The organism is Brasilonema sp. UFV-L1 (assembly GCF_012912105.1).
Lineage (GTDB): Bacteria > Cyanobacteriota > Cyanobacteriia > Cyanobacteriales > Nostocaceae > Brasilonema.
Window position 1 is genome coordinate 1 of record NZ_QMEA01000039.1, and the last position, 45514, is coordinate 45514.

33 protein-coding genes and 2 pseudogenes are annotated in these 45514 nt (G+C 42.8%); 20 read left to right on the forward strand and 15 right to left on the reverse strand.

The genetic code is table 11. From position 1 onward, the window contains the following. Positions 1-114: 114 nt before the first annotated feature. Positions 115-1683, forward strand: coding sequence for an IS66 family transposase (locus DP117_RS13305; protein WP_169218785.1), 1569 nt, complete (start codon positions 115-117; stop codon positions 1681-1683). Positions 1684-3079: 1396 nt separating this feature from the next. Here DP117_RS13305 and apcB read toward each other — a convergent pair. Continuing rightward, entirely contained in the window at positions 3080-3589 is a 510-nt protein-coding gene (gene apcB, locus DP117_RS13310) for an allophycocyanin subunit beta (protein ID WP_169218786.1), read from the reverse strand. 363 nt (positions 3590-3952) lie between these two features. Here apcB and glnA point away from each other — a divergent pair, with 363 nt between their 5' ends. Next, complete coding sequence (gene glnA, locus DP117_RS13315) at positions 3953-5368, forward strand: type I glutamate--ammonia ligase (protein WP_169218787.1); 1416 nt, start codon at positions 3953-3955, stop codon at positions 5366-5368. Positions 5369-5703: 335 nt separating this feature from the next. Here the strand turns inward: glnA and DP117_RS13320 are convergent, their stop codons facing one another. Further along, positions 5704-5904, reverse strand: a complete 201-nt coding sequence (locus DP117_RS13320; RefSeq protein WP_169218788.1) for a hypothetical protein — start codon at positions 5902-5904, stop codon at positions 5704-5706. Positions 5905-6543: 639 nt separating this feature from the next. Between DP117_RS13320 and DP117_RS13325 the strand changes: the two genes are divergently transcribed. Further along, positions 6544-7443, forward strand: a complete 900-nt coding sequence (locus DP117_RS13325) for a ferritin-like domain-containing protein (RefSeq protein WP_169218789.1) — start codon at positions 6544-6546, stop codon at positions 7441-7443. 432 nt (positions 7444-7875) lie between these two features. On the opposite strand, the gene DP117_RS13330 is transcribed toward DP117_RS13325, so the two are convergent. The 3 genes from DP117_RS13330 to DP117_RS13340 all read right to left on the reverse strand — a co-directional run bounded on the left by DP117_RS13330 (position 7876) and on the right by DP117_RS13340 (position 11222). Continuing rightward, on the reverse strand, positions 7876-8088 hold the full coding sequence (locus DP117_RS13330; protein WP_169218790.1) for a hypothetical protein: 213 nt from the start codon (positions 8086-8088) through the stop codon (positions 7876-7878). A gap of 93 nt (positions 8089-8181) precedes the next feature. After that, on the reverse strand, positions 8182-9957 hold the full coding sequence (locus DP117_RS13335) for an FAD-dependent oxidoreductase (protein ID WP_169218791.1): 1776 nt from the start codon (positions 9955-9957) through the stop codon (positions 8182-8184). Positions 9958-10232: 275 nt separating this feature from the next. Further along, positions 10233-11222 (reverse strand): Rieske 2Fe-2S domain-containing protein, encoded by a 990-nt coding sequence (locus tag DP117_RS13340; protein ID WP_169218792.1) that lies wholly within the window; start codon positions 11220-11222, stop codon positions 10233-10235. A 143-nt stretch (positions 11223-11365) separates the two neighbouring features. On the opposite strand from DP117_RS13340, the gene DP117_RS13345 reads away from it, so the two are divergent. From DP117_RS13345 to DP117_RS13355, 3 genes are all read left to right on the forward strand, one after another. Beyond that, complete coding sequence (locus DP117_RS13345) at positions 11366-12004, forward strand: TetR/AcrR family transcriptional regulator (protein ID WP_169218793.1); 639 nt, start codon at positions 11366-11368, stop codon at positions 12002-12004. Between the two features lie 148 nt (positions 12005-12152). Next, positions 12153-13823 (forward strand): AAA-like domain-containing protein, encoded by a 1671-nt coding sequence (locus DP117_RS13350; RefSeq protein ID WP_169218794.1) that lies wholly within the window; start codon positions 12153-12155, stop codon positions 13821-13823. Further along, the gene (locus DP117_RS13355) at positions 13823-17653 is read left to right on the forward strand and encodes an AAA-like domain-containing protein (RefSeq protein ID WP_169218795.1); all 3831 of its coding nucleotides are present in this window, start codon (positions 13823-13825) and stop codon (positions 17651-17653) included. Before DP117_RS13350 ends, DP117_RS13355 begins: the two co-directional genes overlap by 1 nt. Positions 17654-17820: 167 nt before the next feature. On the opposite strand, the gene DP117_RS13360 is transcribed toward DP117_RS13355, so the two are convergent. Then, positions 17821-18033, reverse strand: a complete 213-nt coding sequence (locus DP117_RS13360; RefSeq protein WP_169218796.1) for a hypothetical protein — start codon at positions 18031-18033, stop codon at positions 17821-17823. Between the two features lie 274 nt (positions 18034-18307). Continuing rightward, on the reverse strand, positions 18308-19015 hold the full coding sequence (locus DP117_RS13365; protein ID WP_169218797.1) for a Uma2 family endonuclease: 708 nt from the start codon (positions 19013-19015) through the stop codon (positions 18308-18310). Between the two features lie 152 nt (positions 19016-19167). Between DP117_RS13365 and DP117_RS13370 the strand changes: the two genes are divergently transcribed. From DP117_RS13370 to DP117_RS13405, 8 genes and pseudogenes are all read left to right on the forward strand, one after another. Beyond that, a complete protein-coding gene (locus tag DP117_RS13370) occupies positions 19168-19401 on the forward strand; it encodes a DNA-binding protein (RefSeq protein ID WP_169218798.1) in 234 nt (77 codons plus the stop codon). Next, complete coding sequence (locus tag DP117_RS13375; RefSeq protein WP_169218799.1) at positions 19398-19817, forward strand: type II toxin-antitoxin system VapC family toxin; 420 nt, start codon at positions 19398-19400, stop codon at positions 19815-19817. The genes DP117_RS13370 and DP117_RS13375 overlap by 4 nt, the downstream gene beginning before the upstream one ends. Before the next feature lie 63 nt (positions 19818-19880). Continuing rightward, positions 19881-20129: an Arc family DNA-binding protein gene (locus tag DP117_RS13380; RefSeq protein ID WP_169218800.1), complete on the forward strand. Its 249-nt coding sequence runs from the start codon at positions 19881-19883 to the stop codon at positions 20127-20129. Continuing rightward, on the forward strand, positions 20126-20536 hold the full coding sequence (locus DP117_RS13385; RefSeq protein WP_169218801.1) for a type II toxin-antitoxin system VapC family toxin: 411 nt from the start codon (positions 20126-20128) through the stop codon (positions 20534-20536). Before DP117_RS13380 ends, DP117_RS13385 begins: the two co-directional genes overlap by 4 nt. Before the next feature lie 197 nt (positions 20537-20733). Continuing rightward, the gene (locus DP117_RS13390) at positions 20734-22293 is read left to right on the forward strand and encodes a GMC family oxidoreductase N-terminal domain-containing protein (protein WP_169218802.1); all 1560 of its coding nucleotides are present in this window, start codon (positions 20734-20736) and stop codon (positions 22291-22293) included. A 133-nt stretch (positions 22294-22426) separates the two neighbouring features. After that, a complete protein-coding gene (gene uvrA / locus DP117_RS13395; RefSeq protein ID WP_169218803.1) occupies positions 22427-25303 on the forward strand; it encodes an excinuclease ABC subunit UvrA in 2877 nt (958 codons plus the stop codon). A 96-nt stretch (positions 25304-25399) separates the two neighbouring features. Continuing rightward, positions 25400-26245, forward strand: a pseudogene (locus DP117_RS13400) (DUF4351 domain-containing protein). Positions 26246-26380: 135 nt separating this feature from the next. Then, a complete protein-coding gene (locus DP117_RS13405; RefSeq protein ID WP_248277651.1) occupies positions 26381-26626 on the forward strand; it encodes a DUF4351 domain-containing protein in 246 nt (81 codons plus the stop codon). Positions 26627-26744: 118 nt separating this feature from the next. Here DP117_RS13405 and DP117_RS13410 read toward each other — a convergent pair whose 3' ends face one another. Then, positions 26745-27713: an alpha/beta fold hydrolase gene (locus DP117_RS13410; RefSeq protein WP_169218804.1), complete on the reverse strand. Its 969-nt coding sequence runs from the start codon at positions 27711-27713 to the stop codon at positions 26745-26747. Between the two features lie 481 nt (positions 27714-28194). On the opposite strand from DP117_RS13410, the gene DP117_RS13415 reads away from it, so the two are divergent. Continuing rightward, positions 28195-29019, forward strand: a complete 825-nt coding sequence (locus DP117_RS13415; protein ID WP_169218805.1) for a SirB1 family protein — start codon at positions 28195-28197, stop codon at positions 29017-29019. A 9-nt stretch (positions 29020-29028) separates the two neighbouring features. Here the strand turns inward: DP117_RS13415 and DP117_RS13420 are convergent, their stop codons facing one another. Further along, a complete protein-coding gene (locus tag DP117_RS13420) occupies positions 29029-29481 on the reverse strand; it encodes an SRPBCC family protein (RefSeq protein ID WP_169218806.1) in 453 nt (150 codons plus the stop codon). Positions 29482-29829: 348 nt separating this feature from the next. Between DP117_RS13420 and DP117_RS13425 the strand changes: the two genes are divergently transcribed. Further along, complete coding sequence (locus DP117_RS13425) at positions 29830-31470, forward strand: mechanosensitive ion channel (RefSeq protein WP_169218807.1); 1641 nt, start codon at positions 29830-29832, stop codon at positions 31468-31470. 220 nt (positions 31471-31690) lie between these two features. On the opposite strand, the gene DP117_RS13430 is transcribed toward DP117_RS13425, so the two are convergent. Next, positions 31691-33124, reverse strand: a complete 1434-nt coding sequence (locus tag DP117_RS13430; RefSeq protein WP_169218808.1) for a zinc ribbon domain-containing protein — start codon at positions 33122-33124, stop codon at positions 31691-31693. Between the two features lie 53 nt (positions 33125-33177). Continuing rightward, on the reverse strand, positions 33178-33813 hold the full coding sequence (locus DP117_RS13435) for an IS607 family transposase (RefSeq protein WP_169218809.1): 636 nt from the start codon (positions 33811-33813) through the stop codon (positions 33178-33180). A 703-nt stretch (positions 33814-34516) separates the two neighbouring features. Here DP117_RS13435 and DP117_RS13440 point away from each other — a divergent pair. Further along, positions 34517-35113, forward strand: a complete 597-nt coding sequence (locus tag DP117_RS13440) for a fasciclin domain-containing protein (RefSeq protein ID WP_169218810.1) — start codon at positions 34517-34519, stop codon at positions 35111-35113. 153 nt (positions 35114-35266) lie between these two features. Here DP117_RS13440 and murD read toward each other — a convergent pair whose 3' ends face one another. Together murD and glyS are read right to left on the reverse strand one after the other, a co-directional pair. Further along, positions 35267-36847, reverse strand: coding sequence for a UDP-N-acetylmuramoyl-L-alanine--D-glutamate ligase (gene murD / locus DP117_RS13445; RefSeq protein ID WP_211176090.1), 1581 nt, complete (start codon positions 36845-36847; stop codon positions 35267-35269). 90 nt (positions 36848-36937) lie between these two features. Further along, entirely contained in the window at positions 36938-39088 is a 2151-nt protein-coding gene (gene glyS, locus DP117_RS13450; protein ID WP_169218812.1) for a glycine--tRNA ligase subunit beta, read from the reverse strand. 123 nt (positions 39089-39211) lie between these two features. Between glyS and DP117_RS13455 the strand changes: the two genes are divergently transcribed. Continuing rightward, positions 39212-39826, forward strand: a complete 615-nt coding sequence (locus DP117_RS13455; protein WP_169218813.1) for a hypothetical protein — start codon at positions 39212-39214, stop codon at positions 39824-39826. A 94-nt stretch (positions 39827-39920) separates the two neighbouring features. On the opposite strand, the gene DP117_RS13460 is transcribed toward DP117_RS13455, so the two are convergent. Both DP117_RS13460 and DP117_RS13465 read right to left on the reverse strand, forming a co-directional pair. Next, positions 39921-40559 (reverse strand): hypothetical protein, encoded by a 639-nt coding sequence (locus tag DP117_RS13460; RefSeq protein WP_248277652.1) that lies wholly within the window; start codon positions 40557-40559, stop codon positions 39921-39923. 116 nt (positions 40560-40675) lie between these two features. Continuing rightward, the gene (locus DP117_RS13465) at positions 40676-40867 is read right to left on the reverse strand and encodes a hypothetical protein (protein ID WP_169218814.1); all 192 of its coding nucleotides are present in this window, start codon (positions 40865-40867) and stop codon (positions 40676-40678) included. Between the two features lie 234 nt (positions 40868-41101). Between DP117_RS13465 and DP117_RS13470 the strand changes: the two genes are divergently transcribed. Beyond that, the gene (locus DP117_RS13470) at positions 41102-44374 is read left to right on the forward strand and encodes a HEAT repeat domain-containing protein (RefSeq protein WP_169218815.1); all 3273 of its coding nucleotides are present in this window, start codon (positions 41102-41104) and stop codon (positions 44372-44374) included. Between the two features lie 780 nt (positions 44375-45154). Then, positions 45155-45514: pseudogene (locus tag DP117_RS13475) on the forward strand (PBS lyase); the annotation flags it as partial.

The window sequence follows — 45514 nt, forward strand, 5'->3', positions numbered from 1 at the left end:
GTAACCTTTCACACCCCCGCATTTAGTGCATGAAAATTAGCCAGTTAGCACGTAAGTAAAGAATTTCCGGCTCTAAAGATGGTAATGTAAGGCTTGACAGGCACTTGAGACTTCATGAATCGACTGAGTAAAGATGACCGATCACAAATGAGCCGGGACTACTTCCAATCTCTGGACAAGGAGAAGTTGGTGGAAGTAGCAGGTAATCTCCACGCCTTTGCAGTCGAACAATTAGAGCGATTAGAGCAGAATTCAAACAATAGTTCCAGACCGCCATCATCAGACAGCCCCTTCCTTAAGGAAGCAGCAGAGTTTGACTGTGGAAAGACACAGACAGCCAATCAGCATAAACATCTAACTGATACTGAAGACCTTGAGAGTGAGAAAGTTGAGGAAAAGCAAAAACAGAAGTCTATAGCTCAAGGGTTTGGGAAGCGATTGCCTTCGGCAGAGCTTCGCTTAACGCCGGGAAAGCAACCAGGAGCTAGGGGGATGTGGCGGACAACGCCCTTAGTTCCAAAGATCACGATTCCTCATTATCCAGAAAATTGTGCTGCCTGCAATGCCGAACTGACAATAACATCAGACAACAAACCCTATATGGGGTATTACGTCCTGGAACTAGAAAAACAGGAATCTGGTGTTGAGGTGATTTGCCAACTTCATCATTACTACTCAGCCACCTGTGAGTGTGGACACCATACCAAAGCTCTTCCTGGGTTTGGGTATGTGTCTGTAGTTTCGGGAAGGAGCAAAGATTTGCAATTACAGGAGTACGGACTAGTCGGACCGATGCTAGTCTCCTTCATCGCCAGCCTTGCGGTGCGCTACCGGATGTCCCGACCCAAGATTCAAGAATTCTTACTTGAGTGGGTAAGTGTGGAACTAAGTATTGGCACTCTAGACCGCTGCATTCGAGAAGCAGGGATTGCTTGCGCCCCAGTAGTTAAGCAGTTGCTTTGTGAATTGCAAGCAGCAGAAGTGATCCATATCGATGAAACACCCTGGTACGAAAAGGGGAAATTGTGTTGGTTATGGGTGGCAATTACCAACACAATTGCGGTGTACCATATCGGTAGTCGCAGAAAAGAAGAATTGCTGCACCTGATAAGTAGCGCTTTTATCGGTTGGTTAGTCACCGATGGTTATGGAGCCTATAGCAGTTATGAAAAACGCCAGCACTGTCTGGCACACTTGATTCGCAAAGCGATCGCCCTGACCCAGGTTGTAAATAAAGAAGCTTCAGATTTAGGACAGTGGCTTCTAGAAGAGTTGAGGGAATTAATACAAACCCTCTCCTCTGGCGACGGGGATAACAGCGATGACCCAGTCCCCGGTCGCCTCTACCGGGTCTGCCTCCTGGGTCGCGCCGCAGAACATCCCAAATTAAAAGCTCTAGCACAAGAGATTTTAAGGGATTGGGATGCTGTAGTTGCGTTTGTCTATCATCCAGGATTGCCACCTACCAATAATGAAGCTGAACGTGCTCTAAGACATGCAGTCATTGCACGACGGATTAGCTATGGTACACGTACCTCCGAAGGCAGTCTGGCTTATTGTTCTCTATTAAGCGTGATTGAAACCTGTCGGTTGAGAAAAGTCGATCCTTGGTATTACATTGCCCAAGTAATTGCTTTAGGCCGCAAAGGAATATTACCTCCTCTGATTTCCGTTGCTCTTTAAGTTGCTGCGCTATGGGGGGGGGAGAGTGAAAAGTTACGTGAGCCTCTGCAAACCTCATTGCATTTGAAGTTCACGCCCCAAATCGGCTTGCTCCACTGTCTGTTTATGCAAATACCCCGCCACGCAGGTTTTTAGAGTAGGACTTACGCACGCTCTCAAAAGGGACATCATATGTAGAACGTAATTTGGTCGTTCCAGACTTTTGAGAATTACCACCAGATGAGTGGCGATAAGCCGGAGGCTTGACGCAAAGCGTATCGCGCTCAAGATTATCCAAAAATCAGGTTTGAATGCCCCAAACCCATACCCCATATTTGGTATTTCGTGCTCAAAAGTAAGTCCTATAGAGTAGATACGGTTTGTCAGTTGCGTGGCTACGATATCCGCTAGGGTGTAATAGATGAAAACTATTGATAAAAGTCTATGTTAATCACAAATAATTAGGTTTAAACTTATATATTAAATTATCATGAAATTTAGTCCAGCTCAAAGATTTGCAGATTTTGAATTGCCGATGATTGATATCGAACAGAATCTATGCCAAGATACACATCGTTCGACTTGAATATGAACTACCTACGGACTTTGCTTCGGCACCGCTTCATTAGACCTCTTGCAAAAGTCAGAGATCATAAAATGGGAGAGCTTTAAATATTGAAAACTATGCGCGGATGGCGTTCGCCGTGCCTAGACACCGACGGATAACCGCTCCCATGCTCCGGTTGAAGTGTCAATTAAAACCTACGTCATAAGTTGTCTAGGTTTTGAATAGCAGTTTTACTCATAAAGCTCAAAAAAGAGAGTTTAGGCATCCTCCACGGGGGATTATTCGGAGAAACTGAGAGTTAGCGATCTGCAAAACGCTCATGCGCTCGCGCTTTGCGCTCGTAAGGCAAGCGTTAGCGCAGGCCCCCTAAGGGGCTAGCGATCGCCGATTACCCTATTTCTGACCGGAATGCATCATTCTCAACAAGACCTAAAAAACCGGGTTTCTAAACGGAAAATTAAGGTTTTAAAACAGTCAACAGTGAACAGTGAACAGTGAACAGTAAACAATAAACAATAAACAATAAACAAAAAATCTGCTTGACAACTGACAACTGGTAACTGATACTGCGCTTCCTTGATAACTGATAACTGATAACTGGTAACTGTTAAAGTGTTGTCGTTCTCAACAAACCCGCGCTTTTTGACCTTGGTGCAAGATATAAGATTTGATCAAGGAAGTTGAGTGACAGCCGGACGACACGCCGCTTAAACTCGGATACATGCAAAAGCAGCTTTGCGCTTCAGAAAAAAGCGAGTTTCCTTGAGGAGACTCGCTTTTTTAAACCAACAGAGCAACTCAAACCAGTTATCAGTTATCTGTTATCAGTTATTGAGCAACTGATAACTGTTAAACATCTTTTTCGCTGAACTCTGCACTCATGTGGTCAAATGGCTCATCGATAAAAGAAGTATCTGTCAAACCTGCAGCAGCTGCTTGCCCTTTTGCAATATCCTTCATAATCTGGATACCACGAACCGTTGGACCAATGGGTACTCCTAAAGAATTGTAAGTTTCCCGTAGCCCTTGCAGCACCCGTTCATCTAACACATCCATACTCCCAGCAACGAGAGCATAGGTAGCATAACGTAGGTAGTAGTCCATATCGCGCAGACAAGCTGCATAACGACGAGTTGTGTAAGCATTTCCACCTGGGCGAATCAACTCTGGTAGTTCTTCAAACAGTTGAGAACCAGCCTGCTTGACAATTGCTGCCGCATTTGAATTGATAGCTGCTGCTGCTTGCACACGTGCCGTACCGCTTTCAAAGTAAGACTTGAGGCTGTCAATGGCATTCCGGTCGAAATACCGGCCTGCAACGTCATAATTCTTAATTAAGCTGGTTACTGCATCCCGCATTTCTTTTTCTCCTAATCAATCCTTTCTATGGTTTGATATTAATTTGACTACTTTTAGCAAGCTGCAACCTTAAAGTGCCTCTTGTAAAAAAAGCCCCAGCACAAAAACAATCTATAGCGCTAATTATGGATTCTATGCCAAAGTTGACCCCTACGAGATAACTGTCTACTTTTGTGAAACTAGTTAAGGAAAGGTTAAATATAACCTTTTGACCTAATCTTTTGTTACAAAAGATACAAAATAATCCAATTTTAAATATTTACGATATTTCAGGTGTCTCATAGATTTGGATTTACAAGCAGGTCATCATGCATTGAGCGCTCAGGTCTTACTATTAAAAAATCGGCAGATTAAGGAGTAACCATGACAACCCCACAAGAAGTTCTGAAGTTGATTCAGGACAACAACATTCAGATGATTGATCTGAAATTCATCGATATGCCAGGAATCTGGCAGCACCTCACGGTTTTCCACAACCAAATCGATGAGAGTTCCTTTACAGACGGCGTACCTTTCGACGGTTCTAGTATCCGGGGTTGGAAAGCCATCAATGAATCAGACATGGCGATGGTACTCGATCCAAACACTGCCTGGATCGACCCTTTCATGCAAGAACCAACTCTCTCGATCATTTGTAGCATCAAGGAACCACGGACAGACGAGTGGTACAGCCGTTGTCCCCGTGTTATTGCCCAAAAAGCAATAGATTACTTAGTCTCCACTGGTCTTGGTGATACAGCGTTCTTTGGTCCGGAAGCTGAATTCTTCATTTTTGATGATGTCCGCTTTGACCAAACAGCGCAGCAGGGCTACTACTACGTAGACTCAGTTGAGGGTCGTTGGAATTCTGGCAGACAAGAAGGTCCGAACCTGGGTTACAAACCTCCTTACAAACAAGGCTACTTCCCAGTTCCCCCTACGGATACTTTCCAAGATATTCGTACAGAAATGTTGCTGACAATGGCAAAGTGCGGAGTACCAATTGAAAAGCAGCACCACGAAGTCGCCACAGGTGGACAGTGTGAATTGGGCTTCCGCTTTGGTAAGTTAATTGAAGCCGCCGACTGGCTGTTGACTTACAAATATGTCATCAAGAACGTAGCCAAGAAGTATGGCAAGACTGTCACCTTCATGCCTAAGCCAATTTTTGGCGATAACGGTTCTGGAATGCATACCCACCAGTCCATTTGGAAAGATGGTCAACCCCTGTTTGCTGGAGATAAATACGCTGGCTTGAGTGAAATGGCGTTGCACTACATTGGCGGTATCCTCAAGCATGCACCAGCACTGCTGGCAATTACTAACCCTACCACCAACTCTTACAAGCGCTTGGTACCTGGGTATGAAGCACCTGTAAACTTGGCTTACTCCCAAGGTAACCGTTCTGCTTCTATCCGCATTCCTTTGTCTGGTACTAACCCCAAAGCTAAGCGTTTAGAGTTCCGCTGTCCTGATGCGACTTCTAACCCCTACCTGGCATTTGCTGCTATGCTGTGTGCTGGAATAGATGGGATTAAGAACAAGATCGACCCAGGTGAACCTCTGGATAAGAATATTTACGAACTCTCTCCAGAAGAACTCGCGAAAGTTCCTTCAACTCCAGGTTCTCTGGAACTGGCATTAGAAGCGCTGGAGAAAGACCACGCTTTCTTAACAGAATCAGGTGTGTTCACTGAGGATTTGATTGAAACTTGGATTTCCTACAAGCTGGATAATGAAGTCAACCCCATGCGGTTACGTCCTCATCCCTACGAATTTGCTCTTTATTACGATGTTTAATTGAGGACAGTCGTAAGGCAGGTTTCCTGACCAAGATTCACAGGAGTGAACCAATACGGTTCAGTTAAGGGTAGGTCGTGTGCTTAGAAACCCGGTTTCTTTGAAAGTTACCGCGTTTCTGTTCGAGTGCTTATCCGAACCGTATTGAGGAGTGAATCGTCTGTTAGTGCCGTTTGAACAGGTAAAAACATAAGTTAAGCCACCCTCACAGAACGGGTGGCTTTTTTACAACTATTAAGCAAGAAAGCCTATGTCTATGGCTTGCACCACGATTTTTGGCCGTGGAATGAATTGTTAGCACATTCAGGATGACGTGGGATGACTGTACCGATGCTCTAGCTCATAGTCGCACTGCTGCGATCATAAGTTATGCGAGTGGTCGGATCAATTTTTCCTTGTATCGGGTTCCAGTAGTGAGAGACTTCTCCAGGAAGACCTAATTCCTCACCAGCACGCCCCAGCATTGATTGTTGACGATTCTTAATGAGCTGATAGTGACGCATCATCAAAGCACGAGCTTTTTCTTGAGTAGACATACCAAAGTCCTCCCTAGTAGTTTCAGCAATGTTATGATTGGCTAACTTTGCTTTCTTATAGTCTAGCAAAAATCTGTATCCAAATTTACAGAAAAATAGATTTTGAGAAAAATTAATATGTAGCAACCAGAAGCAAGAAGGATCGATTCACCAGTCGGGAACCCGAAGACCGGACTGGTGAACCACAGCACTATCCTCCCCAAGTTGAGCAATACCGCTCCTCGCGTCACCGAGTCTAACACGGAAAAAATGGGGACAAATTGGTCACTCGCTAGCCCCTAAGAGGGGCGCTACGCAAACGCTCAAATTCGCTCATTCGCTCATTCAAAATTAAGAACCACCAAAATAAATTTAGGGGCTTGAAACAAGGACGCCGTTTTCCGCACTTCGTGCCGCTCCGCTAACGCGCTATGCGTCTTTTGAAAACATTTTTTACATTCTCCATACCATAAGTTGGGGGCTTGTATCCTTTTCTTTTTCGGTCAATTGAGAAGTGCTTATCCGAACCGCATTGATGCCTGAATCAAACTGATTTATCAGACTTTTCTGCAAAGCTTGCTTGATGTGAAGAAAAGTTACTCCGGTTACAGATAACTTATGTAAGATTAATATTAGTTTACATAACTCTCACAAAAAGTTATGGCTGTTGCTTACCCACGGAAATTTCAAAACGCAATCGGTGCAAGGGAAATCTTGACACGAATTGTTGGCGATCAAGAAGCACATCTGGTCACTCTCAACCGCTATCGCTACAGCGAACAACGCAGTTGCAAAGACTTGACTGAAATTATTGAACGACTCAATGGACAGCCACCTCAACTGGTACGGGATTTATCTCACCATATTTCAGATGAAGCCCGTCATGCCATGTGGCTAACTGATTTGTTAGTGGAACTAGGAGCAAATGTAGGAACCCCTCCAGGTTCTTCCTACATTGATGAGTTTGAAAGGCTAATAGACCGTGAACAAAAAGATCCAAGCAAAGACCTTGAGGATTTTTTGATTTCAACCCTTGCTGCAATTAACGTAACTGAAAAACGCGGTTGTGAGTACTTCTCGGCACATATTTACACTCTCAAGCAAGCGCCACAAACCGAAGAAAACATCAAAATCCGCGAAACGATTGAGAAAATTCTTCCAGAGGAAGCAGGACACGTTCGCTGGGGTAACCGTTGGTTAGCACAATTAGCAGATAAAAGCCCAGAACATCGTCAAAAGGTTGAGCAAGCTAAGCTCAAATATGCTGCTATTGAACAAGCAGCCTTTGAAGCTGGGATGGATATTACTTTGGGTGCAGAACTGCGTAGAGTCGCCAACCTATTGGAAGTCGCAAACACACTGCCTGTATGGCAACGTCCTCAATACCTGATGGAACGCTTACCGCAGACTCTGTTGGCACCAGATTTGCAAATGACTCGCATTAATGTTGTTCAACGAATTTGGAAGCGAGATCCACAGGCATTGATGGAAAAGTTTGTGCCGATGTTTCTCAATGGTTTACAAGGGACGCGAGATCAGCGTCAGAAAAGAATATCATAGAACATTTGTTCTATATATGATGTATGTAGAGTGGGCAATGTCCACTCTATTTTTTTAGTAAAACCAACCCGAAGAGTTGTTTCATAATCAAGCCCAATTCAGGAGTGATGACAAAGGAGCATCTGTGCAAAAACCTTAAAGTCCACATCTGGTGCTCCCAGCCCCTGGAGCGAGCCCACCTGTAGTCTTAATGAAATGAAAAAGCATAATCTGTATGGCATTTTTATGCCAAACTAAGTACGGTGACTAGGTATACAGATACTTACGGACAGCAATTAAGAATAATTGCTTAGATTGACTGTATTTTTTCCCCAATATCTACACTAGAAGGGTGTGTAACATTTTTTTTGGAAAACACCCTGGTTGAGAGTACTTTGATTTCCTTTCTACAAAACAATTGTCACCCCAACAAATAGCATTGACTGACTGTCATTAAACAAGAGGATGTGTGCTCTTGATTTGTTGCACCAATTGTTTGCGACCACTACCCCTCCAGTCTTTGCGAGGTCTTTTGGTATTGCCAATTGCCGCCATCAACTCTTGTGACTCAGAGTTAGATACCTGTATGTCAGGTGCTTGGTTGTTAATCACTGCTAAGGAGCTAAACAACAATCCTGTGATGAAAAGTGAAATGGCAGCACGCATAATAAATGTCTATTTTGGAACTCTTCATTTCACTACTACTGAGTTTTATTTACTGCATCCGGAAAATTCCTTAAATAGTATTTTTTTTTACTGTTATTTTTTTTTGGATCTGCTGATGTTTTCAACTATCAACCAATTAAGCGCACGATTTATTCGACCCCAAATCGTAAGCAGTTGCTGATCACAAAAAGTTTGCAACGCCTCATTGATGTGGGATCGCAAAGTTACTATCTGCCAAGTATGCCCCCTATGTATACTTGGCGCAGTGATAGTAAATTTGTAATCTTGCTCAGATATATGGTGAAAGATGCCCTGGAAACAACAAGTGTCCTGTATGGTTACAGTGTTATCGCGATCAACGTCATAATATTGACGAGGCGATAAAAAAGGGCAGTTTCCATTAACTGGATAGAATTCTGGATCTTCTAAATAGTGCAGTTGCCAATGTAACCAATCCGGATCTTTTGGTAGCAAATTCAATAATGGAATCATTGCTGCAGGTGCATATTGATCCTGCAACAAAGCTTTTTGTAGAACTTTAACTGGCAGATTTCGGGGACTAACATTCAACTGGACACACAAAGCAGCAGCCATTCCTGCAGCTTGACCAATACCCATCACCACAGGCTGCAATCTGGTTGCTCCATTAGCGATATGAGAGACAGAAATGTTCTTCTCGCATACTAGTAAACCATCCGTTGCTATGGGAATTAGACAACCATAGGGAATTGTGAAAGGAGTTCCCGTCTTCCGTCCTCCCCAGCGCATTGATTTGGGTTGTACCTGGAACTCAACACCTGGATAATGATGGTCGTTGGGATAGTTTGCGATCGCTATTGTATCTGTATTTAAAGGTGCAACCTGACCTCCAGCTATAGGCAAAATATCTTGTTCTCGCACAGTCGTTAGTCCAACTACGCGGCGGCTTTCTCGGTAATAGGGGTGAAGGGCAAACGAGGAGTTAGGAAAGATATTGTGAGCTAAACCGTAGCGACGACCAAGCTGATTTTGAATAAAACAAGCAAAGTTTTGACTGTGCCAAAGGGATTCTTGGAGAAACTCACGCTTAGTTTCTTCTGTTTCTATTAATCGTCCTACACCATTACCGTAGTCATTGCCACGAATCGGCCAGTTAATCATAAATAGACCACCAGGCAAGCGTCCGTAATTTAAAAACTGTTCCGCACCGCAGCTATCCCAAGCGCCAACAAACTGTGATGAGTTGTTGTTAGGTGCATTTGGAATTTCTGGTGCAACTGCCTCACCAAAGTCTTGCATGATCACCACCCAAGTGGGGGCTTGCACTGGATATCTTTGTGTGAGATGATTAAAATTTGCTGGGGCACTTTGCTCTCTCCACTCAGAATGTAATTCCCAGCCCCAACGGTAAGGTATATCAGCCAAAGCTAAGACATCTCCTAGTTCCGTCGCGTCCAGAGTGATCTTGGCTTTGACAGTCAAATCTGCAAATCGGACGCCACAAACACAATTTCCCTCTTGGAAAACCTCTAATGGCACTTGTCCTGTTATCCAAAGCAAATTAGGCAATTCCTGAACCCAATCTGCAAAAATCTTTGCCCCAATACGCGGATCGTAACTAAAAAAGCTAACCCAGCAATTGTCTAATCCTCCCGGTTGTCTGTGCTGCAATTCTCGTAAAAATGCACCCCATAATCCTGTCTGAAAAGCTTCTAGTTCATTTCCATCCGGTGCAGACACTCCGGCGGAAGTCAGCATTCCTCCTAACCAAGGAAATTCACTCACAAGGATAGTTTTTGCTCCCCGTCGCGCCGCTTGAATCGCAGCAGCGGTTCCTCCTGTTCCTCCGCCGACAACTAAGACATCAGCTGTGTATGTTTGATGAAGCATTTTTGAACCTTACAAAAATAGTGCTAAGTACCGAGTACTCAAACACTATCTCAAAATAGATATATAGTAATCTTATTTAGTTTGTAAAAATCTATGTCATTCAGATTTCCCACTTTTTAGAGAAGTCGGAAATCTTCGTGTATACGAATGATTTAGAATTGCTATAATAGGTTGCACTTGAATGCAATAAATTAAGAAATAAGGAACTACTGATGTAGACGCAAAGCAGCTTTCTGCATGATACACAAATAATTCTGCGCTACAATTGCCATTTTTTACCGAGAGAAATTCGGTTCAACAACTATTGGAAAACTCTCAAAATTTCGCCGCACCCAATCCATACCAACTTCATTATTAAGCTTGATATGTTGAGGGGTGTTCGCATAAACTTTGCTTAAAATGTCAGCGTCTTGCTCCACAACAATATCTATCAGTCGCAGCAGATTTCGTTTAATCAAATGAGCAATGGGAATATGTGCTTTTATGAACATCAAAACGAAGACGCGGGAGCGATTTGGTGATTCTGGAATATAAAAATGACACTCTTTAAGACTGAGGATTGCATTCTCACCATGCATCACCGCCATGCATGGGAAAAAGTTTTCTAAATGAGCTTGAAGTACTTTTGGCATGACTATAAGAGCGGGATTTTTTAGAATGTCGCGAAGTGTCGGTTGCTTCCTGAACTGATCAATGTAGGCGTGGGAGTGAAATCCTTCATCGATGAACTGCTTCAACTGCACTTGTTCAATTTCAAATAACTCACGATGGGTTCCATTTTGGTGGTTGTAGTCGTGCATATTTAGCAGAAGGCTGAGGAAATCAGTTTTGATGCTGCAATCGCCTGTGAATCCAATAAACTCATACTCTGCTGCAATCTCATTCATAATTGTTGGGATAGGAATCTTCGCCTCATATCCACCGTAGGACCAAATAAAGTCGCCTTGAATCACTAACTCCAATGGTTCTATCAAAGATTTTGTTGGCTTGTTAGAACCTGGTAAAACTGTACAGCCAGATCCATCAAATTCCAACGCATGAAACGGGCAAACCACCACACTACTGCCATCTGGCTTGCTTACACACCATCCTTCCGAAAGCATGGCACCCATATGAGGGCAGGCATTTGGCAAGCAACTAATTTTACCTGTGCTGTCTTGCCAGAGAACGTAGTCATTGCCGTAGAGTGAAACCTTCACAGGTTGATTGGGCTTGAGCATCGAACGATGTGCCAACAGCCACGGTGTACCTTGGAGCATAATCATAAATACTTCTTCAAACTTACTAATTAATTAATAAGTTAAATGATGAGTGATTTTGTAGTCAAGCTTAAACTCAACGAAATAAGATATCTGTTGATACTATGAAAAAGCAAACGAGAGATTGTCATGCTGTGGTTTGAAAAGTCTTGACTAAGCGAGTTACCAAATCAGTTCGTCAAATTCGAGATGCGGATGTGACGCAGCAGCAGATTCTTGATGCTGCAGAAGTAGAGTTTGCTAGGCACGGTTTAAAAGGTGCCCGGTTGAGTGCGATCGCAACTCGTGCCTGCATTACAACTGCCACAATTCATTACTACTTCGAGAATAAAGAGGGCTTATACAAAGCGGTGTTGCAGCGCCCAGTTGATGAAGTTCAGGCAATGGTTAGTCAACTCAATCTCGACCATTTGCCGCCCGAAGACGCACTTGAGTATATCATTCGGACTGCGATCGCCTACGAAGCGACCAATCCCCATCGTCAGATGCTGTGGTTTCAAGAAGCGAGTCAAAATCAAGGCTTGTATTTCAAGCAAGCCAATGTGTCAAGTCTACACGAACACCTTCTCAAAGTTCTTGAGCGAGGTATGGCACAGGGGTGTTTTCGTCCACTCGATCCATTTTTAACGCTGACGCATATTCTCAGCGTTTGTATTTTCTATTTTACTGTCCATGAAAACTGGAAACACCTGACTCCTGAGATTAATCGCCTCAGTCCAGAGATGGTAGAAAAGCATACTGAGGCAGCAATCAAATTTACTTTAGCAGGTGTGAAGAAAACTGCATGAACTCGTTGACTGCTTACGGATACAAAATGATACTGAATAACTGTTAAAAATTTCCTGTTTCAAAGATTTGCTGTCAGTAATTTATTAAAAATATGATGTAGTTAAATGTGTTTCACAAAAAAGCCCGTGTTCAAGAGTTAATCAAGCCGTGAAAAAAATCCTGATTTTGTCAGCCAATCCCCAGAATACAGACAAGCTACGTCTGGATGAAGAAGTGCGGGAAATTCAGGCTGGGCTGGAACGCGCTAAAAATCGGGAGAAGTTTGAAGTCATCTCTAGATGGGCGTTGCGTCCTGACGATTTGCGCCGTGCGCTTTTGGATTTCGAGCCTGAAATTGTTCACTTTTCTGGACATGGGGCAGGAAATCAGGGCTTAGCGTTGGAAAATAATGCGGGAAACACGCAACTGGTGAGTACAGAGTCACTGGCAAAGCTATTTAAGTTATTTAAGGACAAAGTTGAGTGTGTCTTATTAAATGCCTGCTATTCAGAAGCGCAAGCTGAGGCAATTTACCAACATGTTAACTGCGTAGTTGGTATGAATCAGGCGATTGGGGATAGGGCTGCTATAGAGTTTGCAGTCGGATTTTACGACGCGTTGGGCGCTGGTAGATCCTATGAAGATGCTTATGAATTTGGTTGTAGTGCTATTGATTTAGAGGGTATTCCAGAGTTTTCAACTCCAGTGCTAAAAAGCAGGAAGACAACAAAAGATTCATCAATAATAAACAAAGAGATTTTTTACCAAGAGCTAAAACCAAACGAGATAGTAAAGACACAAACCGTTTCAGTAGTTGTCCCAGAAGATCCAGAAGGTCAAGTACCGCTAGATTCTGCATTTTATATTGAACGTCCACCAATTGAAGCAGATTGTTACGAAACGATTCTCAAACCTGGTGCTCTGATTCGGGTCAAAGCTCCTCGGCAAATGGGCAAAACTTCATTAATGACGCGGATTTTGCACCATGCGACTGGGCATGGTTATCAAGCAGCATCGTTGAACTTCCAGTCAGCAGATGCAGAATTTCTCAACAGCTTGGAGCAGTTCTTGCAGTGGTTTTGTGCCAGCACTACCTACGAACTCAATCTACCAGATAAGTTAAGCGACTATTGGAAAGGTGGTATTCTGGGTAGCAAGAACAAATGTACAAATTACTTTCAGCGGTATTTGTTATCCGAGATTAACAGTCCAATTGCTTTGGGATTGGATGAAGTCGATGAAGTCTTCAAGCATCCCCAAATTGCTGCTGATTTTTTTGGGCTGCTGCGAGCATGGCATGAGCGAGCAAAAAATGAGCCAATCTGGAAAAAGCTGAGGCTGGTGATTGTTCATTCCAAAGAAGTTTACATCCCGCTCAACATTAATCAGTCCCCCTTCAACGTTGGCTTACCAGTTGAGTTGCCAGACTTGAATCAGGCACAAGTGCAAGAACTGGTACAGCGTCACGGACTTCAGTGGACTCAAGAACAACTAGAACAACTGATGATGCTTGTGGATGGACATCCTTACTTGGTGCGGGTGGCTTTGTATCAAATTGCTCGTGGTAGGATGACTTTACAAAAGTTAAAGCAAGTCGCGCCTACAGAGGAAGGACCATTATGTGACCACCTACGCCGCCACCTGCGAAATTTAGAAGAGGATGCAGAGTTGCTGGCTGCGGTTCAACTAGTTATGACATCAGATACACCAGTGGATGTTGGTTCTGTGGAGGCGTTTAAGCTCCGGAGTATGGGAATCATCAAGTTTCAGGGCAATAAGGTGATGCCTTTGTGTGATTTGTATCGTCAGTACTTTCGCGATCGCCTAGAGGTTAGCTGATGAACACTGCACCTGACTCAGCCTACGAATATCAAGTCGGTGGCAGTTTACCAGTTTATGCTCCCACCTACGTCAGGCGACAAGCTGATGAAGACCTCTACAAGAACTTGAAGAAAGGAGAGTTCTGTTACGTCCTCAACTCCCGGCAGATGGGGAAATCGAGCTTGCGGGTGCAGGTGATGCAACAGTTGCAATCAGAGGGAGTCGCCTGTGCTGCTATTGATATTACTGCTATTGGCACCGCAGATATTACCCCAGAGCAATGGTATGCCGGGATGATTGATAGTCTCGTAGGAAGTTTGAATCTTTACACCATATTTGATTTAGAAATTTGGTGGTCAGATAACAGTTTGCTTTCTCCAGTTCAGCGATTAAGCAAGTTTATTGAAACAGTTTTAATCCAAGACATTACTGAGAGAATAGTTATATTCATTGATGAAATTGACAGCATTCTTAGTCTCCAGTTCAATCTTGATGACTTTTTTGCAGTCATCCGGGAGTGCTACAATCGTCGGGCAGATAAACCTGCTTATAACCGCTTAACCTTTGCCTTGATTGGAGTGTCTACGCCATCAGACCTGATTCAAGACAAAAGGCGGACACCATTTAATATCGGTTGTGCAATTAACTTGAGCGGCTTCCAAGTACAAGAGGCGCAACCGCTAGCACGAGGACTAGCGGCGGTGGGAAATCCCCAAGTTTTGATGCAAACAGTGCTGGACTGGACTGGAGGACAGCCGTTTTTGACGCAAAAAGTTTGTAAGTTAGTGCTGAGTGCAGGTGCTGCTAACATTCGCATAGGAGAGGAAGTAGCTTGGGTAGAACGTCTGGTGCAAGAACGAGTTATTGAGAACTGGGAAGCGCAGGACGAACCAGAACATCTAAAAACGATACGCGATCGCATCTTATGCAGTGGTGATCAACGTACTGGAAGACTACTAGGGTTGTGTCAGCAAATTTTGCAACAGGGAGAGATAGCAGCCGATGACAGCCCAGAACAAACAGAACTAAGGCTGACAGGATTGGTGGTGAAGCGTGATAGCAAGTTACGAATTTATAACCTTATTTATGCGGAGGTGTTTAACCAGGAATGGTGTGATAAGCAACTGGCAAAATTGCGTCCCTATGCTGATACACTGGATGCTTGGGTAAACTCCGACCGTCAGGATGAGTCGCGCTTGCTGCGAGGACAGGCTTTACAGGATGCTCAGGAATGGTCAGTAGGTAAAAGTTTGAGCGATTTGGATTATCAGTTCTTAGCTGCTAGTCAGGAGTTAGATAAGCGAGACGTTCAAAAAAGACTGCAAGCAGAAGAACGGGCAAAGCAAGTTTTGGAAAGAGCAAATCGCAAAGCAAATCGACGGATTCGTATTGGCTTTGTGGTATTAGGGGTGACTTTGGCAGGCGCAGTTGCATCGGGAATATTTGCTCAATGGAGTACTCAACAAGCAAACGCTGCTAAAGAAAAACAAAAAAATACCGAGGCACAAATTAATAAGATTATCAAAGAAAAAGATTTGGCATCAACAGGAGTAGAAATGGCTAAGGCAGTTTTAAAAAAAGCGAAACAAGAAACTAACAAAATTCGCTCAGAAAATCAACACATATTGAAAGAAGTAGCAACTGCCAAGGCAGATTTCAAAAAAGCGAAACAAGAAACTAACAAAACTCGCTTACAAAATCAGCAAATATCAGCAGAAAACCAGCGAATATCTAAACAAGCAGAAAATGCAGAAGAAAGACGCAATGCAGCAGAAGCTAAAGCTAAAGAAGCCCAAAAAACCTTCAAGCAAGCCCAAAGAGACCTTCAAGCCGTGCAACTAGAGCAAGCTGGAATTAAAGCTTTACAACAGTTTGAGTCTGGTGAAGGTATAGAGGCTCTGCTGTTAGCAATTGACAGCGGACAAAAGTTACAGAAATTGCTGAAAGAGGGAACTTTGGCAACCTACCCAAACTCTGTTCTGGTTGCTCTACAAACGATTCTAGATAATCCTAAAGAACAGAATCGGCTATCTGGTCACCAAAGAGTAGTCAACACCACAAGTTTCAGTCCTAATGGGCAACTGATAGCTACAGCAGGAGCAGACGGTATAGTTAAAATATGGAATCAGTCCGGAGAACTACAAACTCAGTGGCAAGCCCACCAAGGTGAGATTGATGTTTTGCAATTTGCTCCAGATGGACAGCACCTTGCAACAACTACGAAAAACAATACTGTACAACTCTGGAATATTTCTGGAAAGCAACTAGCTAAATGGCAGGTTCCCCAAATTAGCAGTGTGAGTTTTAGCTCAGTTAAGAATATCCTAGCCACAGGAGGACATGATAGTAAAATTCGGCTGTGGGACTGGTCAGGAAAACAGCTAGCTCAGTTGAATGGTAATCAACAGGCTGTTTACAGCGTAAATTTTAGCCCTGATGGGCAACACTTGGTTACGACAGGAGAAGATAAAATCCTACTTTGGGATCTCTCTACACAGCAATCAATTACATTGGTGGAAAAATCATCCGGAAGTGCAGCTTTTAGCCCTGATGGACAACGCATAGCTGCTTCAGACGGAGATGGTGTAGCACGAATTTGGAATCTTTCAGGGAAGCAGCTAGAGGAATTTGATGTCGGCAACGGGATCTGGATCAGTAGCATCAGTTTTAGTCCAGATGGACAGCGTTTGATGACGGCAGGAGGGAAATCTGTGCAAATTTGGGATTTATCAAAACCTCAAATCCGTTTATTTACAAAGTTCAATTCGATAATTGGTGTTAAGCAAGCAAGGCTTAGCCCTGATGGAAAGCGTATTCTAATATTATCCGCAAGTGATATAGCCCGAATTTGGAAACCGTCAGAAAGGCAAAAAATTTTACTGAAAAGTGAGTGGGGTATCAGAGATGCAACTTTTAGCCCTGATGGAAAGCGAATTGCCACAGCAGGACAGGACAACACAGTTCGGCTTTGGGACTATCTATCAGGCAAGCAACTGGCTGTATTAAACGGGCACACATGGCACGTTGAGAGAGTAGACTTTAGTCCAAATGGTGAGTATTTAGCCAGCACCTCACGAGATGGCACAGTCCGCTTGTGGAATCTCTCTTCCCAGCAACCGATTGCTTCATTGAAAGGGTATCAGAACGGAGGTGGAGATGTTGATTTTAGTCCAAATGGGCTGCTAATTGCTACTGCTAGCCAAGATGGTACTCGACTGTGGAATCTTACAGGGAAGGAGCTAGCTTTACTGCAAGGACATATAGGAGGAAGAGTTAATCGTGTCAGATTCAGCCCTAATGGGGAACAACTAGCAACAGCTGGAGCCGATGGCACTGTCAGACTGTGGAACATTGCTTCTAGAAAGCAACTCGTCTCACTTGAAGGCCATCACGGAGATATTTTTCGTGTCAGATTCAGCCCTAATGGGGAACAACTAGCAACAGCTGGAGCCGATGGCACTGTCAGACTGTGGAACCTTTCCTCAAAGCAGCATTTGGTTTTGAAGGGACATCAAGGTTACGTTTATAGCGTGAATTTTAGCCCTGATGGAAAAAGCATAGCCAGCGCGGGGGAAGATAGTATAGTCAGGGTGTGGAATCTTTTTGGTCAGCAATTAACACAGTTTTATACTCACCAGTATGATATCTGGAGTGTAAAGTTTACTCCTGATGGGCAAAGTCTTGTAACAGCCGGACAAGATGGCACAGTACGGTTGTGGAAGTTGGAGGGATTCAATAATCTAGATAAACTGCTTGAGCGAAGTTGTCAGTCGCTCAAAGATTACCTTGCTAGCAATCCTAAAGGGCAGCATCCCAAATGTGTAAGTTATATTAAACCCAGGTTATGAATTGTCATTGCGAGCACAACGTAGTGAGACCAGCGCTGCAGGAGGGTTTCCCTCACTTGGCGACTGGCGTTAGCCTTTGGCGTGCGCTTTGCGCATACCTCGAGGGTGGAGCGTAGACCCCGAAGGGGGCTTCCCGCAGGGTAGCAATCCCACATCTTGCGATTGCTTCACAACGTGCTCCGCTTCGTATATCCTAATCGAGAATGCAACAGTTTTTTTATATCTTCTAGAGCTTGCTCCTGGTTAGGGGCTTCAACAAAACAGTTGGGAAGTTCTAAAACAGAAGCAATCATCATTTCCTCACTGCTGTGTTCTATCAAAATATGTAGCTTCAGATTTGCAGATTGAGACAATGTTGTATTTGATAAATTGAGAGTCATAAAGTTTTTGATGACTAAGCCTTTTCCCAATCATAGCTTCTGAGTTTGCAAGGTAGCAGCACAAGTCATCCTGATACATCCAAAGTCTGCTTAAGGGACTTCCAATTAAAAAAGTATCAACCTGTAGAGTGGTGCGCTATAGCGGGACGCCATAACGCACCCTACTATCGAATAATTTATTTTTTGGTTCTCTCTAAATCAGCGAGTTATTAACAAATCATTGTGAGTTGGCAAAGGTAATGCTGAGTTCACGAATGAATGACTAAAAGCTCTCTCAAACTTCTGGTTCTACTCCCAAAGCACGCAGTTGAGCTGCCAATCTTTCTGCTCGCTGTCGTTCCTTAGCTGCTAACTCCAAACCCCATAGCAAGAGTTCTCCTGTTTCATCCCACCAACGCAACCAATAACCAGTGCGATTTTCTCGGCTTCCCTGCCATATTCCCAAAAATAAGTTCATTTGAGCAATCCAGTAACGGTTATTTTCATCTGGTGTCTCAAGTTGATACTGCCCAGAATTATCTAGCTGATACACTTCTAACACTCCCGTTTCTGGTTCAAAAATGCCGTAGTTAGGAACTTTTAAAACTTGTTCGTAATAGAACCATTTACCAGGTGGATAAGTTGGTTTACTAGAGTATTCTCCACCTTCAGTATCCGAAAGAAATTCCATTACGATGACTGGAAAATCGCCCTGGAGTTGTGGGGTGTAACTCCGCTTGACTTCTTCTCGTGGCACTTTAATAGAAGGTATAAATCCCCAATCAGGTGCTTTCACGATAATTTTGTGATTTAAAGTGGCACAGATGCCGTAGTTCGTTACAGTTAAGGCGTTGGCGGGTAATCTTCCAGCAAGTTCTAAGCTTTCTGTTAAAGCCGCTGCTAGTAGTGGTTGATTAATGTTATCCACTGGTTCGTCATCTAAAACAAAATCATCTGGTAACTTTTGCCAGGTAATTTCATATGTGGTTGCACTGGCTAGCATAGTAAGAATACCTCTTCAATGCCATTGATAAATCTAGCTTAACTGTTGACAGTTGGTGGAAACGTTTCACAACAAAAAGTATAGAAAATCAAACTTTGATATCAATGCTATCATTAAGTAAGATTCTCTAGCACAAGCATGAAAAAAAAGCTATGGCACAGCTCATCGTTCGTAACTTAGATGAGGAGGTGGTTCGCCGATTGAAGCTTAGAGCTGCTCAAAATGGTCGTTCTACCGAAGCTGAACATCGGGCGATTCTGGAAGCAGTTTTGCTTGAGCGTTCTTCTCAAGAGTCTCTGAAACAACTCTTGCAGTCGATGCCGGATGTTGGCGAGGATACTGACTTTGACCGGATAGAAGATCGCGGTCGTAAGGTAGATTTGTGAAGGGCTACTTGTTCGATACGAATATTCTGTCCGAATTACGCAAAGGTAAGCGTTGCCATCCGGGGGTAGCGGGGTGGTTTGAGCTCGTTGACGAACAAGATATTTTTCTCAGCGTCTTGGTGATTGGCGAGATTGAAAGCGGAATCGAGAGAATTCGGCGACGCGACCAAAAAGCCGCTACAAATTTAGATATTTGGTTAAAAAAAATTGTGACTGGCTACGAGAACCGTATCCTTCCAATTACTCAGGCAATTACCCTGGAGTGGGGAAGAATCAATGTTCCTAATCCGGTTTCTGGTGTGGATGGCTTACTGGCTGCTACTGCCAAGGTTCACGATTTGACTTTGATTACCCGCAATGTTAAGGATATTCAAAACATCGGAGTGGAATTTTATAATCCTTTTACTTATGCTTGACATTTACTTTTTGAGTTATTCTGGAACCATAATGAAACCATAATAGTTCCATTGTCATACCTGATGTCTATGGTCACGTTAACCCTTAAAAATATTCCAGAAACGCTTTACGACAAACTGAAGCAAAACGCCGCTCAGAATCGTCGTAGTCTAAATAGCGAAATTCTAGTTTGTCTAGAACAAGCCGTAGCAACTCCAAAACTCAAGAAAACTGAAGTTTTGGAAAGAGTTCGTGCTCTTCGCCAGAAAACAGTCAATCATTTGTTAACACAAACAGAGTTGCTTGAGGTGAAAAACGAGGGAAGGTTGTGATTGTTGTAGATACGAATGTCATCGCCTACTTCTTTTTGCAGGGTGAACAAACACAACAAGCAGAAGCAGTTTATGAACAAGATCCAGAATGGGTAGCTCCCTATCTTTGGCGATCAGAATTCCGTAACGTTCTGGCGTTGTATCTGCGTCAAGGATACCTATCTTTAGAGGATGCCATTCAGATTTATCAGGAAGCAGAAACCTTGATGCAGCAGGGTGAGTATGCAATTGATGCGATAGCAGTTTTACAGTTAACTTTTGAATCAGGTTGTTCTGCTTATGACTGTGAATATGTCGTCTTAGCACAGCAGTTGGGAGTGCCTCTGATTACAGCCGATCGCAAACTGATTGCGAGTTTTCCATTGGTGGCAATTCCAATAGCAACATTTTTGCAAAATTTAGCGTAAGCAGTTTATCGCCATTTCAAGTTTGAGCTAACTCATGTTGTCACAACCAACGATGCTCTTTTTTGCGATTTTGCGATCTACAATCATTTCATCGTAATTAGCCCCGATCATGTTTCTCAAGTTTCCTTTGGCGGATCACACTCAATATTTTGTGCTGAAATGGTAATTCATTACAGACAACAGATAAGGAAAATTTCATGACTCAATATGACTATATTGTGATAGGTGCAGGTTCGGCAGGCTGCGTTGTCGCCAACCGTCTGACACAAGACAGTAAAACAACGGTGTTATTGCTCGAAGCTGGCAACCCAGATACTAAACCGGAGATTCAAATCCCATCGGAATGCATAAACCTACCGGGTACCGAGGTGGACTGGGGATATTTTTCTGAACCAGAACCGTACCTAAATAACCGCAAAATGTTTTGTCCGCGTGGGAAAGTCTTGGGTGGTTGCAGTTCGATTAATTTCTTGCTTTATGCCCGAGGCAATCATCATGATTATGATCACTGGCAGGAATTGGGAAATCCCGGTTGGTCGTACCTTGATGTACTGCCATATTTCAAGAAATCTGAAAACCAGCAACGCGGTGCCTCCGAATACCACAGTGTTGATGGCGAGTTGAGCGTGACCGATGTTATTTCCCCTGCTGTGGCATCCCAACGATTTGTAGACGCATGTGTGGCAATGGGATATAACCACAATCCTGATTTCAACGGAATGCAGCAGGAAGGTGCCGGACCCTATCAGTTTACTATCAAAGATGGTAAACGGCACAGTGCCGCTGCTGCATTCCTAGTGCCAATTCTCAAGCGTCCCAATTTGACAACGATAACAGGAGCGTTGGTGACTCGATTGTTGTTTGAGGGAACTTGCACTGTTGGGGTAGAATACCTGCACGATAATCAGCTGCACCAAGCCAGGATCAACTCTGAAGTGATTTTAAGTGCTGGCGCGTTCAATTCGCCCAAGCTGCTGATGCTTTCAGGCATTGGTGATGCAAAACACCTGCAAGCATTGGGGATTTCTGTAGTCGTTGATTTGCCGGGTGTCGGTCAAAACCTCCAAGACCACGTTTGCGTTTTTCTGCCATATCAGGCAACTCAGGATTTACAACCTGCAATCAACGGTACTGGTATCAGTGAAACCGGATTGTTTTTGCATAGCGAGGGTAATCTGGATGCTGCGCCAGATTTACAGTTTTTCTTCGGTCCCATTCTGTGGGCACCTCCTGGCTATGCTGGTTCTGGTCCGGGATTCATTGGTACAGTCAGTTTGACTCATCCCCAAAATATTGGGAGTGTCAGTTTGCGTTCGCCTGACGCCAAAGATGCACCGATTCTTCGGATGAACTATCTCCAAAGTCAATCCGATGTGCAAAAGCTAGTTGCCGGGATTAAATTAATGCGCAAATTGTTTGATACAAGTGCCTTTGATGAGTTTCGAGGTGAGGAAGTCGCTCCTGGTGCCGACGTGACTAGCGATGAAGCACTCGTTGCCTACATCCGGGAAACTTGCAGTACTATGTTTCATCCTGTTGGCACCTGTAAAATGGGAATTGACCCAATGGCGGTTGTAGACCCCGAACTACGGGTATACGGGGTTGAGGGGTTACGTGTCGTGGATGCATCAATCATGCCAACTCTGACTACGGGAAATACTAATGCACCCACAATTATGATTGGCGAAAAAGCAGCCGATTTAATTAAAGCCGCAGATCGCGTTTCACAGCAAGCACTTTCAGCAATTGCAAACTAACTCGCTTGCGCCCAGATGCAGAGTAGTGAGGGAATCATCACCTAAAGCAGTACTCTTGTTCTACCATAGTAAAGGCGACAATGATAACATTAAGAACTGTTTCGCCTCTACTGCTTTTTCCCAGACTGCTCATATGTCAAATACCCAGCTAGCCACATCCTTAAATGGACATCTTCCCAACTCTAGCAACAACCAAAACACAATCCGCATTCGTGGTGCTCGGCAGCATAATCTTAAGAATATTGATTTAGAACTGCCACGCGATCGCCTGATTGTCTTTACTGGTGTTTCTGGTTCTGGCAAGTCTTCCTTAGCATTTGACACTATTTTCGCAGAAGGGCAACGCCGTTATGTGGAATCCCTCAGCGCTTATGCACGGCAATTTTTAGGACAGGTGGAAAAACCTGATGTGGAGGCGATAGAAGGTTTAAGTCCAGCAATTTCTATTGATCAAAAGTCAACTTCTCATAACCCTCGTTCTACGGTGGGGACGGTGACTGAGATTTACGACTATATGCGGTTGCTGTTTGGACGGGCGGGTGAACCTCATTGTCCGATATGCGATCGCTGTATTGCTCCTCAGACAATAGATCAGATGTGCGATCGCATATCTGAACTTCCTGATCGTACTCGCTTTCAAATCCTTGCGCCTGTTGTTCGCGGGAAAAAAGGGACTCATAGCAAGCTCTTATCAAGTTTAGCTTCTCAAGGTTTTGTCCGTGTCCGGGTAGATGGCGAGGTACGAGAACTTGCTGATGCAATTAAGTTAGATAAAAATGTTACTCACACGATTGAAGTCGTCATTGACCGTCTTGTGAAAAAGCCTGGTATTCAGGAGCGTTTGGTCGATTCTCTTACCACTTGTTTGAAGCAATCAAGTGGAATTGCGGTTATTGAAATTACAAAAGATACAGAAAATCAAGAATTACCTTCAGAATTAATATTTTCCGAGAACTTCGCGTGTCCAGAACACGGGGCGGTTATGGAGGAATTATCACCGCGCTTGTTCTCGTTTAATTCACCGTATGGTGCTTGTCCTCATTGTCACGGGATTGGAAGTTTAAGAAGATTTTCGCCAGAGTTGGTAGTTCCTGACCCGAAAGCGCCTGTGTATTCTGCGATCGCTCCTTGGTCGGATAAAGAGAATTCTTATTATCTGGAGTTGTTGTATCATTTGGGACAAGAGTTTGGGTTTGAATTGCAGAGATTGTGGAATCAGTTAACTGAGGAACAGCGGGAGGTCATTTTACATGGAACCACCCAGACGCAGAAGTCGCAGAGTTTATTTAAAGGGGTGCTTCCTATGTTGCAAAAGCAATACGAGGGGAGTTCAGAGTTAATTAAGCAAAAGTTGGAACAGTATTTAATAGATCAACCGTGTCCTGTGTGTGAGGGGAAACGGTTGAAACCGGAGGCGTTAGCGGTGCGGTTGGGACAGTATGGAATTTTGGATTTGACTGGTACCTCAATTCGGGAGTGTCGCGAGAGGATTGATAAGTTAGAGTTGAGTCAACGTCAGGTGCAAATTGCAGATTTAGTACTCAGAGAAATCAAAGCGCGATTGCAGTTTCTCTTGGATGTGGGTTTAGATTACCTGACACTTGATCGTCCGGCGATGACGCTTTCGGGTGGTGAAGCACAACGAATTCGTCTGGCGACTCAAATTGGTTCTGGGTTGACTGGGGTTTTATACGTTTTGGATGAACCGAGTATTGGTTTGCATCAACGAGATAATGCACGGTTGCTACGAACTTTAACAAGATTGAGGGATTTGGGTAATACGTTGATTGTAGTAGAGCATGATGAAGAAACAATTCGTGCTGCTGACTATCTTGTTGATATTGGTCCTTTTGCAGGTATTCATGGCGGAAATATTGTGACTCAAGGTAATTTGCAAGCGTTACTGGAGTCGCAAGAGTCGCTGACGGGTGCATATTTGTCCAAACGAAAAGTGATTACAACTCCGGCTGTACGCAGAGAAGGAAACGGGTTGAGTTTGGCGATCAAAAATGCTCATCGCAATAATTTAAAAAATATAAATGTAGAAATACCTTTGGGTAAACTTGTCGCCGTGACTGGTGTTTCTGGTTCTGGTAAATCGACTTTAATGAATGAGTTACTCTATCCTGCACTACAACATCAGCTGACGCGTAAAGTTCCATTTCCCAAAGAAATAGATGCAATTGAAGGATTGGATACTGTTGACAAAGCAATTGTCATTGACCAATCACCCATTGGTAGAACACCACGTTCTAACCCAGCGACATATACAGGTGTTTTTAGTATTATTCGTGAAGTGTTTACACAAACAATTGAAGCGAAAGCAAGAGGTTATAAAGCAGGACAATTTTCCTTCAATGTCAAAGGTGGACGTTGCGAAGCTTGCGGCGGACAGGGTGTAAATGTCATTGAAATGAACTTTTTGCCGGATGTTTATGTACAGTGCGAAGTTTGTAAAGGTGCAAGATATAACCGCGAAACTTTGCAGGTGAAGTACAAAGACAAGTCTATTTCTGATGTTCTTAACATGACGGTTGAGGAAGCTTTGGAGTTTTTTAAAAATATTCCGAAAGCGGTTAGTAAATTACAAACTTTGGTGGATGTAGGGTTGGGATATATTAAACTTGGACAACCAGCAACGACTTTATCTGGTGGGGAAGCACAGCGGGTGAAATTAGCAACAGAACTTTCGCGCCGCGCTACAGGTAAGACACTTTATCTTATAGATGAACCGACAACAGGTTTATCTTTTTATGATGTTCACAAGTTGTTAGATGTGTTGCAACGTTTGGTAGATAAAGGAAATTCAATTTTAGTGATTGAACACAATTTAGATGTGATTCGTTGTGCGGATTGGTTGATAGATTTAGGTCCAGAAGGGGGTGATCAAGGGGGAGAAGTGATTGCTGTAGGTACGCCAGAAGAAGTCGCAGAAAATTCTCGCTCATATACTGGGCAGTATGTTAAGCATGTGTTGCAACAGTATCCAGTAGAGACAAAAGTTCTGTGAACAGCGATCGCTCTAATACCAAATAATCAGTTCAGATTGCAAGAATACTCACCTCTGGTTTTGATAAACTATTGAGAACAGTGGGTTAAGTTTGGTATGTCCTTTGATAACCTGTGTAAGCTGCTATCTGAAAAATATCCTGATCGTTTCGCCTCATGGGTACTAGGGACACCCCAACGCTCAGTCGAAATTCTCAAAACCGAACTCAGCATTGAACCAATTCGGGCAGATTATGTTACCTTCTTGCAATTGCAAGGACAAATCTTACACCTAGAATTTCAAACCAAACTAGAATCCAATCCTCCGATACCGTTACGAATGCTCGATTACTGGGTACGGCTGCATCGCCTCTAGCGCTTACCAATTACCCAGGTTGTTGTGTTGCTGCTACCTCCACCTGAAGATACAGTGATTGAAACCGCCTTTGTCGCAGCCACAACCCGTCATGAATATCGCGTCATCCGACTGTGGGAGCAAGAACCAGAAATCTTCCTGAATGACTCGGCGTTGTTACCCCTTGCTCCTTTAGCAAGCACAACGTCTCCAGAACAGTTACTGCAGCAAGTAGCACAGCAAGTCAATCGCTTAGCACAAGAACAACGACAGGAAGTTTCGACTTACGCCCAAATTTTGGCAGGGTTAAAATTTAAGAAGGACTTGATTCGGCGAATATTTCGGGAGGGTATGATGCGCGAGTCAGTAATTTACCAGGAAATTTTAGAAGAAGGACGCCAAGAGGGTGAACAGCTAGGACGTCAAGAGGAAGGACGATCGCTTGTTCTGCTTTTACTTGAGCAAAAAGTGGGGCAGTTGTCAGAAATTGAGCACGAGCGCATTTCGGCTTTAAGCCTGGAACGATTGGAAGCGTTAGCATTGGCACTACTCAATTTCTCTTCAAAGGCAGATTTTACAACTTGGTTGCAGCAAGAACAAGCATTGTAATTCGGTTGCTTCATAGTAGCACAGCAAGTCAATCGTTTAGCACAAGAACAACGACAGGAAGTTTCGACTTACGCCCAAATTCTGGCAGGGTTAAAATTTAAGAAGGACTTGATTCGGCGAATATTTCGGGAGGGTATGATGCGCGAGTCAGTAATTTACCAGGAAATTTTAGAGGAAGGTGAAGAACTTGGGAGAAGAAAGGGAGAACGATCGCTTGTTCTGCTTTTACTTGAGCAAAAAGTGGGGCAGTTGTCAGAAATTGAGCACGAGCGCATTTCGGCTTTAAGCCTGGAACGATTGGAAGCGTTAGCATTGGCACTACTCAATTTCTCTTCAAAGGCAGATTTTACAACTTGGTTGGAGCAAGAACAAGCGTTGTAATTCGGTTGCTTGATTGCGAACATATATTTTGGCGATCGCTAAGATACAAAATACTCACAAGAGTGATTGTCCTCTGAAATCAAGCCAGAGCGATCGCGCTTTAGTTCTGTAGAAGAATTTATAGCATTGCATGATCATCAAATAACTCATTGCTATCAGGAGCAACACACTGCTTGGTGTCAACAAGACATTTATTAATCCAATCTAAAATGGCTTGATTTACCAATTCTGGGCGTTCATCGTGAGGACAATGACCGACATCTTCCAAGTTAAGCAGTTCTAACTTTTCGTTAAAATGAGCAAATTGACCAGCAAGTGCAGAGGGAATAAATCGGTCTTTTTGCCCCCAAACCAAAAGCATGGGAATTTGTAAGGTTGGTAGTACTGTCTTGACGCTGGGGCTAAAGTTAATACCAATAGTCGCTTTAAACAAGGCGCTGAAAGCACGCGCAGAACCCCGATCTTGAGCAGGACCAACTAAAATTTCTACGAGTTCATCGGTAATTGCTTCTGGGTTAGCATAGGCGATACTAGCCCAGCGACGTACTATTGTTGGTCGGCGCAATACCTGAAATAAAGGTTTAAGTAACAGTGGGGAAGCAACAAGATTTTTGATTCCCATGACAATCGGTCGCAGTATAGCAGGAATAGCTTCTTGCTCTAATGACGGATCGGGCAAACTCATCATCACAACACCTTGTACCATTTCGGGATGAGCTGCTGCTGCTGCTAAAGAAACAAGTGAACCAAGGGAGTTACCTATTAGTACAACTGGTTGACGGATAAAGACTTTCCAAAAATCGTAAATCTGTTCTGCCCAAAGATGTGTGCTGTAATTTACCGGAGCTTTTTCAGAAGCGCCCCAACCCAACATATCAAGCGCATAAACGGTGTGGTGTTCGCCTAGTACCTCTAAATTGTGTCGCCAATGACCAATAGACGCACCAAATCCGTGTAGCAATATGAGGGGAGTTGTCTTGCGATTGTTTTGAGCTGGACGAATATATGTGTAGCGAGTTTGCCAGCCTCTCCAAACCCAGTCTCTTTGATTTCCAACTCGTTGTTGCCAATGCACTGTGGTATTCATGGTTTTCTCCAATGTATCGTACTGAAAGATTTTTTATCAACAAAGAATTCATTGAGTCAGTCGTCAGAATACAGAATATATTCTGTGCGACTAGCGAATGAAATTTAGCTTTCAACTCCAGTTGATTGATTCTGACCGGAGTTCCACTAAAGTTAGGGGGAATGCTCCTGACTTAGTGGCTTCTGACTTCTGTTTTATCAGACTGAGCAATTTCTTTATAATTTTTAGATAGCATTCAAAGCAGATTTCGTATAAAATATGAAAAATTTAATCTTTCTGTAAAAAGTGATGAAAAAAATAGAAAACATTCCAGCAGGAGTCTGGCTTAGCTTTTGTCTGTATCCTTACTAACTTAATTGTAAATAAAATTTGAAATTTTCATTTTTGCAATTCCTATAGCAAGTTTAATATAGAAGTAGAGAAAAAGCTTTTTATGCTTTCTCATGTTTATTTTTGAACCTATATTTAAAAACATGTGCTTATGAACTTCTCGTCAGCGCGGCAATATTTTGACCAAGAAATCCAGCAGCCTGATGAGCATCTTGACTTGGCGAGGGCAGCTTTATACATAGCACAGGAAGAATATCCCAACCTGGATCCAGAGGAATATCTTAATGCCCTTGATACAATGGCTCTAGAACTGCAAGAACGCTTACCATCCCAAAGATATCCCTTGCGAGTTATTCAAAGTCTCAATCATTATCTCTATGATGATTTAGGATTTGCTGGAAATAAGAAAAATTACTATGATCCTCGCAACAGCTTTTTAAATGATGTGATTGACCGTCGGTCAGGAATTCCTATTACCTTAGCACTTGTTTATCTGGAAGTCGCCCGAAGAGTAGACTTTCCTATGGTGGGGGTGGGAATGCCAGGACATTTTCTGATTCGTCCTGATATTCCAGATACGGAGATTTTTATTGATGCGTTCAATAGTGGTGAAGTCATGTTTCCACAAGATTGTCAAGAACGCCTAAATCAAGTTTATCAACAAACAGTGCAGTTGCAACCGGAATTTTTAGCCACAGTCAGTAAGAGGCAGTTTCTAGCACGAATATTGGCGAATCTGAAATATATTTATCTAAGTCAACAGGAATTAGAGAAAGCTTTAGCAGCTGTTGAGAGGATTTTACTTTTGTTTCCTGGTGCGGCGCTAGAATTGCGCGATCGCGGTCTTTTGTGCTATGAACTTGGTTTATTTGCTCAAGCTGCTAACGACTTGGAAACTTATTTGACAAAAGCTCCCCAAGCCCAGGATGCTGTTACTATTCGGCAGATACTGAGTCTGCTGAAAAGGACTGAGTAGTAGACAAGGTTAGTAAAATCCTTGTTGTATTTCCTCTGCAACGCGCTTGAGCCGACGCAATTGAGCTTGCATATCTTCTTTTGTCCAACTTTGGGCAAAGGTTTTGAAACCCCAACTCACAACAGGGTTAGGAATCTGGAATTCAAAGCGGTTAAGGAGGCATGTTCCTTTGTCTATCGGTTGACATTCCCAGCGATCGCGCCCTTTAAAAAAACCTTGGAACTCCCATACGACTAAACCTGGCTGTCTTTCCACAATTATACTATTCAATGTCGGTTTTATGATTGGTATTTGAATGACAAACCGACTTTTGCTACCAACATTGGTACTCCACTGACCAATCGGTTCACAACGCAAGACAGGATTAAGCCAGCGATGCATCAGAGCATATTCGGTAATGCAGCGCTCTACGGTCGTTGCTGTGGCATTAATTTGAATTGATTGTTCAAAGACTTGAGACATTCCACATCTGTTTTGCTATGGCTGCATTTAGAGTAACGCGAAATTCTACACGCCACACAAATTCTTAAAATACGACAACTCAGTTAAGTGTTGAACTTTACATATTATAAGCAGCTTATCATCTTATAACTTTTTGATTAGAAAAATCAAGAAAAAATAACAACAAATTAAAAATAACAAAGTAAAAAGTCATTCTTGATATCTATTTTTTTGTAGAAATTTACCACTCAATTTATAGACAAAACACTGATAAACTTACGGGAGTGTAGGATAATCAGGACAATCCACATTCAGAAGCATCTAAAGTGTTTTCTGCATAACACTCAACTTTAATTTTGAACAACAACCATGAACACAACTTGGCAAGAAATGATCCAGGTGATGGAAGTTGGTTTGTCAATGAGGGTGCAAAGTTTTTTAGCACAATCGCCAACATTACCATCGGAACAACCCGATGCGAGGAGTTACTTGCAAGGGACTTTACAACAGGTGCTGAATTTTCTGCCCCAATTGCTGGGAGCAGTGCTAATTTTGTTAATTGGCTGGCTAATTGCTGCTATTGTATCTGCTGTAGTACGCTCCCTCCTCAAACGCACCAATCTAGACAACCGCATTGCTTCAGGAGTAACTGGTGGTCGAGATGTTCCCCAAATAGAGTCAATTATCTCTGGCTTTGTCTTTTGGGGCATCCTACTTTTAACTATAGTTGCCGTTTTAGACACGTTACAACTTAGAGTCGCTTCGCAGCCGCTGAACAATTTTCTTAATCAAATTGGTGAGTTTTTACCCAGATTGGCTGTAGCTGGGGTGATTTTGGGAGTCGCCTGGTTAGTCGCGACTTTAGTCAAGCTTATAACAGTACGCGGACTGCAAGCGTTACGAGTAGATGAACGATTAAACCCACCACAAGATGAAACTCCAAGTCTCAATCAATTATCTCTGAGTCAGACGATTGGCAATGCTTTGTATTGGTTTGTCTTTTTAGTCTTTCTCATACCGTTGCTTGAAAGCCTAGGATTAACTCAGGCATTAGAACCAGTCAAACTTCTGGTCACAGAGGTTACATCAATTCTACCCAATATTTTGGGTGCAACGTTAATTGCTGCGATTGGCTGGTTTGTGGCGAATGTGGTGCGTCGTATTGTCACAAACTTACTAGCGACAACAGGAGTTGACAGTTTAGGACGTCGCTTTGGGTTGAGTACAGCTTCAGGGACACAATCCCTATCTAGCATTCTCGGCACAATTGTCTATGTCTTGATTTTGATTCCTGTAGCAATTGCCGCACTCAATCAACTACAAATTCAAGCAATTTCCGTTCCGGCGATCGCAATGCTGCAACGGATTTTGAATACGCTACCAGCTGTCTTTACAGCAATCGGTATTCTAATTGTTGCCTATTTCATTGGACGGTTTGTTTGTGAACTGGTGACTAGTATCCTTACAAGTATAGGGTTTAACAACATTTTCTCTGTTATCGGTCTACCATCGCCTACCAGACGAGTCGTTATTCCAGAAGAACCAACAGTATCGTCAGTACCAAACCGCACTCCATCAGAAATTGTCGGCATTATCGCCCTTGTTGGCATTATGCTATTTGCAACTTTGGCAGCGGTTAATATTCTGAATATTCCAGCGCTCACAGCATTGGTGGCTGGTATTGTCATAATATTGGGGCGAATTTTGGCTGGATTAGTCGTATTCGCTATTGGTTTATTTCTGGCAAATCTTGCTTTCAATATCATTACCAGTTCTGGCAATCGCCAAGCACGGATTTTAGGACAAATCACCCGAATTGCGATCATTGCGTTTGTCTGTGCAATGGCGCTGCAACAGATTGGTGTTGCCAGTGATATTGTCAACTTAGCTTTTGGACTTTTACTAGGGGCGATCGCTGTTGCCATTGCGTTAGCATTTGGTTTAGGTGGTCGCGATATTGCTAGAACACAAGTCCAAGAATGGCTTGATTCTTTCAAAGGAAGAAGTTAACGACAACCTAGTCTTCAATTAGGTGGCGCTATAGTACTCCTCTTAATTGTATCTATTACCGGAGGTAGAGCGTAGGCATGGGGTAAACTAAATCTACTTAAAGCTATGCAATAGGTAGAAATGTCTGAAATTGCTGGTTTCATCCGTACTGGTTACTGCGATTAGAGCGTTGTCGTTCAACTGGTTTGAACTTCCAGTCATCGGAGCTTAACCATACTCGCTACCCCTGCGAGTGATACTTATCTTCAAGTTTCAATGCTTTTGCTTTAAACTTAGGTAGAAGCCACCCAAGATTTAATGCATCAGTGACTGACGAACCTATCGAAGCTAAGTACCGCACAGTCCGAGTTAACAACTCAGATTCAACATCACTCGATTTCATGTAGCGGGTGATGTTGTTGTCTGTGCCTCGAATGCGAATATTTATCGACGCATTCAGATCAGCTTGGATCACGTCCCCCGTGTACCGGATAAAGCAATCGCGCTCCCGACGACCTAAAAGCGTCCCGGTTGCAGAATCAACTTGCGACGTGTAAGCAGGATTTACCACTGACACTTTTGATCCTGTCTCCAATGAGATTTTCTCAATCGAAGCTTGTAGCTCACCGTTCATCCATTGGTTCAGCTTGCGGTTGATGTGTTTTGCTTGCTGCTTACCAATAATCGGTTGAGTGAGATCTTCGCAGAAGATTTCAACGGGTGTTGTGATATTCAGTCTTAAATCTTTACGAATGAAATTCTGTATGGTCGCCTTCTCACGCTGTAGACGACGTTTCTTAGTTTTATAACCTAAATTATTTTTGAGAATAGTTGCAGACTTAGCAGGATTAATCCTGGATATCGCAAAGAGTCTATAACGATTACGATTAGTTTTAGTAATCCTATTTGTCTTTGCTGTCAGCAGTTTACCTAAACCCTCAGCAATTTTAGTACCTTCTGACGTGTAGTACCCTTCTGTATACCCTTTATCAATTCCTAACTTTTTATTAGGTTCCCCCTGTGGCAGAATTAGAGTTTTAGTCCGAATACAATGAACCTCTAAACCCCCATGTTCGTTGCGGATTAACCGAATTTGACCTTTAATAATATGACGACAACGCAATTTTAAAGTGATGCGTTTGCCTCTAGTTAACCCGGCAACTTCTAACTGTATAGTATTTCTGGTTAGACGCTTAGAGGAATATCCTGCACCCTGGTAAACAATCTGATTTCTGACAAACGTATGACCTTTCAAGTACTGTTTTCTAAACTGACGATGTAGCCAGTTGTCAACAGTTGGATTGGTCTTAAGTAGGTCTATTAAACGTTTGCGCTTGTCGGGGTCATTGGTGTGGTTGTAGATATCTTGAGTTAAGAAAGTTTTCGCAGATTCCTGTTGGGCGCTAATAGCTTTCATCGTGTCATTTACCGACCATTCCCATAGTTTACCAGGAAGACCAATATCATCCGGTTTTAAGACTGTTCTAACTATAGGGTCTGCTTTTTTCCAATCTAGACCCCAGCCTTGTAAAGAGCCGAGTTTGTTGTAAGTTAATCTTCTTGGTACACCACACAGGTGCATGATTCGGTCAATCTGTGATTCGTCTGAGCAAGAAACAACAGGAACAACCTGAGTGTAGGTGTATTCAGTTTTCTGTTGCTTCTTTTTTTCCATAGAATTAATTGAATAAATCTTTTCTTGAGACTAACGTGCTAAGATTTCATCTGTCAATTCTCGGCAGCAAGAATTTTATCTACACATTCGTGCATTGCTTGCATTGCTTTTAGGTTACGTTTAGAACGCTTTCCATACAGACGAGCGGACATGACTGTGATTACAGCTAAGACATCATCTACCAATTCTTGTTCAGGTTCTTGAGTAATAGGTTTGTTTAAAATGATCACTTCAGTTCTATTATTCTCACATAGAGCAAATACTAGCTCTGAACCAAACCTGAGCAAGCGGTCTTTATCAGTAATGAGCAAACGCTCTACTTGATTACGCTGCAACAACTCAAGAAGTTTTAGTAACCCACGTTTTTTATAGTTGAGTCCAGATCCTACATCTTTTAAAGTGTAAATTTCTTCATACCCTTGCTGCTGGCAATAAAGTTCAAGTACCCCTATTTGACGAGCTAGATCGTCTTTCTTATCCGGAGTGCTGACTCGACCATAAATCACAGTATGCCGCAAGTTGGGATTGTCCGCTTTAAGTAAGTCTGCTACACGGTAGCGACGATGACCTCCTTCTGTTCTCACAGCTTGAATCTTTCCTGTTTTCTCCCAACGACGGAGTGTGTCAATACTGACTCCCCTAAGTTTTGCGGCATCACCAATCTGGAGTAAATCTTCTAACCTATGCATATTATTTTATTGCTAGCTTATGCATAGATTAGCATAGATTTCAGGTGATCTGCCCAACCGCTCGCCTCCTAAATTCTTTGTGTATGAATCATTAGTATTAAAATTTATTAAAGTAACGATGAATGATCATTGATGTTCATCAAAAATGTGTTAATTTTCATGATCCAAAAAACAACCAGTGAAAATTTGGGAGTACAATTATAGAGCGAGATAATAATCAAGCAAACAAAAATTATAGAAAGAACAGATGAGGTTGAACGACTAGTTGCGACCATTGAGGGAATCTGTGTGGTAAACAAGCAGCATCTTCTTAGCTCAGAACCAAAACTACAAAAATGTCTTCTAGCATTCAAAAAACATTTGCGGAATGACTGTTGAGTGAGTTGTAGTTAGCATTAAGACTAAAACTTGGCTGAGCACGAATTGTAACACCACGAGTAGAGGAAAAAAAACCCCAGAGGAAGTTAGCGGTTGCTGAAATTCCTAATAGACGCGTAACCACCTCTTGTTAGGGTGCTAGTGTATTGCCAAAAACACTACGTTGGTATTCTCTCCTTTGTTGTAGCGACTGACCTCAGCCTGACTTCTTATCGATTCCTGTCTGTCAAACCAAAAAAGACGGGTTCGACCTAAGAATCTCCGACGAGATGTTGCTTAAGTGTCAAAGAGTTTACGTGTCACTCAATTACTTTTTTTATGTCTTATGCTTAATCAAAATCGTCTTAAAGCCGAAATCACCAAAAGCTGGTTCAATAAGTTAGCTTGTGTTGTAGGAATTGCTGGAACTGCTACCCTCGTTAGTGTTCCTGTTTTAGCCAAGTTCTATCCTCCCCCAGCTCTTTTTCAGCCATCTGCTCATCGTAGCTATCCCTATCGTAACTCAGAGAAAAACGTCGCTGATACTCTTGCCCAAAATAGTAAATTTGCTAATCTTTATTATGAGTTGAAACAAGCAGGTCTTCTTCAAACTCTCAAGCAATCAGGTAATTTCACAATTTTTGCTCCAACTAATGAAGCCTTTAATGCTTTACCTAAAGATGTGTTTGAGCGATATAGCCAGCCACAAAATCGGCAGAGAGTATTAAAGTATCATTTAGTTGCTGGTGAAGTTAATGCTAAAGATGCTAAAGAGCTAAATGGTAAGTCAATCACAACTGTTGAAGGTGAGCAAATCAAAATTGCTGTTGACTCAGAAGGTACAGTCAAGTTGAATAATGCTATTGGTAAGCATCCTTCTACGAGAGCAAAGAACGGTGTGATTATTGAAGTGGATAAGGTGCTTCTACCATCTGGGTTTTAGCTCATTCCACAATTCTTCTCATCACTCACCTCGAAAGCATAGGTGATGGTAATAACCTTCATCATTACTCATCGTTAGTCATTTTTGGTTTGCTCTAATATGAGTTTGGTCAATCAAATTTCTTCGCCGTTCTTTCTTAGTTAGGAACGGCTTTTAAGTTTTTAAAAACTCTGAACATAACTGGCGAAAATGGTCACCCCGTTGTTCAAAATTAGCATATTGGTCGAAACTTGCACAAGCAGGAGATAGTAACACCACAGATGCTTGATGGTGTTTTGCCAATGCTGCTGATTTGGGAACAGCTTTCTCCATTGTTTCTACAATTTCGTAGTTGCTATATCCTTCTTTTTGCAAGCGTTGGGCAAATGCAGGTGCAGCAGTGCCAATCAGCAAGACTGCAGTCGCTTTGTCTTTAATTTTTGCTATCCAGCCAGTGTCATCTCCGGCTTTAGCTTCACCACCAGCAATTAATACAACTGGACTTTTGACAGAGATTAAGCCAACTTCAGCGGCGTCATAGTTAGTGGCTTTGCTGTCGTTAATGAAATCAATACCTTCCCAGGTACAAATGTGTTCCAAACGATGGGGAACACCAGGAAATGTAGTTATCGCGCGAGTAATAGCATCTTTATCAATTCCCGCTAAACGCGCTGCTGCAACTGACATTAGCAAATTTTGTTGGTTGTGTTCTCCAACCATCCGCAAAGCGGAAGCTTTCACAATACGTTCGGGCTGGGAATTTGCATCCAACTTTTCTACAACCCAACCATCTTCTATGTAATAGCCTTTTGAACCGATTAAATCATCTTTACCTTTGACACTTGTCCAATAAGCGTCAAACCAATCACTTGCACTGACTTTCCTCAGATATGGATCATCACCGTTAAATACTTGCAACTGCGACTGACGCAACAGAGAAGCTTTAATGTTGTAGTAGTTCTCTAAGGTTTTATGGCGACTGAGGTGATCTGGCGTAAAAGTTGTCCATATACCGATGCGAGGCGCAAGAGAACAAGATGATTCTATTTGATAGCTACTAACCTCTGCAATCACCCAGTCTATTTGATTGTCTGATGAGGGGGATGGGGAGGTGGGGAGGTGGAGAGAAACTTCTAATAATTTTGTTAGCGCAGCGGGACGCAGTCCATTTTGAATTTTGAGAGAAGTTGGAGATGTGGTTTCCTCCGTCCCTTGCGCATCTGGGATAGCGAAGCGTGGCGGAACGCCATAGGAGAATCCAATCTTCGGTAATTTTGAATTGTCTTGTTCTCTTGTCTCTACAGACAGGGCAACTTCACAGGCAGCATAGCCAATGTTACCGCAGGCAGGAGCGTTTAATCCTGCTTCTTGAAAAATTGCAGCAATTAGGGCTGTGGTAGTCGTTTTACCGTTTGTGCCAGTAATTCCTACCCAGGGGACGGATTGCAAATGTTGCCAAGCAAGTTCCATTTCCCCAATAGTTTTAATACCTAATTCTCGTGCCTTAACTAATACAGGGATATCCCAAGGCACGCCAGGGCTAACAACTATCAATTGAGGTAAATCAGGATCATTGAGGTCTAGCGTATACCCCAATTTCACAGTAATTTCCTCTGCGGTAAGTTCTTGTTGTTGCTTTAGAAGGTCAAGAGAGGTGTTGCGATCGCCAATTTCCACCTCCCAACCTTCCTGTCTCAACAATCTTGCCGCAGCAATACCAGACTTTCCTAATCCAATGACGTGGGCTTTGGGCATAGTGGGCATAGACTGTGGCAGAGGTCCCTGGTTAAGCATCATTATGGTAACGTTTCTTGGTCAGAATCACACAACTTTTTTTTACTCATGTTACAAATTTTTTACTATGGCACCAAAATCCGCTAAAACACGGGCGTGATTGCGAAGTAATCCCAGCAAATTTAACCGATTACGTTTGATTTCCGGATTAGAATCCATGACTAATACGCTTTCTGGTCCGTCAAAAAAGTTACTTACGGTGGGGGTAATTTGCTCTAATGCTGTGAGTAGCTGTCCATAGTCTCGTGATTGTTGTGCGGCTTGAGTTTGTGGCACTAAATCGACAATGGCATTGTAAAATGCTGCCTCAGATGATTTTTGGAAGAGTTCTTTATGAACTATAGTTTTGGGGTCAAGTTGTTTTGTATCCAAATCGCCTTGAGCTGCTAAACGAGTGGAACGATTTACGGTTTCGTAAATGTTCTCTAATGTACCATTGTTACGGATTTTTTGCAGGAAAGTTGCGCGATCGCCGACATCCAATAAATCCTTTAACGCCCTTTCTGTATACTCTGGATCGTTTTCTCCCAAAACAGCATTCACTAAATCATAGTCAATGTGCTTCTCTTCTTGCAGTAGGCTACGGATGCGTTGCAGGAAGAATTCTTGTAAAGCAGCAACTAATTGATTTTTATCTTTGTTATATTCACCAGCAAAGTCTGTCGCAATTTTTTCCAATAACTGTTGTAGATTGATAGGTAGATGAGCCGTCCATGTGATATTTACAATCGCATTTGCTGCTCGTCGCAAAGCAAAGGGGTCAGAAGAACCTGTGGGTATCATCCCCAATCCAAAAATGCTGACTAATGTGTCAAGTCTATCTGCCAAACCAACAACTTGTCCTGTCAAAGTTTGGGGTAATATATCATCTGCAGAGCGAGGTAAATAATGTTCAAAAATTGCTGTTGCAACTGCTGTATCTTCTCCACTTGCCAAAGCATATTTTTGTCCCATGACTCCTTGTAATTCTGGGAATTCATACACCATTTGACTGACTAAATCAGCTTTGCATAAAAGAGCTGCTCTTTGAATATTTTCTCGTTCTTTTTCGCCTAATTGCAGTTGTTCTGTGATTTGTTCGGCAATTAGGCCAATCCGGTTGACTTTTTTCAGCAGCGAACCTAAATCCTCTTGGAAAGTAACTGTTTCCAATTGAGGTAAAAAGCTTTCTAGAGGTTTTTCTAAATCAGCGTCGTAGAAAAATTGACCATCAGCCAAACGTGCGCGGATGACTCTTTCATTTCCCCGAGCAATGATATCTGATTTTGTGGGGTCACCGTTAGAGATTGTGATAAAATTGGGTAGTAATTCTTTAGCGTTTGGACTTTGGAAGACAGGAAAATAACGCTGGTGACTCACCATGACTGTGGTAATCACTTCTGTAGGTAAGTTCAGAAACTCTGATTCAAAATTACCAACAACTGCTGAAGGAAATTCTACAAGGTTTGTGACTTCTTCTAATAAATCTGGATAGATTTGTGCAAAACCGTTTAACTTTTGTACAGATTCTTTGACTTGCTGTGTGATGGTATTTGCTCGTTCGTCGATATCAACGACAACATGTGCAGAACGAAGCGTGCTGACATAATCATTCGCGTGGGGTATTGTCACAGGTTCTGGATGTAAGACACGATGACCACAAGAAGTGCTATCGCTTCTGATTGTCTCGGAACCATTATCTAATTCTATTGGCAGTATCGCCTCATCTAACAAAGCAACAATCCAGCGGATGGGACGAGAAAAAATCTTATCTCCATCACCCCAACGCATCAACCGCTTGCCTTCGAGTTTGAAAATCCACTGGGGAACAAGTTCTGTTAAGATATCGACAACTGGACGACCGGGGGTGAGTTTTTGGACAAAGACAAAATCTCCTTTATCAGTGGGACGAACTTGCAATGCAGAGACTTCCACACCTTGCTTTTTGGCAAAACCTTGTGCTGCTGGTGTTGGTTTTCCATCTTTAAAAGCTGCTTGTGCGGGAGGACCTTTAATTTCAAGGGAGCGATCGCTCCCTTGAGATGGTAAATTTTTGATGAGAACAGCTAAGCGTCGGGGAGTTCCGTAAACTTCCACAGCATCATAAGTCAGGTTGTTTTCTTGCAGAGTTTGGGGAATGCGAGATTTCCACTGTAAGACAGCGCTACTGAGGAAACTAGCAGGGAGTTCTTCTGTACCAACTTCTAATAAAAACGAAGGCATAGGACTATTTTTCTAGCAAGTGGCATAACTATATTAGTCAATTCAACTAGTTTACCGTGCTTGTTATGCTTGCGTTACATTGATGCTAACTTCTTTTCTACTTTTGTTACTTGAGTTCTCGTCATGGCTAAACCCAAAATTCTTCAGGAAAACCGAGACTACACGTTCGGTTCGTACTTTGAGATGAATTATGAGCCTGATGAAATCTTAGCAGAGCTTGGTTATCAGTTGATTGGTCAGTTGCTGTCCTTGCCAAGAACGAATAAAGAACTCGATAGACTAGCTGATTTACAAGACCGCATTGAAAGAACACTACCACGAGTCAGTCTGACGAGCGAAACTGCTCGCAGAGAAACTTTAGTTGCTCCTATTTTACTAGAGGTTGCGACATACTACTGTGACTGCCAGTTAAGAATTGAATATTCACTGACAGTCAATAATTGGCTAAAGGGAAACTTAGATTATTTATTACGCTCAACCCAAAGTCTTTTAGTTGTAGAAGCTAAAAATGATGATATCACCAGAGGTTTTACCCAACTTGCCGTAGAACTGATTGCTCTTTCTAAAATAGAAGAGCAAGAGGTGTTTTATGGTGCAGTTACAATTGGTGAAGTTTGGAGATTTGGGATATTAAGAGTGAACTCGCAACAGATTATTGAGGATATCACCTTATATTCGCTACCTGATGATTTAGAAGAGCTAATGACGATTTTGGTAGGGATTGTTGAGAGGTCTTGAAGTTACAGCAGAATCATTCTTCAGAAGTCAGAAGCGGAGCAAGGAAAGCTCCGCTCCTGACTCCTGACTCCTGAATTCTGCTGTAAAACATCTTCTAAACATCACTAATTATCTTTTTTAAGATAGCATTCACATCTGTTCTTCTCAAACAGCTTCCATAGATTTCCTCAAACGATTGAATTGCTGCTTGGTATGTTTTTTGTGAATCATATTGCTTCTCAAAATATTCACCATCTTTATAACCGTATACAATGAGGTTTGAATCAATTTTTTTCAAAAATGGTTGAACAATAGGAATTGGTTTTAAACTCTGAAAATATCCAGTTATATAACCATAGAAAAAGCTGAAAAAATAGTTAATCTCTTGCCTGGAGAATTCCAAAGCGAATGGCTCACGCAATTTTTCAGTATCATAATCGTTGATACCATTTTCCAGGATTCTATATATACTGAAGTAAACAGTACTTCGATGGTCATAAATACGCATCAAGTAAAAGAAATCTCCTCTCGCCTTCTTGACCACCAGTAAGATTGGAAAACAGAAAGAGCCTTTCCAATCATCAAAGAAATCACTACTGTCTCCAAATAGCCACTCTAAGGTGACAAATAGTTCTGCTAAGTTCAGCCTATCCTCTTTCTCTCGCTCAAAAAGATAAAGTTCTATGTAAAAGCTGTAATCATCTGCTATTGGGAGACTATTCGAGCGTAACTTTTGGTATTCTGTAGTATCCAAACTCCAAAGCTGATAATTGATTCCCCTAGAGTGCAAGTCAATTTTGTTTCGCTCTTTTAGTTGCCTGACTACCTGCTTCATAAGTTTGATGGCATAATTAATAACAAAGGAACTTGTCATTCCTCAATTATCATGACTTCCTTTCCAGGAATATACCTAACAGGTAGACCTTCATTTATTTCTCTTGGTTCCCAGTCATAAGGTTCATAACGACTCAAGTGAGATAATTGACACTCTTCAGCCGCAGCAAGTGCATCGTCTGATAGGTGTTCTAGTTTTTCAACAATTTGTTCTTTGAGAAAATCCATGATGATGTGCTACAAATTATAGTTTATACTAGGAATAGTATGGACATTATCATCTGACGAGAGTGTATTAAGACAAAGATTCAGCAACAGCTCATTCGGAATTTGAACGAACGGAAATGAAGATAAATATAAAGATGAAACTCTCATAGAATTGTTTATCTAAGAACATTGAGTCATAAAACGACTTAACCTTATCTGAGAGCGGTGTCTTTCCTTCTTCCTCGCTCTGTCCCTATGCTGAAAACTAACCAAAAAATCAGAAAGCTATCTCCCATTTTCCTTTTTCCTTTCACTGTTTTTCTTGTTCTTCTGTTATCTCTTCCTTGGGTAAATGCCAAAGAAGCGCCCAAACCCAAGCCGCAAGATTGGGAGATAAAAGGTATTGTCGCAGCGCTAAGAGATCCAGGCGCTAACGTAAGATTGAAAGCAGCGGACAAGTTGGCATTATATCAACTAGATAACCCCAACTCGCTCATTCAAAATTATAAAGATGTGGTGGATGAGCTTGGCAAGCAGTTGGAAGACAAAGACGCGGTTTCTCTGAACGCCGCAGCAGTTGCATTGGGACAGATGCAAGCCAAAGATTATACCTCAAAGATTGCCGAACTGCTCAAAAATTCTGACATCAATGTTCGTTCTGCTGCAGCAGCTGCGCTGGGACAAATGCAAGCCAGAGAGTATGCCTCAACGCTTGTTGAATTACTCAAAGATTCTGACATCAATGTCCGTAATGCTGCAGTAGAAGCGCTAGGACAGATGCAAGCCACAGAAGTCGCCCCAACAGTTGTCGAACTTCTCAAAAATTCTGACGTCAGTGTTCGTAATGCAGCAGTAGAAGCGCTAGGACAGATACAAGCTACAGAGTATACCTCAACACTTGTCGAACTGCTCAAAGATTCTGACATCAGTGTTCGTAATGCTGCAGCCGAAGCACTAGGACAGATGCAAGCCAAAGAAGTTGCCCCAACGCTTGTCGAACTGCTTAAAGATTCTAACATCAGTGTCCAGTATGCCTCAGCAAGAGCATTAGGGCAGATGCAAGCTACAGAAGTTGCCCCAAAAATTGCCGAACTGCTCAAAGATTCTGACTCAAGTGTTCGTAATGCTGCAGCAGATGCACTAGGACAGATACAAGCTAAAGAGTATACCTCAACGCTTGTTGGACTCCTCAAAGACGTCAGTGTTCGTAATACTGCACTAGAAGCGCTTGGGCAGATGCAAGCCAAAGAGTATGCCCCAAACAAAGTTGCCGAACTGCTCAAAGATTCTGACATCAGTGTTCGTAACACCGCAGCATTTGCATTGGGGCAGATGCAAGCCAAAGAAGTTGCCCCAAACAAGATTGCCGAACTGCTCAAAGATTCTGACTCAAGTGTTCGTAATACCGCAGTAGTTGTATTGGGGCAGACGCAAGCCAAAGAAGTCGCCTCAAAGAAGATTGCTGAGTTGCTCAAAGATTCTGACATTAGTGTTCGTAATGCTGCAGCACTTGCATTGGGGCAGATGCAAGCCAAAGAGTATGCCTCAACGCTTGCTGAACTGCTCAAAAATTCTAACATCAGTGTCCGTTATACCGCAGCAAGAGCACTGGGGCAAATGCAAGCCAAAGAGTATGCCCCACAACTTGCCGAACTGCTCAAAGATTCTGACTCAAGTGTTCGTAATGCCGCAGTAGAAGCACTCGCAAAGCTAGAACAGCAAGATTTCTCGTTTGTTGTGCAAGTTCTGGACGTAGTTCAGCAATATCCTTCTGAAGTTGGGCAGCTCAGATTCTTAGCTCATTTTATAGGTAGTGGGGAGCAAGATGTAGAACCTCTGATGCAATGGGTTGGTAAGCCCAAAAGTAAACCAGAAAAATTGACTCGCGAACAGGGTAAGAAAACAATGGAAGTTTTCGAGAAAACTTGGAAACTGAGTGAGTCTCTGCCCGACTTGCGACAAGAACTAGCAGCAGAAATTGCCGAAGTTGCTAAAAAAGTTTCTTGGAAAGCACAAGACATCACTTTACTTCAAAATCATTATAAGCGCCTCCAAAAAGCCAAATCCACTCAGGCTGATGCAGTCAAGTCAGTTATAAATAATCTGGAGTTTTGGAAGTACTTTTTCAAAGCACGAAACACCATCCTCATTCATGCTAGCTTTTGGCTTGCCCTCATCTTTGCTTATCCCAAATTTCCCCAAATCCAAGCAATCTTTTTCTGGAACCCTTGGGTACGTCGCATTTTGGGTGTTGGCTACGTCGGCTTTCTCCTCACCTGGGTTCCCTTTCTGCGCCGCAAACTGTTTGAACCGTTTAAGCCTTCGCTACTCGCAGATGCAGGGTTAGATAATTTCAACCTTCAAGCATACTTCCCAGAATCTAAGGTGAAATATTTGGGATTATTAGGATCAGGAAAAAACAAAGCTATTACCGAAGCATTGCCCAAGATTAATGGGCAAATTGTCTTAATCGGTGATTCTGGCTTAGGCAAGTCAATGTTTCTGCGCTATCTAGCAAAAACCTCCGAGCAAATAGTCGTCTACTTACCTGCCCAAAAATGTGAAAAAGGTGTGATTGAGGCAATTCAAGCAAAGCTACATGGACACGCGCAAGATGCAGAATTCCTCAAAAACTTGATTTACAGTGGCGCGATAGATATCTATATTGATGGACTCAACGAAGTCACGGCTGACACGCGGGCAAAAATCACCCAGTTTGTTGAGTTCTATTTCCGGGGTAATATCATCATGACAACCCAGCCCTTGGAATGGATACCTCCGTCAACAGCAAAGGTATATGAATTGCAACCTCTTGAAGGCGAACAAATTGAGCAGTTTTTGAGTTTGCGTCAGTTGCGACTGCCCAAAGATGCCAAAGTACAAGGTGATAAATATCAGCAAGCTTACAAGAACTATTTAGCAGATGCTCTTAAAGAACAGCAATCCCCTGAAGAGTTAGATGCAGCACAAAAAATTCTTTCTAACCCAATGGATTTATCACTAGTTGCCTTGATGCTATCACAAGGTAAACAGCCCAATTTGTTTTATCTACAAGAAGAACAATACAATTTGATGGCAGCAGAATACCAGCGAGAATGGAATCAGGAATTTCCGTTAAAGAAATTTTCTGAAGCAGTGTATGAAATGCGACTGAATGAGCAACAAGCGCTCCCTGCAGATGAATTTTATCAAGCTTTAATTTCTTTAGAAGACGAGAAATATAAAATGGTCGTCAGCCGTCAGTGGCTGGATGACAAAGGAGAAGCGAAGAAAGAATGGTATTTTCGCCATGACAAAATTATGGATTTCTTCCTTTTGCAAAACTTTTTAGGCAAAGGTGAAGAAGTGGAAAAACGTTTAATTGACCACATGACTAAACCGCATTTTCACGGAGTTTACTATTTACTCGCAACCTTGCTAGAGTTGGATGCGGCTAAAGAATTGCGGGAGAGGTTGATTCAATACGCTGCGAATATTAAAGATCATGCAGTGAGTGATACATTTGTGCAGTTGTTGAGAGCGAGATGATACCTGTTAATACTCAAAATTCCTTCTGGTGCGAGACGCACTCGCGCTCAAAACCTCACCCTGCCCTGTCGGGCATCCCTCTCCTTGCTGAACCTCACCCTGCCCTGTCGGGCATCCCTCTCCTTGCTGAACCTCACCCTGCCCTGTCGGGCATCCCTCTCCTTGCTAAGGAGAGGGAAAGATTTTAGCGCAGCTAAAAGCGAGGGCCAACTCGTCCAACTCGTTCCCATGCTCTGCATGGGAATGCAGTACAGGAGGTTCCGCCTCCCAATGATTATATTGCAATACGCTTGGGTTAAGCATTTTTTCTCTTCTGTTTTCTTCTCTGGTGCGCTCTCTGTCTTGGAAAGCTCTGAGCCTCGCTCCTTTGAGGAGCTTACGCGCTCCGGAGGAAACCTCCGCTCAGACTTTCCGCTGCGCCTGGTGCGGTATGCCCTCCGGGCACGCTACGCGCTCCGTTAAAAAATTAACTTTGACAAAGAGTTTTAGCCTTAACTGAACCGTATTGGATTATATTGAGGCAGCAGCCCACAGTTATGCATTCCCTGGCAGAGCCAGGGAACGAGGAATGCAGAGCCAGGGAACGAGGAATGCAGAGCCAGGGAACGAGAAGCAGCAACAACTCAACCGGAATCTACCTGAAATAAGATGAAGAAGAAGTAAAAGATAAAACTTTTGCTCTCAAGTGAATATAATTGTTTCTTTGGAAACATGAGTCATTTAACGACTTAATATTATATCGAGAGCGGCATCTCCCCCTCTTCCTGGCTGTGTCCTCCAATGCTGAAAACTGCCCGCAACACTAGAAAGCTGTTTCCCTTTCTCCTTTTCCCTTTCATTCTTGTTCTTATTCTCCTTTTCTCCCTGTCTTGGGTGATTGCCAAAGAAGCACCCAAGCCCAAGCCGCAACTGTGGCATATTAACGGCATAGTCGCTGCCCTCGACGATGGCTATGACAGAGTGAAGCAATATGCTTTGGAAAAATTAGCAGAATATAAGCCGCAAGACTTGAAAAACGTGGTGAAGAAACCGGAGGATATTGCTCAGAAAGCTGCCAACATCCTCAAAGATGAAAAAGTTGACTACAACCTTCGTTATGGTGCGGCAGTGGCATTGGGCAACCTGGGGGAAGCTGCGGCG

Bases quoted from the DNA above. Each gene is read 5' to 3' on its own strand.
- DP117_RS13305 (WP_169218785.1), top strand. From the start codon at position 115: ATGAATCGACTGAGTAAAGATGACCGATCACAAATGAGCCGGGACTAC.
- apcB (WP_169218786.1), bottom strand. From the start codon at position 3,589: ATGCGGGATGCAGTAACCAGCTTAATTAAGAATTATGACGTTGCAGGC.
- glnA (WP_169218787.1), top strand. From the start codon at position 3,953: ATGACAACCCCACAAGAAGTTCTGAAGTTGATTCAGGACAACAACATT.
- DP117_RS13320 (WP_169218788.1), bottom strand. From the start codon at position 5,904: ATGTCTACTCAAGAAAAAGCTCGTGCTTTGATGATGCGTCACTATCAG.
- DP117_RS13325 (WP_169218789.1), top strand. From the start codon at position 6,544: ATGGCTGTTGCTTACCCACGGAAATTTCAAAACGCAATCGGTGCAAGG.
- DP117_RS13330 (WP_169218790.1), bottom strand. From the start codon at position 8,088: ATGCGTGCTGCCATTTCACTTTTCATCACAGGATTGTTGTTTAGCTCC.
- DP117_RS13335 (WP_169218791.1), bottom strand. From the start codon at position 9,957: ATGCTTCATCAAACATACACAGCTGATGTCTTAGTTGTCGGCGGAGGA.
- DP117_RS13340 (WP_169218792.1), bottom strand. From the start codon at position 11,222: ATGATTATGCTCCAAGGTACACCGTGGCTGTTGGCACATCGTTCGATG.
- DP117_RS13355 (WP_169218795.1), top strand. From the start codon at position 13,823: ATGAACACTGCACCTGACTCAGCCTACGAATATCAAGTCGGTGGCAGT.
- DP117_RS13360 (WP_169218796.1), bottom strand. From the start codon at position 18,033: ATGACTCTCAATTTATCAAATACAACATTGTCTCAATCTGCAAATCTG.
- DP117_RS13365 (WP_169218797.1), bottom strand. From the start codon at position 19,015: ATGCTAGCCAGTGCAACCACATATGAAATTACCTGGCAAAAGTTACCA.
- DP117_RS13370 (WP_169218798.1), top strand. From the start codon at position 19,168: ATGGCACAGCTCATCGTTCGTAACTTAGATGAGGAGGTGGTTCGCCGA.
- DP117_RS13380 (WP_169218800.1), top strand. From the start codon at position 19,881: ATGTCTATGGTCACGTTAACCCTTAAAAATATTCCAGAAACGCTTTAC.
- DP117_RS13390 (WP_169218802.1), top strand. From the start codon at position 20,734: ATGACTCAATATGACTATATTGTGATAGGTGCAGGTTCGGCAGGCTGC.
- uvrA (WP_169218803.1), top strand. From the start codon at position 22,427: ATGTCAAATACCCAGCTAGCCACATCCTTAAATGGACATCTTCCCAAC.
- DP117_RS13405 (WP_248277651.1), top strand. From the start codon at position 26,381: ATGATGCGCGAGTCAGTAATTTACCAGGAAATTTTAGAGGAAGGTGAA.
- DP117_RS13410 (WP_169218804.1), bottom strand. From the start codon at position 27,713: ATGAATACCACAGTGCATTGGCAACAACGAGTTGGAAATCAAAGAGAC.
- DP117_RS13415 (WP_169218805.1), top strand. From the start codon at position 28,195: ATGAACTTCTCGTCAGCGCGGCAATATTTTGACCAAGAAATCCAGCAG.
- DP117_RS13420 (WP_169218806.1), bottom strand. From the start codon at position 29,481: ATGTCTCAAGTCTTTGAACAATCAATTCAAATTAATGCCACAGCAACG.
- DP117_RS13425 (WP_169218807.1), top strand. From the start codon at position 29,830: ATGAACACAACTTGGCAAGAAATGATCCAGGTGATGGAAGTTGGTTTG.
- DP117_RS13430 (WP_169218808.1), bottom strand. From the start codon at position 33,124: ATGGAAAAAAAGAAGCAACAGAAAACTGAATACACCTACACTCAGGTT.
- DP117_RS13435 (WP_169218809.1), bottom strand. From the start codon at position 33,813: ATGCATAGGTTAGAAGATTTACTCCAGATTGGTGATGCCGCAAAACTT.
- DP117_RS13440 (WP_169218810.1), top strand. From the start codon at position 34,517: ATGCTTAATCAAAATCGTCTTAAAGCCGAAATCACCAAAAGCTGGTTC.
- murD (WP_211176090.1), bottom strand. From the start codon at position 36,847: ATGCCCAAAGCCCACGTCATTGGATTAGGAAAGTCTGGTATTGCTGCG.
- glyS (WP_169218812.1), bottom strand. From the start codon at position 39,088: ATGCCTTCGTTTTTATTAGAAGTTGGTACAGAAGAACTCCCTGCTAGT.
- DP117_RS13455 (WP_169218813.1), top strand. From the start codon at position 39,212: ATGGCTAAACCCAAAATTCTTCAGGAAAACCGAGACTACACGTTCGGT.
- DP117_RS13465 (WP_169218814.1), bottom strand. From the start codon at position 40,867: ATGGATTTTCTCAAAGAACAAATTGTTGAAAAACTAGAACACCTATCA.
- DP117_RS13470 (WP_169218815.1), top strand. From the start codon at position 41,102: ATGCTGAAAACTAACCAAAAAATCAGAAAGCTATCTCCCATTTTCCTT.